This window comes from Bradyrhizobium sp. IC4060, assembly GCF_020193715.1.
In the GTDB taxonomy this organism is placed as follows: domain Bacteria; phylum Pseudomonadota; class Alphaproteobacteria; order Rhizobiales; family Xanthobacteraceae; genus Bradyrhizobium; species Bradyrhizobium yuanmingense.
This window is the reverse complement of record NZ_JADYVJ010000002.1, coordinates 620,967-678,637: the sequence shown is the minus strand read 5'-3', so window position 1 is coordinate 678,637 and position 57,671 is coordinate 620,967. Positions and strand designations below refer to the sequence as shown.

The window sequence follows — 57,671 nt, the reverse complement described above, 5'->3', positions numbered from 1 at the left end:
CAACAGATTCTGCACGGCGATGGCGAGGCCGAACACGTCACGGCCCCAGCTGAATTCGTGACTCATCGGCTGCACGAAGAAGCCGAGCGCCGAGCGCGGACCGAAACCGAGCATGCCGATGGCACAACCACAGAGGATGATGACGGCCGGGGTACGCCAGTTGGAGGAACGCGAGGCCGGAGCGAGCTCGCCGATCTGTGTCGACATGGTTGTCCTCGTCTTGTCCTTGGCGGAGCCGCAAATCAGCAGCCGCGGGACAGCCCGTTTAATGCATATGCATGAAAATCCCAAGGCAAAAACGATTGCATTCCACGAAGAGCTGACGCGGGAGCATTGCGTTTCAATCCGACCTCGCCTGACAGGTGCGCGGTGACGGGAATGTGTGCGGCAGGCCCTAGCGATACTCGCGCGTGCGTGCTATGCCTGATTTACTCATATTGAGTATATATGGCTTCTGTCCGGCCTGCTCGGCCGGTTTTCTCGGGCCCACTATATTCTCAAACTGAGCATAATGCCACGCATAATGGCCACACTTGGGAGGCTTCAATGCCGATCACTGCAATTTACGGTCCCGACGACTTTGCCAACCGGCCGCAAGGCCAACCCACCGTCTCCCCGCGCCCCGTCCCGGTGCCTCCGGGACCGACATGGCCGATGCCGTCCCTGGAATGGTCGCCGGCGGTCGAACGCGCCACCGCGCCGCTCTATGACCGCGTCAAGCACGTGATCCCGCCGATCGAATGGCCGCTGATGGCCCCGACGATTCACGCAATCAACGAGCTCAAGCGCGCGCGGGGCGCAGTCATCCTCGCCCACAACTACCAGGCTCCGGAGATCTTTCACTGCGTCGCCGATATCGGCGGCGACTCGCTCCAGCTCGCGGTCGAAGCCACCAAGGTGAAGGCCGGCATCATCGTCCAATGCGGCGTGCACTTCATGGCGGAGACCTCGAAGCTGCTCAATCCGGACAAGACCGTCTTGATCCCGGATTCGCGCGCGGGCTGCTCGCTCGCCGCCAGCATCACCGGTGCGGACGTGCGGCTGCTGCGGGAGAAGTTCCCCGGCGTGCCTGTTGTCGCCTATGTCAACACCTCGGCGGAGGTGAAGGCCGAGGTCGACATCTGCTGCACGTCCTCGAACGCGGTGCAGGTGGTCGAGAGCCTGAACGCCCCGACCGTGATCTTCCTGCCCGACCGATACCTCGCCACTTACGTGGCGTCGAAGACCGACGTGAAGATCATCGCCTGGAAAGGCGCCTGCGAGGTGCATGAGCGCTTCACGGGCGAGGAGCTGCGGAGCTTTCGCGAAGCCGATCCCTCCGTGCAGATCATCGCGCATCCGGAATGCCCGCCGGACGTGCTGGCGGAAGCCGACTTCACCGGCTCGACCGCGCACATGATCAACTGGTTACGCGCGAAGCGGCCGCGGCGGCTCGTCATGATCACGGAATGCTCGATGGCCGATAATGTCCGGGCCGAGCTGCCCGACGTGGAGATGCTCCGCCCCTGCAATCTCTGCCCACACATGAAGCGGATCACACTCGCCAACATCCTGGAGAGCCTGCTGACGCTTCGCGAGGAGGTGACGATCGATCCCGCGCTCGCGGAACGCGCGCGGCGCTCGGTCGAGCGCATGATCAATCTGAGAAATTGAGGGCAAGCAACATGCAACACGACATCTACGACCGCGCCCGCGCCGACGACGTCGTCATCGTCGGCGGCGGCCTTGCCGGACTGTTCTGCGCGCTGAAGCTCGCGCCGCGGCCGGTGACATTGATCTCGGCGGCCCCGCTCGGGCACGGTGCTTCCTCGGCATGGGCGCAAGGCGGCATCGCGGCGGCCGTCGCCGAAGGCGATACGCCGGAGGCACACGGTGCCGACACCGTCGCGGTCGGCGGCGGCCTCGTCGACGAAGCCGTTGCGCTCGGCATTGCGCGGGAGGCTGCGCCGCGCATCCACGATCTTCTCGCCTACGGCGTGCCGTTCGACCGCGATCTCGACGGCAGGCTTGCGGTCGGACGCGAAGCTGCGCATTCCGCGAGTCGCATCGTGCATGTGCGCGGCGATGGCGCCGGCGCCGCGATCATCGCGGCCTTGAGCGAGGCCGCGCGCCGCACGCCCTCGATCCGCCTGATGGAAGGCTTCGTCGCCGAAGCACTGCTGACCGAGGACGGCGCGGTCACCGGGCTTCAATTGCGCGATGCCGGCAATCCCGCGGCACGGCCGCTCGTGCTCGCCTCACGCGCGGTCGTGCTTGCGACCGGTGGGCTCGGCCATCTCTACGCCGTCACCACCAACCCGTCGGAAGCGAGCGGCTCGGGCCTTGCGATCGCCGCCCGCGCCGGCGCCGTGATTGCCGATCCTGAATTCGTGCAGTTCCACCCGACTGCCATCATGGTCGGCCGCGACCCGGCACCGCTCGCCACCGAAGCGCTGCGCGGCGAAGGGGCAACGCTGATCAATGGCAACGGCGAGCGCTTCATGAGCGCCCGCCACCCGCTCGCGGAGCTCGCGCCCCGCGATATCGTGGCCCGCGGCGTGTTCGCCGAGATCGCGGCCGGGCGCGGCGCCTTCCTCGATGCGCGACAGGCGCTGGGCGCGCGTTTCGCGACGAGTTTTCCGACCGTGCATGCGAGCTGCATCGCCGCCGACATCGATCCCGCGGCGCAGCCGATTCCGATCGCGACGGCCGCGCATTACCACATGGGCGGCATCGCGGTGGACGCGCGCGGTCGCAGCTCGATCGACGGCCTCTGGGCCGCCGGCGAAGTCTCCTCCACGGGCGCGCATGGCGCCAACCGGCTTGCCTCGAATTCGCTGCTCGAAGCCGTCGTCTATGCCGCCCGCATTGCCGATGACATCGCCGGCCGCACCGTGTCCCCGCCGGCACGCCTTCCCGACTCTTTGGTGACACCACGCGCCGGCACGCCGGATGCTGCGGAGGTGAAGCGGCTGCGCGCAATGATGAGCGCGCATGTCGGCGTGATCCGCGACGGTGATGGGCTTGCGCAAGCCGTGCGCCATTTCGCCAGACTCGAGCGCGAGGCCGGACACGGCGTCCTCGGCAACATGGCGATCTCCGCTCTGCTCGTCGCCGTTGCGGCCTGGACGCGGCACGAAAGCCGCGGTGCGCATTACCGTTCCGATCACTCGGCCGAGAACCCAGCGCTCGCGCAGAGAACGATGACCACGCTCGCCGCGGCGCGCGAGGTCGCGGAGAGCCTCGACGAGCGCCCGCGGCCACGCCTTGTGCAATCCATGATCGCTTGAAGGAGGCCCCATGATCACCCCGACCTCACTGCTCTATCCCGATGCCTTCCTTTCGCCGCTGGCCATCGAGACCGCCGTTGAGCGCGCGCTCGACGAGGATCTCGGCCGCGCCGGCGACATCACCTCGCTGGCGACGATCCCGGAGGCGACGCGCGCGCAAGCCATCCTGGTCGCGCGCCAGTCCGGCGTGATCGCCGGATTGCCGCTGGCGCTCGCGACCTTGCAGAAGCTTTCGCCCGAGATCGAGGTGCGCGCACATGTCCGCGATGCCGCGCGGGTTGCGCGCGGCCAGCACGTGCTGACGATCTCGGGCCCGGCGCGCGCCATTCTCACGGCGGAGCGCACCGCGCTGAACTTCGTCGGCCGGCTGTCGGGCATCGCCACGCTCACCGCGGACTATGTCGCCCGCACCGAAGGCACCAGGATGCGCATCTGCTGCACGCGCAAGACCACGCCGGGATTGCGGGCGCTGGAGAAATACGCGGTGCGCTGCGGCGGCGGCTTCAACCACCGCTTCGGGCTCGACGATGCGATCCTGATCAAGGACAACCACATTGCGGTGGCCGGCGGCATCCGCCCGGTGCTGGAGCGCGCCCGCGCCCATGCCGGCCATCTCGTCAAGATCGAGATCGAGGTCGACACGCTGGCGCAGCTGCGCGAGGTGCTCGAGAGCGGGATGGCCGATGCGGTGCTGCTCGATAATATGGACCTTGCGACGCTGCGCGAGGCGGTGAGGCTCAACGCGGGCCGCCTCGCGCTGGAGGCGTCCGGCGGCGTCACGCTGGACACGATCGCCGCCATCGCGGCCACCGGCGTCGACTATGCGTCGGCCGGCGCCCTGACGCATTCTGCGCCGAATTTCGATTGTGCGCTGGATATCGAGGCGTGATGTCTTCGCCTCTCCCCGCTTGCGGGGAGAGGCCGGAATGCGCGCGTAGCGCGGATTCCGGGTGAGGGAGAGTCTCCACGAGTCCAACTCTCACCGTCTTCGCGGAGAGTCCCCCTCACCCCAACCCTCTCCCCGCAAGCGGGGCGAGGGAGCGCAGTTACGCAAGCGGGGCGAGGTAAGAAAACTACCGCCGCTCGCCCAACTCCGCGGAGCTCTTGGCTTCCTGCGCGAGCGCGGCGGAGAGCGCGGCGGTTTGCGCCGGCGTGCCCCAGCTCGGCAACTCGCTGCCGTCGCCCCAATTGCGCGGCCGATAGAAGGTGTGCACGCCGGTCTTGTACAGCTTCTTCATCTCGGCGACCCAGGACGGGCGGACCCAATAGGCATGGTAATGCGTGGACTTGCCGACCTCGGGCAGCCAGATCTGTCCGTCGAGCATCGCCTTGGAGATCTTCTTGGCGCGCTCCCACATTTCGGGTTCGCGGATCACGTCGGCATTGTTGTCGCAGGCGAAGGTGAACTGGCAGGCCAGGTGACGGTGCTTGTTCTGGTAGACCGCGCCGCACACGGTGTCGGGATATTTGCCGGAGAAGACGCGGTTCATCACCACTTGCGCCACCGCAATCTGGCCGCGCACGGCTTCGCCGCGGGCCTCGAAATAGACGGCTTCGGCAAGACACTTCTCGGACTTGGCGCGCGACTTGTCGTCGAGCGCGAGTCGCTCCGCCGGCGACTTGCCGCGCTGGTTGTCGGCGTTGACCTCGCCCTTCGGCGCGACGCTCTCGCCGCTCTCGATGTCCTTGGCGATCTCCGCCGTCGGCGGGGTCAGCGAGGCCGTCACCTTCATGTCGGGGTCGGGCATCACGATCAGCGGCTCGGCGCCGGGCTGCCAGCTCTCGATGGTCTCGAGATTGCCGCCCAGCGAGGAGCTGCCGAAGAACAGGCTCGATGTCTTGACGCTGAAAGGATCGCGCGCGGGAACAGCCGGCGCCGTGGCGCGCTTCAGCGCTTCCAGCGGCTGCACCGCGAACGCGCGCGCAGCCTCGCTCGCCTGCGGCGGATTGGAATATTGCGGCAGCGGCGGCGCGCGCATCGCCTCCTGCAGCTCGGGATCGAGCGGGGCCGCGGATTCCGGCGACATCGCCGGCGGCAATGCGGCGGTCTTGGCGCCGAACACCGAGCTGTTCGAGGTCGCGGGATCTTCCTTGGCCGGTGCTGCAGCCGGCGCGGCCGTCTCAGGCGACTGAGTCGGCGGGACGATTGCGAGGCGATCGCCCTTCAGGGCGCGATCGACCTTGGGAAAGTCGGATGCGTGGTAGCGCGGCGGTGCCTGAAGCGCCGGATTGCGGCGGATCGCGCCGGTGACGTCGCCGCCGTCGAGGCTCGCGAGCCGAACCATCGCGCTCTGCGGAACCGAGGTGCCGATGGGGCGGGAAAAACTGTAGGTGGCAAGCTGGATCGAGGACGCAGCGGAGAACACCTGCTTCTGCCACCGCTCGGCGACGCCGGGTTGGCGCGCCAGCAACGAGGCAATGTCCTGATAGCCGGTCTCTCTCGGCATCAATGCGAAGATGCAGAGACCGATGCCGAAGGACGCGAACCGCGCGCCCTTCGGATGGTTACGCAACACAGACATCGATACGCTCACGCTACGCTTACGCTGGTTCGATCGAACTCAGTACATCCGTGCAATTCGATCTTTATTGTGAGTATCTAATTTAGGTTGCCGGGGCGTTAATCGGCGTTGCGCAGGCGGCACACTCAAGCGAATGCAGGTGTTTTCACGGGGCGACGTCGCGCATTGGTAAATGCGGCCTCACGTGAAGCGGTAAACATCGGGTCAACGCGAATGGTGAAGGAACTCTTGCGCCCCCGCGTACCATCACGGGAAGCTGTTGGGGGAGCGCCTGTGCGATGACGACGGTTGCGAGGGGCCAACGCGCCCCTCACTCGGCGATCAGCTTCAACCACTCGTCTTCGGTCAGCACCTTGACGCCGTGCTTGTTGGCGTCCGCGAGCTTCGAGCCGGCGCCGGGGCCCGCGACGACGAGATCGGTCTTTTTCGAAACCGAGCCCGACACCTTGGCCCCGAGCCGCTCGGCCGTCGCCTTGGCTTCATCCCGTGTCATCTTCTCCAGCGAGCCCGTGAACACCACGGTCTTGCCGGCGACGGCCGAATTGCTCTTCGGCTTCTCGGCGTCGACGATCTCGACCTCCTTGGTCAGGCGTTCGACAATGCCGCGATTGTGACTCTCGCCGAAATAATCGGCGATGCTCTTGATCACGGTGTCGCCGATCTGGTCGAGCGCGTCCATGTCCGCGATCGCCTCCTCGTCGCCCTTGGCAACCTTGAGGCAGGCATCATGGAAGGCGTCCCACGAGCCGTAGCCGCGCGCCAGCGCCAGCGCCGTGGTCTCGCCGACATGGCGCATGCCGAGCGCGAAGATGAAGCGCTCCAGCGCGATTCTGCGCCGGCTCTCGATGGCGCCGAACAGGTTGCGCACGGAGGTCGCGCCGTAGCCTTCGATCTCCTCGAGCTTGAGTTTTGCGTTGCGCTTCTCCAGCGTGAAGATGTCGGCGGGCTCCTTCACCCAGCCCTCGTCGAAGAAGTACTGGAGCTGCTTCTCGCCGAGGCCGTCGATGTCGAAGGCCCGCCGCGACACGAACAGCTTCAGATGCTCGATCTTCTGGTAGGGACAGGCGAACTCGCCGGTGCAGCGGGCGCGCGAGCCCTCCTCGCCCGTCGCCGTCTCCTCGCGCACGACGTCGGTGTGCAGCGGACACGGGCACTTCTTCGGGAAGTGGAATTCCCTGGCGCTCTTCGGCCGCTTGTCGAAGACGACGTCGACCACCTGCGGGATGACGTCGCCGGCGCGCTGAATCACCACGGTGTCACCGATCCTGATGTCGCGCCCCTCGCGCAGAACCTCGCCCTTGTTGCCGATGCCCCTGATGTAGTCCTCGTTGTGCAGCGTGACGTTCTGCACGATGACGCCGCCAACGCCGACCGGCTCGAGCTTGCCGACCGGCGTGAACGAGCCGGTGCGGCCGACCTGGATCTCGATGTCCCGCAGCACCGTCATGGCGCGCTCGGCCGGGAATTTGTGCGCGATGCCCCAGCGCGGCGTGCGCGACACGAAGCCGAGCCGCTCCTGCCAGTCGATGCGGTCGATCTTGTAGACGACGCCGTCGATGTCGTAGTCGAGCCGCGCGCGCTGCTCCTCGATCGCATGATGAAAGGCGAGCAGTTCCTCGACCGAGTGACAGAGCTTGGTGAGCGGATTGGTCTTGAAGCCGCAGCGCTCGAACCAGCCGATCATGCCGCTCTGCGTGTCTTCCGGCATCGCGCTCATCTGCCCCCAGGCATAGGCGAAGAAGCCGAGGGGACGGGAGGCGGTGATGGTCGGGTCCTTCTGGCGGAGCGAGCCCGCGGCCGAATTGCGCGGATTGGCGAAGATGGTGTCGCCTGCCGCCTTCTGCCGTTCGTTAAGCGCCAGGAACGCCTTCTTGGTCATGTAGACTTCGCCGCGCACCTCGCAGATGTCGGGGATGTTGCGGCCCTTCAGCTTCTGCGGCACGTCTTCGAGCGTACGGATGTTGGCGGTGACGTCCTCGCCAACCGCACCGTCGCCGCGCGTCGCGGCGGTGACGAGCTCGCCGCCCTCATAGCGCAGCGACATCGAGAGGCCGTCGATCTTCGGCTCGGCGGAGAAGCCGATCTTGTCGTCGTCGAGCTTCAGGAAGCGCACGATGCGGCCGACGAAGTCGCGCACGTCCTCCTCCGCAAAGGCGTTGTCGAGCGACAGCATGGGCACGGCATGCGGGACTTTCTTGAAGCGCCCTGACGGCGCGGCGCCGACCTTCTGCGAGGGCGAGTCCGCGGTGACGAACTCGGGAAAACGCGCCTCGATCGCGTTGAGGCGCTGGCGCAGCGCGTCGTATTCGGCGTCGGTGACGGTGGGCGCGTCCTCCTGATAGTAGCGATCGTTGTGCCCCTCGATCTCGAGGGCGAGCCGCTTATGCTCGACCTTGGCCTGCGCCTTGGTGAGCTCGGCGACGTCGCGTAGCGGTGTTGCTTTGGATTTTGCTGCTCTGGCCATGGCGCTTGGATACGACGGAGCGGGCGGGAGGGTAAAGGCTTGTGGAAATCTCGTGCCCCGGGCGCAGCGCAGCGCTCCTTCAGCGGTGCGCTGCAGAGCCGGGGCCCATGTCGCGGCAGGCATTCTGGGTCCCGGCTCGCGCTACGCGCGTCCGGGACACAAGCCTAAGCCGTCGCCGCCTTGAGCAGCCGTTCCGCCGCAGCCCTCGCCTCGGCCGTGATCTCGGCGCCGGCGAGCATGCGGGCGATCTCCTCGCGGCGGTGGTCGGCGGCGAGCGCATTGACGCGGGTGGCGACGCGCTTGCCCTTGTCGAGGGCGTCCTTGGAGATGAGCAGGTGCTGGTCGGCGCGGGCGGCGACCTGCGGGGCGTGGGTCACGGCCATGACCTGGACCTTGCCGGCAAGCCGCGCCAGGCGCCCGCCGATGGCGTCCGCGACCGCGCCGCCGACGCCGGTGTCGATCTCGTCGAAGACGAGCGTCGGCGCCGAGCCGCGGTCGGACAGCACGACCTTGAGCGCGAGCAGGAAGCGCGACAGCTCGCCGCCGGAAGCGACCTTCATCAAGGGCCCCGGTCTGGTGCCCGGATTGGTCTGCACCCAGAACTCGACGCGATCGAAACCTTGCGGCCCGGGCGCAGCCTCGTCGGTCTCGACCTGGGTCATGAACCTCGCGCGTTCGAGCTTGAGCGGGGCAAGCTCGGCATTGACCGCCTTGTTGAGCTTCTCGGCCGACTTCTGCCGCGCCAGCGACAGCTTCTTGGCGGCCGCCGCATAGCGGCTGTCCGCCTCGATCGCGGCCTGCTCCAGCTTCTTCAAGCGCGAGGCGCCGGCATCGATCAGGACGACGTCGGCGGCGTATTTGGCGGCCAGCGCGGCGAGGCCGTCAACCGGGGTCGAATATTTGCGAGACGCCGCACGCAAAGCAAAAAGCCGTTCCTCGATGCGCTCGAGCTCGGCCGGATCGAAATCAGTTGCGGCCAGCGCCGCCTGGAGATGCTGATCGGCCTCCTCCAGCGCGTTGATCGCCGCGTCGATTGCCTTTACCGCGGGCTCGACCAGCGCCGGCGAGTTGACGCCGCGGCGCTCCAGCCGGCGCACCGCCGCCGAGAGCGCGGCAACCGGCGAATGATTGCCGCCGACCGCCTCCTGCGCCTCGCGCAGGTCGGAGGCGATCTTCTCGCCCTGCATCATGGTGGTGCGGCGGGAAGCCAATGCGGTTTCCTCGCCGTCCTTGGGCGCGAGCTGCTTCAGCTCGTCGGAGGCGTGGCGCAGATAATCGGCCTCGCGCGCCGCGCGCTCCATGGCGGCGCGATGCTCCTCCAGCGCGGTGTTGGCGGTGCGGCGCGCATCCCAGAGCGCTTCGACGGCCGCGACGTCCTTCTCGAGGCCGGCAAAAGCGTCGAGCAGGCGGCGGTGGGTGGCGGCATCGACCAGCGCGCGCTCGTCGTGCTGGCCGTGGATCTCGACCAGGGCGGTGCCGACCGCCTTCAGCGTCTGCACGCTGATCGATTGGTCGTTGATGAAGGCGCGGGTGCGGCCGTCGGCGAGCTGCACGCGCCGGAGAATCATCTCGCCGGTGTCGTCGAGGCCATTCTCGGCCAGTATCTTCGTCGCAGGGTGATTCTTCGGGACATCGAACACGGCCGTGACCTGCCCCTGCTCCGCGCCGTGACGCACGAGGCCGGCGTCGCCGCGGCCGCCGAGCGCCAGCGCAAAGGCATCGAGCAGGATGGATTTGCCCGCACCGGTCTCGCCGGTCAAAACCGCGAGGCCGGAGGCGAATTCGATATCGAGCCGTTCGATCAGGACGATGTCACGGATCGACAGACGCGCCAGCATGGAACCAAATTTCCTAGCCGAGTCCCATCTTCTTGAAGGTCCGGCTGATCCAGGACCCCTGATTCTCGCTCGGCTCGAGACCGCCGGATTTTACAAGATTATAGGCGTCCTTGTACCAGCGGCTGTCAGGAAAATTGTGCCCAAGCACCGCCGCCGCGGTCTGCGCTTCGCCAACGATGCCGATCGCCATATAGGCCTCGGTGAGCCGGAACAGCGCCTCCTCGACATGGCGAGTGGTCTGGTACTGCGTCACGACGGTCTTGTAACGATTGATGGCGGCCGTGTAGTCGCGCTTCTGGGCGTAGTAGCGGCCGACATTCATTTCCTTGCCGGCGAGCTGGTCGCGCGCGCCCTCGATCTTGGCCTTGGCCGAGGTCGCATATTCCGAGTTCGGATATTTGCGCACCACCTCTTCCAGTGCGGCGATCGCCTTTTCGGTGCGGGTCTGGTCGCGGCTGATGTCCGGGATCTGGTCGTAATGGGAGGCGGCGATCAGGTATTGCGCATAGGCCGCATCCGGGCTGCCGGGATGCAGCGTGACGTAGCGGGTGGCGGCACCGATGCAACCGTCATAATCGCCGCCCTGATAGGACGCATAGGCCGACATCAGCAGCGACTTGCGGGCCCAGTCGGAATAAGGATGCTGGCGGTCGACCTCTTCGAACTTCTTGTTCGCCGCCTTCATGTCCTTCTTCTCGTTCATGAGGTACAGGCCCTCATTGTAGATCTTGTCGGCGGGCTCCTCGACGAAGGTGTCATCCTTGGCGGTGAACTTGTCCCAGAGCGCGCCCGTGCCGCATCCGGCGAGCGGCAGCGCAAGAACGATGAAGGTGACGGCCTGAATCAGCCCGCGGGCTCGCGACGAGACCGAAAAAAATCCGCGCGTCATACGCTGTGCCGACATGAGTTTAAGCCCTGACGCCCTGTGATGCGGTGTCCGCCAGCCCACGAACCCCTCATGGGCGCGAAATGTAACCGTGGTGCCTGCCACGCGACCACGCCGATGTATCCGAAAAACGATCGTTAACGAACCGGATAGGGAGGCATTTCGCCCGGATTAAGGCGAACCTGCCGCAATGCTAGCCGATCATGGTTACCAGGAGTTTCCCGGGGCCGCCAACCACGTTCCGAAGGCGACAGGCCGCGTCAGGACACATCCGGTCCGAAGGCCGCAGCGACCCGGCCGCCGACGATGCCACGACCGACCTCGCCCACGGCACGCGTGGTGCGGCGGGCAGCCTCGCCCTCGACCACCCGCCAGGCGGTCCGGTCGGCGAGCAGCGCCGTCAAGACGGCGTGGTTGAGCTTATGACCGCCACGCACCGAGCGGTAGGCGCCAAGCAGCGGCAGGCCGGCCAGCGAAAGGTCGCCGATCACGTCCAGCACCTTGTGACGGGCGCATTCATCGGCGTAGCGCAGGCCCTCGGTGTTGAGCAGCCGCTCGTCGTCGAACACGACCGTGTTGTCGAAGGAGGCGCCGAGGGCATAGCCGGCGCTCCAGAGCCGCGCGACGTCGCACATCAGGCCGAAGGTCCGGGCCCGGCCGACTTCACGGCGGAAACCTTCCGGATTGAGGTCGAAGGCGTAAGCCTGCTGGCCGATGACGGGATTGGTGAAATCGATCTCGACCTCGACGCGGAACCCGTTGGTGTGGGGCCTGACCTCGCCGAAGGAGTCGCCGATCTTGACCGAGATCGGCTTCAGAACCTGGATGAAACGGCGCTGCGCCGGCTGGGTGACGATGCCGGCCTGGTCGATTGCCGCGATGAAGGCGGCGGCGCTGCCGTCCATGATCGGGACTTCGGGACCGTCGATCTCGATGGTGGCGTTGTCGACACCCATTCCCCGCAGTGCAGCAAGCACATGCTCGGCAGTGGACACCAGCGGACCGTTGCGGTCGCCGAGGACCGTGGCAAAGTCAGTCGCAATCACTTGCTCGGCGGTGGCCTGAACTTCGCGGTCACTTCCCTCAAGTCCGGTCCGGACAAAAATAAAACCCGCGTCGACAGGCGCAGGCCCAAGCGTGAGAGTGACGGGAAGACCGGAATGAACGCCCACGCCTGCCACAGAGGCTTGCGCACGAAGCGTTGTTTGCCGGCTAAATTTCATCAGGAACCCGCCCCACTAAGACCCACTGCGACTTATACGAGACCTGCTTGGCCGGCCAGAGCCGACGCTACCGAATCTCCGTATCCCCAAGTCACGGCAAACCATAGTTGCAGCCTCAAACAGCGCCAACTCACGCTTTTTTACCGATTGTTACCCCAAACCTGCCGTATTCGCGCCAAGGCTTAACCAAATTGCGCCGGGTTTCGGGACCGCTATCGGCAGTTCTACTGAACCACCGAAGCCGTAATTAATCATTTAAAATCAGTTGTTTGGCTGCTCAATCCGGACATGCCCGGGACAAAAGGAAAGGTCCCGGCGAGCTCCTCGCCGGGACCTTTTTTCGTCTGCCTTATTGTAACAATCCTCAGGTCGCCTGCCGCCGCAGGAAGGCCGGGATATCAAGATGGTCGTCACCCTGTGGCGCCGGCGCAACAGGCGCGGGGCGGCCATGGACGTCCAGACCCTGCGGCGCGGGACGGCGGGCATACTCCGATACCGGCTCGTTGGACGCGATCTGCTGCGCCACGGTCTTCTGCGGCCGGCGTTCGGGCAGCGGCGGCATGGCGGGACCGGCGGTGCGGGCCGCGACCGGTGGCTCGCTTTCCTCGTCGCGACGGCCGAGGCCGACATTGGCGAGGCGCTGCAGCAGCGACAGGCGGGTCTTCTGCGGGGTCTCCTCCTCAGCCTCGCCGCGGGCCTGCCGAATCTCGGCTTGCGCCGGCATCGGCAGCTCCTCGATTCGCGGCATGCGCGGCGCGCGGGCCGGACGCTCGGCCTGCGGCGGGATGAAGGTATCAGGCGTCATCGGCTCCTGCACCGCGACCGGGGCCATGTCGGCCTCCGGGAACAGGGTCGGCTTCTGCGCGATCGGGCGCACGGTGACGTCGCCATAAGTCTGTGGCGCGGGCGGCTGCGGCACCTCGGAAACGGCAGCGGCGATCGCGGCGAGCGCAGCACGCTCGACGTTCGGACGGGGCGCGGCGGCAGCCGGAGCCGGCGCGGCGGCCGGGGTCTGGGCTTCCAGCTTCTGAGCGCGCTCGGCCAGACGCTGATTGTCGGCACGCAGCCGGGCGGTCAGGTCGGCGAGACGGCTCTCGGCGGCGGCGGCCGGGGCGGCAGCCTGCTGCATCTGCGGTGCCGGGTTGGCGACGGGCGCAGAGGTGGCCTGGCTGTTGCGGGCGATCGCGGCCTGCTCGATGCCGGTGGCGACCACCGAGACGCGGATCAGACCGTCGAGCGCTTCGTCGAAGGTGGCGCCGACGATGATGTTGGCGTCCTGGTCGACTTCCTCGCGGATGCGGGTCGCGGCTTCGTCGACCTCGAACAAAGTGAGGTCCTTGCCGCCGGTGATGGAGATGAGGAGGCCCTTGGCGCCCTTCATCGACGAGTCGTCGATCAGCGGGTTGGCGATCGCGGCTTCCGCGGCGGTCAGCGCGCGCTTGTCGCCGGAGGCTTCGCCGGTGCCCATCATCGCCTTGCCCATCTCGCGCATGACGGCGCGGACGTCGGCGAAGTCGAGGTTGATCAGGCCTTCCTTGACCATCAGGTCGGTGATGCAGGCGACGCCCGAATAGAGCACCTGGTCGGCCATCGCGAAGGCGTCGGCGAAGGTGGTCTTCTCGTTGGCGACCCGGAACAGGTTCTGGTTCGGGATGATCAGGAGAGTATCCACGACCTTGTGCAGCTCGGAGATGCCGGCTTCGGCCGTGCGCATGCGGCGCTGGCCCTCGAAGTGGAACGGCTTGGTCACCACGCCGACGGTGAGGATGCCCATGTCGCGCGCGGTCTTGGCGATGACGGGAGCTGCACCCGTGCCGGTGCCGCCGCCCATGCCGGCGGTGACGAACACCATGTTGGCGCCCGAGAGATGGTCGCGCAACTCGTCGATCACCTCTTCCGCGGCCGCGGCGCCGACGTTCGGCTGTGAGCCGGCGCCGAGGCCTTGCGTGACGGCCGTGCCCATCTGCACGATGCGCTGCGCCTTCGACATGGTCAGCGCCTGCGCATCGGTGTTGGCGACCACGAAGTCGACGCCCTGCAGGCCCGCCGTGATCATGTTGTTGACGGCGTTGCCGCCGGCGCCGCCGACGCCGAACACGGTGATCCGGGGCTTCAGTTCGTGAATATCAGGAACATTGATGCTGATGGTCATGGTTGCCTCTCGATCACGCGCGCGTGGGTTCGCCCCGGCCGGTGGCCGCGGGAGTTGGTGAAAATCGAAGATTGCGGAAAGCGGTCATCAGAAGCCCTCGCGTAGCCATCGTCCGACCTTTCCGAAATATCCGCCGGTCCCTGTCTTGATCTGCTGCCGCGTATGCCGCGGTTCGACATGTTCGAGGTGAACATATTGCGGGTAGACCAGAAGTCCGGCCGGCACCGCGAACGCGGCGTTCTTCGCCTCGTTGGGAAGCCGGCCGAAACCGAGCGGACGACCGACCCGCACGGGCCGGCCGAGAATCCGGGTGCCGAGATCGACGAGGCCGGTCAACTGCGAGGCCCCGCCCGAGAGCACGACGCGGCCGTTCGGCTCTGCGGCGAAGGGCGAATCCTTCAGCTTGTCCCGAACCATTTCGAAGACTTCCTCGGCACGGTGCTTGACGATGTTCGCGATGGTGGCGCGGGAGACGATCTGCGGCAGATCCTGCTCGTCACCGGCTGTCGGCACAGACATCAGCTCACGCGAGTCCGATCCGCCGGTGATGACGGTACCGTATAAGGTCTTGATTCGCTCGGCATCGGCAATGGTCGCCGAGAGTCCGCGCGCAAGATCCATCGTGATGTGTTGCCCGCCGACCGCAAAACCCGCCGCATGCACGAAGCGGCCGCCCGAATAAACGGCAATCGTGGTGGTGCCGGCGCCCATCTCGACGACAGCGGCGCCGAGATCGGCCTCGTCGTCGGTCAGCACCGACAGTCCGGCCACATAGGGGCTGGCTGCCATGGCTTCGACATTGATGTGGCAGCGCTCCACGGCCAGCATCAGGTTCCGCGCCACGGTGGCGTCGCAGGTGACGACGTTCATGTCGACGCCGAACTGGTGCGCGACCATGCCGCGGGGATCGCGGATTCCTTTGACACCATCGAGCGTGTAGCCGACCGGCAGGGCGTGCAGCACGGTCCGGCCTTCGCCGGTGGCGTGGCGCATGCCGGTGGAGGTGACGCGACTGACGTCGGCCGGCGTCACGGCGCCGCCACGAATGTCGGCGGCAGCCTCGACCAGCTGGCCGGCGAGCCGGCCGCCGGAGACCGACAACAGCACGGACTCGACCCGCACCTTGGCCATCTTCTCCGCGAGCCCGACGGCCTGGCGCACCGCCTGCTCGCATTCGCCGAGATCGATCACCGCGCCGGCCTTCATGCCGCGCGCCTGGATCTGGCTGTAGCCGATCAATTCCACCGCATGTGTGCGGCCGCGCAGCGCATCGCTCGGCGGCGACGGCTTCAGCCGCGCGATCATGCAGGCGATCTTGCTGGTGCCGATGTCGAGGCAGGCGACGATGCCGCCGCGCTTGTGCGGCATCGGGCGCGTCTTCGGCGTCTGGGTGCGATCGAGACCGGTCATGCGGAATCCCCGGCCTTCTTTTTCTTCTTGTCCTTGAACAGCTCCTCGCGCGCCTTGGCGGCGTCCTCGGAGAGCTGCACCACCAGCCGGTCCGGCAGGCGCATGTCGACGGCGACGATATCGCGCGAGAACAGCCTGTCCTCCTTGTCGAGCTTCGACAGCATCGCAAGCGCGTTGCCGACGTCCTGCTCGGGCAGGCGAATGTCGAGACCGTCCTTGAGCCGCAGGTTCCAGCGCCGCTCGCCGACGTAGATCGCGGCCTTGGTCACCGAATGGACCTGCGGGTAGCGCGCCAGCAGCGCCAGGAAATCGCGGGCCTGGGTCTCGGCGCCCTTGCCGACCACGAGCGGCAGCGACAGGAAGCGGCGCGAGACATAGGGCTCGAGCACGGCGCCGTCGTCGGCGATGACGGAGAGCCGGCCGGCCTCCTGCCACAGCGCGAACGCCTTGCGCTCGGTGAGCTCGATCATGAGCTGGCCCGGATAGAGCTTCAGCACGGTCGCATCCGCGATCCAGGGATTGGCCTTGAGCTTGTCGCGCACCGCCTCGGCATCGAGGAACAGCAGCGAGGAGCGACCGCTGACGCCGCCGATCGCGAGGATCTCGTCCTGGGTCAGCTGCTTGCGGCCGTTGATCACGACGGAGGTGATGCGGAAGCCGGCGGAATTGGCCAGCGCATTGCGGGCATCGCTGACCGCGGTGACGAAATCCTGGAGGTGGCCGCCCTTGACGATGCCGAAGCCGCAGCTGCCGATCAACAGCAGCACGGTCATGCTGAGGCCGACCCGGCGCGGCAGATAGCGCTCGACCAGCGCGACCAGGCGCGGCGGCGGCTCGCGCTCGACGGCGGCCTTGGCCTGGGCTTTGGCTTTGGCCTTGTCCCTGGCGGCAGCGCGCGCCGCTTCGTGCCTGTCCTGCACCCACTCGCGCAGAAGCACGACCGCTCCGATAGCGGCCGCCTTCAGGTCAGCTTGAGGCCTCAGCGATCTCAAAACCGATCGGGTGAGGCGTCCTGCACCATCCATTGCACGAGCTCGTCAACAGTTTGCCCGCGACATCGCGCGGATCCTGGCGAACATGACGTCTCGGACCTGCCGGGCCGGGTGCTGGTCTTCAGCAGAAGAAAACCTCTCCCCTTCAAAGCGTTCGCTGGAGGTGACATCACCCGCGACAGCTCACGCGCCGGCAGCCAAAGCGCCATATGCGCCGCCAGCGTTAACCTTCGGACGTCCTGGTAAACAAAAGGTAAAATTCGTTAACGACCTGCGCATTTTGCCTCGCGCTGTGAGGCATTTGCGCCGCGATGTCCGGCATTTTACCGGTTTTGGCCGCCAAACCGGCACGTTTCGCCGGTCCGGCCGTTAACCAGTCCTGACTATTTCCGCACGCGCTGGCAGGCGAGCTCGACCAGGCCGCGCAGGAAGTCGACGAACTCGATGCCTTCGGCTTTCAGCGCCTTGGGGTAGAGCGAGGACTTGGTCAGCCCGGGCAGCGTGTTGGTTTCGAGATAGACCAGGCCCCTGTCCGAGACGATGAAGTCAGAACGGGAATAGCCGGTGCAGGACATTGCGCGATGGGCCAGCATCGCCTGCGCCTGGAGCGCGGCGGTGATCTCGGGTGCGAAGCGGCCGGGGCAGATCTCCTGGGTCGACTTCAGAAGATATTTCGCCGCGTAGTCGAAATTGCCCTCGCCCGGAATGATCTCGATCGGCGGCAGCGAGATGATCGAGCCGTCGGTGCGCTCCAGCACGCCACAGGTCGCCTCCACGCCGGCGATGTAGGGCTCGATGACGTACTCTTCATGCTTCGCTGCGTTGCGGACAGCGACGAGGTCCTGCTTGGCATTGACGAAGATCAGGCCGTAGCTCGACCCGTCGCGCGCGGGCTTTGCGATCAGCCTTCCATACTCGGCGAAAGCCTCGTCGATATCATCGAGCGCAAGATTTTCCGGCGGCGTCACGCCGCCGAGCGCGGCGAAGCGCTTGGCTGCGATCTTGTCGAAGGCCAGATGCGACGACGCCGAGCCCGAGCCGGTGAAGGGCACGCCGCGCGCCTCGCACATCACCTGCAATTCGCCGTTCTCGGCACGCCCGCCGTGCAGGCCGAGCACCAGCACGCGATCCTCAGCCTTGGCCCGGTCGAGCGCCTGCGCGAGCGGGACGCCGCGCGTGCCCGGCTTGAATTCGTCCTCGAACGGGCGGGCATGCTCGAGCAGCTGCTTCGACTGCACGACGTGCACCTTGTCCTCGACGTCCCACCACCAGAGGTCAGCCTCGGGCAGCGCCTGATGCAGCGCCTGGGCTGTGGCAACCGAGACGAGACGCTCGCGGTTGGAGCCGCCGAAGAGGATGGTGATGCGCATGGTCATAGTCTCTCTCGTTCCGTCATTCCGGGGCGCGACGTAGTCGCGAACTACGGTGCGCAATTGCGCACCTGAGAATCCATTCATCCACGAACTCCGCCGCCCTATGGATTCCGGGCTCTCGCCTCGCGAGCCCCGGAATGACGGAAATCATGAAACCCCGATCCGCTTGATTTCCCAGTGTAGCTCGATTCCGGAATTCGCCTTCACGCGTGCACGTACCGTCTCGCCCAGCGTCTCGATGTCGTGCGCGGTGGCCTCGCCCGTGTTGATCAGGAAATTGCAATGCATCTCCGAGACCTGCGCGCCGCCGACGCGCAGGCCGCGGCAGCCGGCAGCGTCGATCAGCTTCCAGGCGGAATGGCCGGGCGGATTCTTGAAGGTCGAGCCGCCGGTTTTCTCGCGGATCGGCTGCGCGGTCTCGCGATGGCTCTGCACCTCCGCCATGCGCGCGCGGATCGCCTCCGCGTCCCTGATCTCGCCGCGAAAGCGCGCGGAGGTGAAGATGATGGAGGGATCGACGCCGCTGGAGCGGTAGACGAACTTCATCTCGGCGTTGGAGAAGACGTGCTTGGTGCCGTCGCGCCCGATGCCCCTCGCCTCGATCAGCACGTCCTTGGTCTCGTCGCCATTGGCGCCGGCATTCATGCGCAACGCACCACCGATCGTGCCGGGAATGCCGAAATAGAATTCGAGCCCACTGATATTGGCGGAGGCCGCAACTTCGGCCACGCGCTTGTCGAGCGCAGCCGTGCCGGCGGTGACGATGTCGCCGCTCGCAGTCGCCTCGCCGAAGGCGCGCGGCGCGAGACGAATGACGACGCCGGCAATGCCGCCGTCGCGCACGATCAGATTGGAGCCGACCCCGATGACGTAGACGGGAATGGCGGAGGCGAGATGCGCCAGGAAGTAAGCGAGATCGTCCTCGTCCGCTGGCGTGAACAGCACCTGCGCGGGACCGCCGACGCGAAACCAGGTGAGCTCGGCCAGCGACTGGTTCGCCAGCAGCCGCCCGCGAAGCTCGGGCATCGCGGCTTTGAGTGAAGGGGTGATGTCGGGAAATCCCACCGCGCTACCCCAGCGCCTTCAACTGGTCCGGCAGCGCATACGCCCATTGCGTGATGTTGCCGGCGCCGAGACACACAACGAGATCGCCGCTCTTGGCGATGCCATGAACGATTTTGGCTAGTTCGCCGGCATTGGGCAGCGGGATCACCTCGCGATGGCCGTGGGCGCGCAGGCCGGCGACGAAATGGTCGCGGTCGATGCCTTCGATCGGCGCCTCGCCGGCAGCATAGACGTCGGCGACGACGACCGCATCGGCATCGTTGAAGCAGGTGCAGAACTCCTCGAACAGCGATTGCAGGCGGGTGTAGCGATGCGGCTGCACCACCGCGATCACCTTGCCGGTGTAAGAATCGCGCGCGGCCTTCAGCACGGCTGCGATCTCCACGGGGTGATGGCCGTAATCATCGATCACGGTGACGCCGTTCCACTCGCCGGTCTTGGTGAAGCGGCGCTTGACGCCGCCGAAGCCGGCCAGCGCCTTGCGGATCGCCTCGTCCGACACGCCGAACTCGTGCGCGACCGCGATCGACGCCGTCGCATTCGAGGCATTGTGCCGGCCCGGCATCGGCAGCGCGAGATCGGCGATCTCGTGCGTGGTGCCGTTCTTGCGGTCGCGGATCACGACCTTGAACTTCGAGCCGCCGCCGCCGGCGGTGAGATCGACCAGCCGCGCATCGGCCTGCGGATTCTCGCCATAAGTGATGATGCGGCGGTCCTCGATCTTGCCGACGAGGCTCTGCACGACGGGATGATCGATGCACATCACGGCAAAGCCGTAGAACGGCAGGTTCTCGACGAAGTGACGAAACGCGTCCTGCACCGCCTCGAAGGTCTTGAAGTGATCGAGATGCTCGGGGTCGACATTGGTGACGATCGCGACATCGGTCGGCAGCTTCAGGAACGTGCCGTCGCTCTCGTCGGCCTCGACCACCATCCAGTCGCCGGCGCCAAGCCGCGCGTTGGAGCCGTAGGCGTTGATGATGCCGCCGTTGATCACGGTCGGATCGAGCCCGCCGGCGTCGAGCAGCGTGGCGACCATCGTCGTCGTGGTGGTCTTGCCGTGGGTGCCGGCGATGGCGACGCAGCTCTTCAACCGCATCAGCTCGGCCAGCATCTCGGCGCGGCGCACCACGGGAATGCGCCTCTCGCGCGCCGCCATCAGTTCCGGATTGTCGCGCTTGATCGCGGAAGACACGACCACGACCTCGGCGCCGTCGATATTCTCGGCCTTGTGGCCGACCGAGACTTTCGCGCCCTTCTTGCGCAGACGGTCGAGATTGTAATTGTCGGCGGCGTCCGAGCCCTGCACGGCATAGCCGAGATTGGCCAGCACCTCGGCGATGCCGCTCATGCCGATCCCGCCGATCCCGACGAAGTGGATGGGTCCGATCTCGCGCGGCAGTCTCATGTGGTTTCCTTGGGGTCATCGTCCGCGAAGGCGGACGATCCAGTACTCCGCGACGCCAGAGATTCAAATCAACTGCGTCGGATACTGGATGCCCCGCTTTCGCGGGGCATGACAAGTGGCTTTTTTGGCCATTCGGGCCGGAACAGGCGTCAGATTCCCGCGGTCTTCACCACGAGATCCGCCAGCCGCTCGGCCGCATCGAGCCGCCCCGCCCCCTTCGCCGCCGCCGCCATGGCGGCAAGCCGTGCCGGCTCGGCGGCGAAGCCAGAAATTTCGGATGCCAGCCGGTCGGAGCTGAACTCGGTCTGCGGGATGCGGATCGCGCCGTCGACCTTGGCCAGCACGCCGGCATTGGCGAACTGGTCCTGGTCGATCGAGCCCGGCAACGGCACCAGGATGGAGGGGCGACCGATCGCGGCGAGCTCGGCCACGGTCCCCGCACCGGAGCGCGATACCACGAGATGATTGGAGGCAAGCCGCGCCGGCAGATCCGTGAAGAACGGCGCGAGCTCGGCCTTGATCTTGAGCTTGTCGTAGACGGCGCGCACGCGGCTCATGTCCTCTTCGCGCACCTGCTGGGTGAGGACGAGACGGCTCCACAGCGCAGGCTCGAGCCGCTCGATCGCGCTAGGCACGATGTCGGCCATGATGCGCGCGCCCTGGCTGCCGCCGACGACGAGCAGACGCAGCGGACCGTTCGGCTCGGGCGCGGCATACTTCACCGCGGCGGCCGCGAGGATCGCCGGACGCATCGGCGTGCCGACGGTCGTCGTCTTGCCTGCCAGCGCCGGATCGCGATCGAGCACACCGGGCAAGGACGTCGCGATGGCGCGCACGCGGCTCGACAGGAACCGGTTGGCGCGGCCGAGCACGGCGTTGGCGTCGTGGATGATGCCGGGCACGCCGGCGAATTTCGCCGCGACCAGCGGCGGCAGCGTCGGATAGCCCCCGAAGCCGACGACGGCGACGGGCTTCAGCCGCTTGATCAGCGCGTAGGCGGACAGCGTGCCGGCGGCAAGCGTGAGGCCGGCATAGGCCAGCTGAAGCGGATTGCGGCCGCGCGCGGTCTCGCTTCTGACGACGTCGATCATGTCCTTGCTGAATAGCCCGCTATAGCGCAGCGCGCGCTCGTCGGTGACGAGGCGGACGCGATAGCCGCGCCGGATCAATTCGACGCCGAGCGCCTCGGCCGGGAACAGATGGCCGCCGGTGCCGCCCGCGGCGAGAAGAATCAGGGGGGACGTGTCCATAATGAGGGCGTTTTACAGGGTCTTTCTCGTCATTGCGAGCGAAGCGAAGTAATCCAGACCACCTCCGCGGAGACAGCCTGGATTGCTTCGTCGCTTCGCTCCTCGCAAATGACGGCTCACGCGTAACTGCGCATCGCCTCGGCGTGGCCGCTCGCCTCGACCTCGGTGCGCGGGCGCAGCCGCGTCAGCGCCAGCATCATGCCTATGCCATAGGCGAGCGAGACCATCGAGGAGCCGCCATAGGAGATGAAGGGCAGCGTCATGCCCTTGGCGGGGATGAGCTGCAGGTTCACCGACATGTTGATCGCCGCCTGCACGCCGAACAGGATCGCGAGCCCGGAGGCCGCAAAGCGCGAGAACATGTCCTCGTTGGCATAGGCGCGCGACAGCGTGCGCATGACGACGAAGGCGAACAGCGCCAGCATCGCAAGGCACAGGATGATGCCGAACTCTTCGCCCGCGACCGCGAAGACGAAGTCGGTGTGGCTGTCCGGCAGGCTGCGCTTGGCGATGCCCTCGCCCGGTCCGAGCCCGAACCAGCCGCCGTTGTAGAAAGCCTCCATGGCGGTATCGACCTGGAAGGTGTCGCCGGAGGCCGGGTTCATGAAGCGCTTGATGCGCCCCGCGACGTGCGGAACGAACAGATAGGCGCTGAACAGGCCGGCCGCGCCGAGACCTGCGAGGCCGAACACCCAGATCATCCGCATGCCCGCGATGAAGAACAGCGAGCCCCACACCATCAGGACCAGCATGGTCTGGCCGAAATCCGGCTCCATCACCAATAGCGCGACCAGCATCAGCAGCAGCATCACCGCCATCGAGGTCGCCGGCATCTCCGGGCGCCTCGTCGATTCCGCGAACAGCCAGGCCGCGATCACGACGAAGGACGGCTTTGCGATCTCGGAGGCCTGGATGTTGACGCCGAGCAGCGTGATCCAGCGGCGCGAGCCCTTCACCTCCGGGCCGAAGGCGAGCGTGAGCACGATCAGGACGATGCTCGCCGCGAAGATGATCAGCGCCGAGCGGCGGATCGCGCGCGGCGACAGGAAGGACACCCCGAGCAGCACGATGCAGGACGGCACCAGGAACAGCACGTGGCGGCTGAAGAAATGGAAGGCATCGAGCCCGATGCGGGTCGCAACCGGCGGGCTCGCCGCCAGCGACAGGATCACCCCGGTCAGCATCAGCCCCAGGATGGCGCCCATCAGCGGCTTGTCGACGGTCCACCACCACTCGGAAAAGGGGGTGCGTTCTTCACGGGAGAGCATGGGCGGCCGCTTTCGGACAGAGGTCCGTTCATTGGTCGCCGAGGTTGGTTACCGCAGGGTTAAGGAAGTGCGGATGTTTGGAATTGTAGAATGGATAGAGCAAAGCGAAACCGGTCAATAGACCGCGAGAACGATGGGTTTCGCTTCGTTCTACCCAAGCTCACACCACCGGCTGCACACCCGGCAGCGCTTGCACCAGCTCGCGGAACTTGGTGCCGCGGATCTCGAAGTTGCGGTACTGGTCGAAGGAGGCGCAGGCGGGCGACAGCAGCACGACGGCATCGGTGAGGCCAGAGGCTTCCGCATCGCGGGCCGCGTGTTCGACCGCAACGTCCAGGGTCTGGCTGATCTCGTGCCCGACCTGTGTGCCCAGCGTGCCCGAAAACTCCTGCGCGGCTTCGCCGATCAGATAGGCTTTGCGGATGCGCGGGAAGAACCCGGTCAGGCTCGTAATGCCGCCGGCCTTCGGCTTGCCGCCGGCAATCCAGAAGATGTCGGCGAAGGACGACAGCGCATGCGCGGTGGCGTCCGCGTTGGTGCCCTTGGAATCGTTGACGAACAGCACGTTGCCGCGGCGCCCGACCTGCTCCATGCGATGCGCCAGGCCCGGAAAGCTGCGCAGGCCGTTCTGCAGCACGTCCTGGCTGATGCCCATCGCGAGCGCGGCAGCAGCCGCGCAGGCCGCGTTTTGCGCGTTGTGCTGGCCGCGCAGCGAGCCGATGCCACCGAGCGCGGCGACCTCGCTGCGGGCGCCGCCCGCGGCGCGCACGATGGTGCCGTGCTCGACGTAAATGCCCGACGCGAGCGGATTCTTGACCGAGATGCGCACGACGTTCTTGCCGGCGCGGTCGAGCCGGTCGGCAATATCGCGGCAATAGCCGTCATCGACGCCGACGATCGAGGTGCCGCCGCCTTGCACGCCGGCCACGAGGCGCTCCTTCACCACGGCGTAATGCTCGATCGTGCCGTGGCGATCGATATGGTCCTCACTGACGTTGAGCAGGATGCCGACGGAGGGATCGAGCGAGGGCGTGAGGTCGATCTGGTAGGACGACATCTCGATAACGTGGACGCGGCCCGTGCGCGGCGGCTCCAGCGACAGGATCGCGGTGCCGATATTGCCGCCCATCTGGGTGTCGTAGCCGGCGACCTTGGTCAGATGCGCAATCAGCGCCGTCGTGGTCGACTTGCCGTTGGTGCCGGTGATGGCGACGAACGGCGCGTCCGGCGCATGGCGGCGCCGCTCACGGCAGAACAGCTCGATGTCGCCGATCACCTCGACGCTTGCCTCGCGCGCCTTCAACACGCTCCAATGCGGCACCGGATGGGTCAGCGGCACGCCGGGCGCGAGCACCAACGCGGCGAACTGCGCCCAGGAGACGTTGCGCAAGTCCGCGGTGATGAAGCCGGCCTGCGCGGCCTTGGCGACGTTCTCGGCATTGTCGTCGGCGGCTATCACGTCGGCGCCGCCGGCCTTCAACGCATGGCAGGAGGCGAGCCCCGAGCCGCCGAGGCCGAACACCGCGACCGTCTTGCCGGCGAAGGACGTGACGGGGATCATCGATCGGTCACCGCAGCTTCAGCGTCGAGAGGCCGGCGAGCGCCAGCATCACCGAGATGATCCAGAATCGGATCACGATCTGCGGCTCGGTCCAGCCCTTCTGCTCGAAGTGATGGTGGATCGGCGCCATCGCGAACACGCGCTTGCCCGTGAGCTTGAAGGACACGACCTGCACGATGACCGAAACCGCCTCGAGCACGAACAATCCGCCGATCACCGCGAGCACGATCTCGTGCTTCACCGCGACCGCGATCGCGCCGAGCATGCCGCCGAGCGCGAGCGAGCCGGTGTCGCCCATGAAGATCGAGGCCGGCGGCGCGTTGAACCAGAGGAAGCCGAGGCCGGCGCCGAGCAACGCGCCGCAGAGCACCGCGAGCTCGCCGGTGCCGGCGACATATTTGATCTGGAGGTAATCGGCGAACACCAAGTTGCCGGTGAGATAGGCGATCATCGCGAAGCTCGCGGTGGCGATCATCACCGGCACGATGGCGAGGCCGTCGAGGCCGTCGGTGAGGTTCACCGCATTGCCAGCGCCGACGATGACGAAGGCGCCGAAGACGACGAAGAACCAGCCGAAATGCAGCACGGTATCCTTCAGGAAGGGAATCGTCAGCGCAGTCGAGGCGGGATCGCGGTTCAGCCGCACCAGCGCATAGCAGGCGACCAGCGCGATCACGGCTTCGATCAAGAGGCGCAGCTTGCCGCCGAACCCGGTCGTGGTCTGCTTGGTCACCTTGAGGTAATCATCATAGAAGCCGACGAAGCCGAAGCCGAGCGTTACCGCCAGCACGATCCAGACATAGGGATTGAGCGGATTGGCCCACAGCACGGTGCCGACCGTGAGCCCGGACAGGATCATCAGCCCGCCCATGGTGGGCGTGCCTTTCTTCGAGAGATGCGATTGCGGACCGTCGGTGCGGATCGGCTGGCCCTTGCCCTGGCGGATGCGCAAATGATCGATGATCCAGGGGCCGAACAGGAACACGAACAGCGCGCCGGTCACGATGGCGCCACCGGTGCGGAAGGTGATGTAGCGGAAGACGTTCAGGAAGGTGCGAAAGGCACCGAAGCCCGGAAATGTGTTGGAAAGCTCGATCAGCCAGTAAAACATTCAGACGGTCCTATGGCGCCTTTGCACGTCCAGGTGCTTCACGCGCATTCGCTGGTCTTCGTCATGGGCCGCGCGTTTCGGGAAACGGACGGCTTCCGCCGCAAAGGGTGGGATTCGGGAACGGCGTCTTCCAAGCAGTTTACGCCTTTGCCTGCAAGGCGGCCACCAGCCCCGGCACAAACTTGTTGACCCAGAACATCTTCTTGCTGCCCTTGACAACCACGACGTCGCCTGCCTTCAGCAGCTTTGCGACCTCGGCCGGCTCCAGCGTGGCGGGATCGTCGTGCCAGCCAAGACCCTTGCCCGAGGGCAATGCGTCGAACAGGTGGCGCATCAGCGGCCCGACGCAATAGACGCCGTCGATGCCGTCGAGGTGGCTGGCAAGGCCGGTGTGATAGCTCGTTGCGTCCTCGCCGAGCTCGAGCATGTCGCCGAGAATCGCGATGCGGCGGCCGCCGCTCATGTTGCGCGCCTGCAGACTTTGCAGCGCCGCGGCCACGCTGGCCGGATTGCCGTTGAAGCTGTCGTCGATCACGGTGACGTCGCCGACCGCCTGCTCGACGCCGCGGCCGGTCATGATGCCGACGCGGTCGAGCTTGACCGCGAGCGTCGCGACGTCGAGATGCGCGGCATGAACCGAGGCGAGCGCGGCCAGCGCATTGTGCACCCGGTGCGGCGCGCCAGGGGTGAGGCTGAAGGCGATCTCCTTCCTGCCGATCGCGGCCACGACCTGCCAGCTCTCGCCGTGCGGCGCGTGCGCGACCTCGTGCACCTCGGCATGCTCGCCGCCGAAGCGCACGACCTTGCCCTTCCACTCGGAAGCCTTGATTCCGGCGGGCAGCACCAGCACGCCGTTCTCGGGCAGTCCGAGCGCGATCGATACCTTCTCGCGCCGGATGGCTTCGAGCGAACCGAGCTTTTCCAGATGCACCGGCTGGACGTTGACGACGAGCGCGACGGTTGGCTGCGTGAGCTCGCTGAGACGGGCGATCTCACCCTTCTGGTTCATGCCCATCTCGACGACCCAGAGGCTGGCGTCCCGCCTCGCGTTGCACAGCGTCAGCGGCACGCCCCAGAAATTGTTGAAGCTCGAGGGGCTGGCATAGGCGTTCGGATAGGCGGCGATGAATTCCTTGGTGCTGGTCTTGCCGGCGCTGCCGGTGAGCCCGATCACCGGGCCGTTGAAGCGCGCGCGTGCGGCGCGCGCGAGGCCCCAGAGGCCGTCGATCAGCGTGTCCTTGACCACGATCTGGGGGATGCGGATGCCCGCGATCTCGTGCGGCACGATCATCGCCACTGCGCCTGCGGCTTCCGCCTTGTCGGCGAACTCCCAGCCGTCGCGCGCGCTGGCGAAAGCCGAGATGAAGCCGCCGCTCGGCGTGCCGCTCAGCGCAACGAACAGGCTGCCCGGCTTCACCAGCCGGCTGTCCTGGGTGACGAAATCGATTGCCGTCTCCGGGAACGATCCGGCCACGCCCAGCGCGCGCGCGACCTCGGCAACCGTCCATATTGACCCGCTCATGCAACCCTCGACGCTAGTGCGGCGGCGACCGCCTCGTGATCACTGAAAGGCAGCACCTCGCCGCCGACGATCTGCCCGGTCTCGTGGCCCTTGCCGGCGATGAGCAGCGCATCGCCCTGCTGCAAGTCCTCGATCGCGGCGCGGATCGCCTCGGCGCGATCGCCGATCTCGCGGGCGCCCTTGGCGGCGGCGAGGATCGCGGCGCGGATCGCTTCCGGCTTCTCGCTGCGCGGATTGTCGTCGGTGACGATGACGGCGTCGGCGTTCGCCGCCGCGATCTCGCCCATGATCGGACGCTTGCCGGCATCGCGGTCGCCGCCGGCGCCGAATACGACGACCAGCTTGCGCTTCGCATAAGGCCGCAGCGCCTGCAGCGCCTTCGCGAGCGCATCGGGCTTGTGCGCGTAATCGACGAAGATCGGCGCCCCGTTGCGTTCGCCGACGCGCTCGAGCCGGCCCTTGGCGCCTTCGAGATGTTCGAGGCTCGCAAACACGTTTTCAGCATCGCTGCCCGTGCCGATGGCCAGGCCGGCCGACACCAGCGCATTCTCGATCTGGAATTCGCCGACCAGCGGCAGCCGGATCGCGTAAGCCCTGCCGCGATGTTCGACCGTGAGCTTTTGCGAGAAGCCTTCGACCACGGCCTCCGTGACGCGAATGCCCTCGCCGGCGCCATCGCCGTTGCGGCCCACCGCCATGACGCGCAGGCCGCGCGATGTCGCCGCATCGATCGCCTCCGCCGAGCAATCATGATCGGCCGAGATCACCGCCGCGCCATCAGGCGGCACCAGCTCGCGGAACAGGCGGAGCTTAGCCGCGAGGTAATGCGCAACGGTCGGATGGTAATCCATGTGGTCGCGCGAGAGATTGGTGAAGCCGCCGGCCGAGACGCGCACGCCGTCGAGGCGATATTGGTCGAGCCCGTGCGAGGACGCCTCGAAGGCGAGATGCGTGACGCCCTCGCGCGCGATCTCGTCGAGCTGCCGGTGCAGCGCGATCGGATCCGGCGTGGTCAGCGAGCCATAGACCGTGCGCTTTTGCGATACGAGACCGATGGTGCCGATGCTGGCGGAGGCGTGCCCAAGCCGCTCCCAGATCTGGCGCGTGAACGCGGCGACCGAGGTCTTGCCGCTGGTTCCGGTCACCGCGGCAATCGTCGCGGGCTGTGCCGGGAAAAATCTGGCCGCGGCAAGTGCCAACGCGCGGCGTGGATTGGCGACAGCGATGAACGGCACCTTGCAGGCGGCCGGTGCGTGGTCGCCGACGACGGCCACCGCGCCCGCCGCAATCGCGGCATCGACGAAGCGGGCGCCGTCGGTCTTGCTGCCTGCGAGCGCGAAGAAGAGATTGCCCGGCTTGACCACGCGGCTGTCGAGCGCAAGGCCGCTCACCTCGAGCGCCGCAGCGGCGGGCTCGATCGCGGCATCATTGCCCTTGACATCCTGACCCAAGAGGTCGCGCAGCTTCATGGTGTTCCAGTCGACATGCCGTGCCGGAAAGCCGAATCCTCCGGGGAAAATCCCGACTCAGCAGCGGCGATGGCCCACCCGGTTGATTACTGGGTTGTCCTGGATGCTGCAAGAATAAGGCGCTCCGCAGGCGGCAGCTCGAACCGCGGCTCGACCCCCAGAAGCGGCGCGATCCGCTCGATCACCTTGCCGCCGGTCGGCACCGCGTTCCAGCCCGAGGTGATGAAACCATGCGTTTCGGGCAGTGCCTGCGGCTCGTCCAGCATGATCAGGACGTGATATTTGGGATCATCGCAGGGCAGGATGGCGGTGAAGGAATTGAGCACGCGCTTCTTGGCGTAGCGGCCGTTGACGACCTTCTCGGACGTGCCGGTCTTGCCGCCGACGTAATAGCCCTTGACGTCCGCCTTTCTCGCCGAACCGACTTCGGCATTGAGCCGCATCAGGAACCGCATCTTGTCGCTGGTCTCCGGCTTGATGACGCGCTTGGCCATCGCCTGGGCTTCGGATTCGCTGCGCTTCAGGAACGTCGGCGGAATCAGATAGCCGCCGTTCACCAGCGCGTTGATGCCCATCACTGCCTGCAGCGGTGCCACCGACAGGCCCTGGCCGAACGCGGCGGTGACCGTGTTCAGCTCGCTCCAGCGCCGCGGCAGCAGCGGCGCCGCACTCTCCGGCAATTCGGTGCGCAGCCGCGTCATCTGGCCCAGCTTGGCGAGGAACGCCTTGTGCGCCTCGACACCCTGGTTGAGCGCAATCCGTGCCGCCCCGATGTTGGAGGAATAGGTGAACACTTCCTTGGTGTTGATGAAGCGCCCGACCGGATGGCTGTCGTGGATGGTGAACTTGCCGTAGTGCAGGTTGCCGCGTGCGTCCCACATCGAGTTCAGATTGATCTTGCCGGAATCGAGCCCCATCGCCAGCGTGAACGCCTTGAAGGTCGAGCCCATCTCGTAGACGCCGGTGGTGAGGCGGTTGATGCGGTCGGGGTCGTGCGCTTCCTTCGGATTGTTGGGATCGAAGTCCGGCAGCGAGACCATCGCCACGATCTCGCCGGTCTTGACGTTGGAGACGATGCCTGAGGCGGCCTTGGCGCGGAACTTGTCCTTGGCCTTCAACAGCTCGTCGCGCAGCGCATGCTCGACCCGCAGATCGACCGCGAGCTCGATCGGCTTCTGCAACCGGTCGGTGGCAAAGCCGGCGCGGTGGAGGTCGGCGAGCCCTTGATTGTCGAGCCACTTCTCGAGTCCGGCGATGCCCTGGTTGTCGATATTGACGAGACCGATGAGGTGAGCGACCTCGTTGCCGGTCGGATAGACGCGCTTGTTCTCGCGCAGGAATCCGATACCGGGAATGCCGAGCTTGTGGACGGCCTGCTGCTGCGCCGGCGTGACCTCGCGCTTGAGCCAGACGAAGCCCTTGCGTGTCCTTAGGCGCTCGCGCACCTCGGCCTCGTCGAGGTCGGGAATGGTCGCGGTGAGGAGCTCGATCGCCTCGTCCTTGTCGATGATGCGGCGCGGCTCGCCGAACAGGCTCGCCGCCTTGACGTCGGTCGCAAGGATGGCGCCGTTGCGATCGACGATGTCGGGCCGCGCGGTCGCAACCACCTCTTGCGCTGCGGCGCGGCGCGCGCTGTGGGCGTCGGCGCCGATCGCGAACATCACGAGCCGCCCGCCGATCAGGGCATAGACCGAAGCGAAGGCGAGCATGGCGAGGCCGACACGCGCGCGCGCCTTCGCGGCGCGATCGACGTTGCGCCCGTAGAGCAGGCTTCGGATCAGCCGCCGCCGCCAAGGTTCACCTGACCGCTCGGTCGACTTTTCGGTAAGTTTTGCAGGCGTTGCGGGGCTCATTGCTTGTCCTCGCGCTGAGGCACGGAGCCCGTCACCGTATCAGGGTCGCTCGCGGCTTCGATGGTCTTGAGCATGGCCCCGATCGGATCGGGCTCGCCCGGCCTGAACATCCGCGGCGGACGCTCCGGCAGGTTCTTCAGCGAATCATATTGCGTGCCATTGACCGGCTTGAGGTGCAGATGCCGGTCGGACAGGCCTTGCAGCCGGTGCGGCGCATCGAGCTTGGCCCACTCGGCCCGCAGCCCCGCGATCGCATCGCGCTGCTCGCGGATCTCCGCACGCAGCCGCAGCACCTTCTCGGTGCGCGCCGTGGAGTCCATCTTGATCCGGTAGACATGGGCGGCTGCGAAGATCAGCGCACCGATGACGAGGAGGTGGATGATGCGCATGCGCTAGCCGCCCCTCATCACGTCGGCGAGCTTCGGCCAGGACGATGCCTCATCGGTCTCATGCGCCGGCGCCGCGGTGCGCTCGGCGGCGCGCAGCTTTGCCGAGCGGGCGCGCGGATTGTGCGCAACTTCGTCCTCGCCGGCGACGACCGGCCGCCGCGTCAGCAGCTGGAAGCTCGGCGCAATTTGCGCGACTTCCGGCAGATGCCGCGAGCCGCCGCCCGTCTTGGAGCGCTCGGAGAAGAAATTCTTGACGATGCGGTCTTCCAGCGAATGGAACGAGACGACGACAAGGCGGCCGCCGGGCTTGAGCACACGCTCGGCCGCAGCGAGCGCGGTCTGGAGCTCCTCGAGCTCCTCGTTGACGAAGATGCGCAGCGCCTGGAACGTCCGTGTCGCCGGGTGAATGTCCCCCGGTTTCGATCGCACCACCCTGCCGACGAGATCGGCGAGCGCGCGCGTGGTCGTGAACGGGGTTTCCTGCCGGTCCGCCACGATGGCGCGGGCGATGCGGCGCGAATGCCGCTCCTCGCCGAAGAGATAGATAATGTCGGCGAGATCGCCTTCCGAGGCGCGCGCGACCACATCCGCCGCGGTCGGACCTGCCTGCCCCATCCGCATGTCGAGCGGACCGTCGAGGCGGAAGGAGAAGCCGCGGCCGGCCTGGTCGAGCTGCATCGAGGACACGCCGACGTCCATCACGACACCGTCGACGCCATCGACGCCCTGCGCCGCGCAGACCTCGGCGAGATTGGAGAAGCGGTCCTCGACCAGCGTCAGCCGGCCCGCGGCGCGTTCGACCAGTTCGGCACCGCCGGCAATCGCGGTGCGGTCGCGATCGATGGCAATCACTCGGGTTCCCGGCACGTCCAGGATCGCGCGGCTATAGCCGCCGGCGCCAAACGTGGCATCGACATAGACGCCGCCCTCGCGCGGGGCGAGATGCGCGATGGCCTCACGGCCAAGAACGGGGATGTGCGGAACCGAACTCATGCGCGACGCCTGCCGACCGCCGGCCGAAATACCCGAGTGGAATCGAGGCCGAACAAGCCCATAACGCCTCGAATCATTGCGCGTCGCGGCGGTTCCACGACAAAGCCCCCGTCCAGCATGGTTACCAAGCCCGATCGTCCCGGGCCACAAACCCAGTGTTCCCAGCGGAATTTGTCGGGCAGCCATGGGATTTCGAGCCAAAATACGCTTTGGCCGCCTCCGGACGCGGGTCGGCTCTTCATCCCTCAGTAACGGCCCTTAGCGTTAAGAAAGCGTTGCTCGGTTCGAGACAAGTGGAAAAGGTGATGAGGGGAGTGATGCGTCATCCACACACATCGCCAAAATGAATCCGTTAACCGCGTCGCGCGATTGCGCGCGATGGAGGGTAAAGGAATAGTAAAGAGAAGGGCTTGCCCCACTCTCCGTCCGTTTGAGCTGCTCATGCCCTCGGGTTCGTCCACGGCTGGATCTGATTCGAAGCGTCAACGCGTTCTCCCGGTTCCCAAGACCGTGGCGGGCCTGCGCACCTTCGAGCCCGATTCCTCGATCGTCTCCGACATCATCCCCTCCCCGAACCATGGCGAGCGCAACAAGGGACGGCAGCCGGACATGATCGTGCTGCACTACACCGGCATGCCCGACGTCGAGGGCGCGCTGGCGCGCCTGTGCACCGCCGGCACCGAAGTGTCGGCGCATTATGTCGTGCTGGAGGACGGCCGCATCGTGCAATGCGTGCCTGAGGCCAAGCGTGCCTGGCACGCCGGCGTCTCCTCTTGGGCCGGCGAGGACGACGTCAACTCCTGCTCGATCGGAATCGAGATCATCAATCGCGGCCATGACTGGGGCTATCCGGAGTATCCGCTGCGCCAGATTGCCGCCGTGATCGCGCTGTGCCGCGGCATCATGCTCCGCCGCAAGGTGCCGGCGCACCGGGTGCTCGGCCATTCCGACGTCGCGCCCGCCCGCAAGAAGGATCCCGGCGAGAAATTTCCGTGGCATTCGCTGGCCAATTCCGGCGTCGGCCACTGGGTGACGCCCGCGCCGATCGTCCGCGGCGAGACTCTCATGCTCGGCACCATCAGCGACGCGGTGCTGAGCATGCAGCAGGCGCTGGCAAGATACGGCTATGGCGTGCCCCTGAACGGCAAGTACGACGCTGCGACGATGGAAGTCGTCACCGCCTTCCAGCGCCATTTCCGCCCGGCGCGGCTGGACGGCGTCGCCGATCACTCGACGCTGTCGACCTTACAGGCGCTGCTGGCGAGCCTGCCGGCGGAAGGAACGCCGGTGGCGTCGACATAGCAAACGTCTTCCGAGAATGTGACCTCTTGCTCCGTCATGCCCGGACTTGTCCCGGGCATCCACGTCTTGCCTCCGCGCATGACGAACGTGGATGGCCGGGACAAGCCCGGCCATGACGGAAACTCAATCCATCTCCCTCATCCTTCGCGCATAGAGCCTTCGCAACGGCTCGAGCTGCGTCGCCACCGTCGCCGCACGATAGGCCTCGCGCGCCTCCTCCGTCCTGCCGAGCCGCCACAACAGATCCGCGCGCACGGCGGGCAACAGCTCATAGCCGCGAAGCCCGCCGCGCGCGGCGATCGCATCGACGAGATCGAGCGCTCGTGCCGGCCCATCGACCATCGACAGCGCCGCGGCGTGATTGAGCTCGATCACCGGCGACGGATTGATGCGCAGCAGCACCTCGTACAGCCCCGCAATCTGCGGCCAATCGGTCGCCTCGAAGCTCGGCGCACGCGCATGCAGCGCCGCGATCGCGGCCTGCACCGCATAGGGTTGTGGCCGGCCCGGCACGCGCAGCGCGTGCTCCACCAGCCGCAGCCCCTCGTCGATCTGCGCGCGGTGCCACAGCGAGCGGTCCTGCTCTTCGAGCAGGACGATGTCGCCGGCCGGCGTCTGTCGCCCGGCGCGGCGCGCGTCGTGCAGCAGCATCAGGGCCAGCAGGCCCTTGATGCCGGCGCGGTCGGGCATCAGCCGGTTCAGCAGGCGGCCAAGCCGGATGGCTTCGCTCGCCAGATCAGGCCGCATCAAGTCCGCGCCCTCGGTTGCGACATAGCCTTCGGTGAAGACGAGATAGATCACGGCGAGCACGCCATCGAGCCGCGGCGCCAGCATCTCGCGTTCCGGCACCTCATAGGGGATTCCGGCAAGCCTGATCTTCTGCTTGGCGCGGACGAGCCGTTGCGCCATCGCCTCCTCGCCGACGAGGAAGGCGCGTGCCACCTGCGCCGTCGACAGTCCGCACACGGTGCGCAGCGTCAGCGCGACCTGCACCTCGGGCGCGAACGCGGGATGGCAGCAGGTGAAGATCAGCCGCAGCATGTCGTCGTCGAGCGTTGCTGTCGGCTCGTCCGGGCCCAGCGCGTTGAGCTCGAGCTCGTGCACCAGCGCCTGCTGCTTGCCGCGGAACACAGCCTGACGGCGGATGCGATCGATCGCCTTGTGCTTGGCGACGTTGACGAGCCAGGCGCGCGGATTGTCGGGGACCTCACACGCCCAGCGTTCCAGCGCGACCGCGAACGCATCCTGCAGCGCGTCCTCGGCGAGATCGAAATCGCCGACGAGACGGATCAGCGTGGCTAGCGCCCGCCCCGCCTCGTCGCGGAAGATTTTGTCGATCTCGCCAGGGGTCATGTCACGCGATCACCCCCTCTCGTCATTCCGGGGCGCGGCAAAGCCGCGAGCCCGGAATCCATAACCACGATTCGGGGATATGGATTCCGGGCCTGCGCCTTGCGGCGCATCCCGGAATGACGAAGGTGAGAGAGCCGTCACTTCTCATAGACCCAGATCGGCCGCACCTCGATCGAGCCGATGCGTGCGCTCGGAATCCGCGCCGCGATCTCGATGGCGGCGTTGAGATCCTTGGCTTCGATCAGGTAATAGCCGCCGAGCTGCTCGCGCGTTTCCGCGAACGGACCATCGGTCGTCAGCGTCTTTCCGTCGCGCACGCGCACCGTTGTCGCGGTCGTGGTCGGCTGCAAGCGGTCGCCGGCCTTGAAATTGCCGTTCTGGATGATGTCTTGCGTGAAGGTCTGGTACTCGGCCAGGATCTTCTGGCTGGTCGCCGCGTCGTTCTTCGCGTACTCGACCTCGTTCTGGTAGATCATCAGCAGATATTGCATTGCTTCACTCCTGTGTTCGACTGGATCGCCGACAACCAGTCGAACGGGCGGCGCGCCAAACGACATCTTCAGGATAAAACATTTCGGGCGGGCCGTGCGCGGCGATATCGGCTTGACGAAACCGTCACAAATGCCCATGCCTTATCAGTCAGTCGGCCGGACGGCCGCTCCGGCAGGTGCCGAAAGGCCGCCGGGGAGGAAAGTCCGGGCTCCCTTGACATGCGGTGCCGGATAGCGTCCGGCGGGGGTGACCCCAGGGAAAGTGCCACAGAGAACGAACCGCCCGCCTTCGCCCTTCGGGGCTTCGGCGCGGTAAGGGTGAAAAGGTGCGGTAAGAGCGCACCGCGGCGCCGGCAACGGAGCCGGCATGGCAAACCCCACCGGGAGCAAAACCGAATAGGGACGGCATAGCGGGCCGTTCGCGAAAGCGATAACGCCGCGGGGCGATGTCAGGCCCGCCGTCCGGGTAGGTTGCTCGAGGCCGTGTGCAAACATGGTCCCAGAGGAATGGCCGTCACGTATCGTTCGCGCAAGCGGACGGTGCCCTACAGAACCCGGCTTACAGGCCGGCTGATGTGCGACGAGGGGTTCGGTGCCACCGCATCGGACCCCTCACCATTTTGGCCGATCACCTCGCCAGCCAACCGCCGTCATTCCGGGGCTCGCGAAGCGAGAGCCCGGAATCCATCAGGCGGCAGAGACTGCAGAGAAATGGATTCTCAGATGCGCAATTGCGCATCGTAGCTCGTGCTGCGCACGCCCCGGAATGACGGCGAGAGTTACGCCACGATCTCGCTCAACGCTTTCATCAACGCCTCCGGCGCCGTTACATTCGGCGCGTGGCTAGCGTCGAGCTCGACATAGCGCCAGCCCTCCTCGCTCTTCGTGCGCTGGGCAAACTGCCCAAACACATCGCCGGGCGGAAGGCGCGTGCAGTAGATGTAGCTGCGCGGCATCGCCGGCTCGCCATGTTCGAGCCTCAGGCGCGTCTCGAAGCACTTGATCGGCATCGGAACGCGGCGCGCATTGAGCCAGTCGAGATCGGCCGGCGAGGTGTCCGGCGGCGGCGGGTTCGGCGGGATGCGATAGCCGTCGCCCGAGCTGACTGCCTTGCGCATCGGCTCGCGCCCGCCCTCGTTGAGGTCGAACAGCGACTGGCCGTCACGCGGCACGAAGGCGTCGAGATAGATCAGTTCCGTTACGCGCTCGCGCGCGCGGTCGGCGACGCCGGTCGCAACCATGCCGCCATAGCTGTGCCCGAGCAAGACGATGTCGCTGAGGTCCTCGAAAGCGATGACGTTGAGGATGTCCTGGATATGGGTGCCGAGATCGACCGACGGATTGGCCAGATGCGCGCGCTCGCCGAGCCCGGTGTAGGTCGGCGCCACCAGGCGGTGGCCGGCCTGCACCATCAGCGGGTGCATCTTCTTCCAGGCCCATCCGCCGGACCATGCGCCGTGACAGAGCAGGAAGGTCTTCGCACGCGGGGCCATCGGCGTTTCCATCGTTCTTGCTTGATACGATGGAGTGTAGCGGCATGCCGCGCGATGTAAACGCCGCCTCAGGCGGCGCGCGTGTCCTTCACCAGCACCGGCGCAAGCTCGCCGGCCTCGCGCCGAAGCTTGCCCGCCTCGAAACCATGCATGCCGAGCTGCCATTGCAGGCCGACGATGGCGCCCTTGGTCGGTTGCAGCAGCGCGAGGGAGGCGAACAGCGTCACCGGCAGCCACACCGCGAGCTGCAGCCACTCCGGCGGCGCGTAGGCGGTCTCGACCGCGAGGATTGCCGGCACCACGAGATGGCCGACCACCACCATCACGAGATAGGCGGGAAAATCGTCGGCGCGCTGGTGGAACAGCTCCTCGCCGCAATGGTCGCAAGCCTGCGTCACTTTCAGGAAGCGGCCGAACATGTGCCCTTCCCCGCAATTCGGACATCTGCCGCCGAAGCCGCGCCACATCGCCTTGGCCAGAGAGACCGTCGCCAGAGAGACAGACATGACCACACCTCTTCCTTTTCGATGATCCATGCAATAATATCTTGCATCCATACATTCAAAGGTTATGGGCCTAAATTGCATGGAATGGATCCCTACAATCTCGGAGCTTTCGGGCCCGCGCTACCAGCGCATCGTCGACGCCATGGAGGCCGACATTGCCGCCGGCAGGCTGGTGCGTGGTCAGCAGCTGCCGACGCAGCGCGCCCTGGCAAAGGCCCTCGGCATCGACCTCACCACGGTGACGCGCGCCTACACCGAGGCGCGGCGCCGCGGCATCATGGAAGCCAGGGTCGGACAGGGCTCGTTCGTCTCGGAGACCAGCGCGCGGCGCGCGGTTGACCTGCCGCACCCGGTCGCGATCGACCTGTCGATGAACGTGCCGCCGCACCCGCTGGAGGCGCAGCTCGAGGAGCGCATCATCGCCGGGCTCGAAGCCCTCCGCGCGCAATCGGGCCTGACGGCGTATCTCAACTACCAGCCGCCCGGCGGCAGCGCGCATGAGCGCGAGGTCGCGACGCGCTGGATGCGCGCCCGCGTTCCGCATGCACAGGCCGACCGGCTGGTGATCTTTCCCGGCGCTCAGACGATCCTCTTCAACCTGCTCGCCCATCTTGCGCGACCCGGCGACACCGTACTGACCGAAGCGCTCACCTTCCCCGGCATCAAGGCCGCCGCGGCACTGTTCGGTGTCAAGCTCGTCGGTGTCCCCATGGATGAGGACGGCATCCTGCCGGATGCGCTGGCAAAGGCGTGCCGCGTGCATACGCCGAAAGCCGTCTATCTCATTCCGACGCTGCACAATCCGACCACGGCGACGCTTTCCGCCGAGCGGCGCGGCACTATTGCGAAGATCATCCGCGATGCCGGCACCATCCTGATCGAGGACGACGCCTACGGGCTGCTCGACCGCTCGGCCTCGCCCATCGCGAACCTCATTCCGGAGCGGACTTATCTTGCAACCACGCTGTCAAAATGCATCGCGCCGGCGCTGCGCGTTGCCTATCTGGTGACGCCCGACAGCGGCGCGCAGCGGGACATGCGCACCTCCTTGCAGGCGACCGTGCAAATGCCGGCGCCCTTGATGGTCGCGCTGGTGACGCATTGGATCGAAAACGGCATCGCCGATCGCATCATCAGCGCCATCCGCAACGAAGCGGTCGGGCGCCAGCAGCTCGCGCAACGCGCGCTGAAAGGCTTTCAGTTCCTCGCCAGGCCCGCGGCGCATCATCTCTGGCTGCGGCTGCCGGAGGAGCGGCCCGATCTTGCCGCACATCTGCTGCGGAACGGGCTTGCCGTCGTCGCCGGCGATGCCTTCACCGTCGACGGGGCACCGCCGCATGCGGCACGCGTCTCGCTCGGCGCGGCCCGAAACAGATCGGAATTGACGGAAGCGCTGCGTATCCTGGTCGGCGCGCTGCACAAGCCTGCCGATACGAGGCAGATCGTCTAAAGCATGATCCGGAAAAGTGCGAAGCGGCTTTCCGGAAAGATCATGCGCAAACAATAACCTAAAGCGCGATGACGATTCATCCAAATTTCATCGCGCTCTAGTCTTTGACGATGGCGGCGCTGGAACGCCGCAGATCACGCTTGCATGCGGCATGGATTGACCTCGATGGCGGCAAGCATGTTTATGCGAGCCGTGCGATCAACCGTTCGGGGTCGCCGCGTGCGACAAGGACAATCCGTTGGAAACGCTCACCTACGTCCTGCTGCTGCTCGGCGCGCTCGCCGGCGGCTTCGTCTCGGGACTGGCCGGCTTCGGCACGGCGCTGATGGCACTCGGCATCTGGCTCTACGTGCTGCCGCCCTCGCTCGCGGTGCCCCTGGTGCTGATCTGCTCGGTCATCGCGCAGACCTCGACGCTGCCCTCGATGTGGAAGAATTTCGATCTCTCGCTGGTCTGGCCGTTCCTGATCGGTGGACTGATTGGCGTGCCGCTCGGGACCATGATGGTCGCCTCCGCGGACCCGGAGGTGTTCAGGCTGAGCGTCGGCGTGCTGATCCTGATCTTTTCGAGCGCGCTGTATCTGAACAAGAGGCCGCTCGCGATCAAGATCGGCGGCCGGATCGCAGACGGTGCGATCGGCTTTGCCGGCGGCATTCTGGGCGGACTTGCCGGATTGTCCGGCCCGCTGCCGATCCTGTGGGCCAACATCCGCGGCTGGAACAAGCACGAGCGGCGCGGCATCTTCCAACTCTTTAACTTCACAGTGCTCGCCACCGCGCTGGGGTTGCAGACGGCATCAGGTCTCGTCGCCCTCAAGGTGGTCTGGCTCGCGGCCGTCGCGTTTCCGGGCACGCTGATCGGCGCATGGGCGGGCGCGCGCGTCTACCATGCGCTGAACGACAAGCATTTCGGCGATGTCGTGCTCGGCCTCTTGTTTCTGTCGGGCCTCACGCTCGTCTGGAACAGCCTTGGCGCGCATTAAAGCGCCGCGAACTCGCGGGAGGTCACTTTCGCTACGCGGGAGCGGAAGGCGCGACCGGCTTGGCTTCCACCGTCTCCGCGGCCTGGTCCCGCGGCGCGAAGCGCTTGCCGAACTCGCGGCGCAGCAGCCAAAGGCTCAAGCCGGCCTGCAGCGTCGTCGCCGCGATCGAAAGATGCCAGACGTGCTCGATGCGGAATCCGGGTCGCGTCGACAGCCAGAGCACCGGCAGCGAATAGGTGAGCACGCGCGTCATCGAGCTCAGCAGCACAGGCTTGGTGTTGCCGAGGCCCTGGAACATGCTGGAGCAGGTGAAGATGAGGCCCTGCGCCACCATGTTGAGCGAGATGATCCGCAGGAACAGGTAGGCGATCTCCACCGTCTCCCGGTCGTTGGAGAATCCGGCCAGCAGCAGCTCCGGCTTCAGCTGCGCGAGGATCATGAAGCCGACCGCCACGATGGAGGTGATCAGCACCGATTTGACGAAAGTCTCTCGCACCCGCGCGGCGTCGCCAGCGCCGAAATTCTGGCCGGCGATCGGCCCGGCCGCCAGTGCAACCGCGAGCGCCGGCATCTGGATGAGGGCGAGGACGCGCTGACCGATACCGAAGCCTGCCTGTGCCGCCGCGCCGAAGTCGCGCAGCACGTAGTAGACTACCGCCATGAAGATAAACATCATTGCGAACTCGCCGCCGGCCGGCAGACCGACATTGAGGATGCGCTTGAAGTGGCGTGGTTGCGGACGCCACTGCACCGGATTGAATGCAACGTAGCGCTCGACCTTGCGAAAATACGCCAGCAGCATCAGGACGCCGGCGCCCACCGCGATCGTGCTCGCCAGTCCGGCGCCGGCGACACCGAGCGGATAACCGGTGCCCCAGCCGGAGATCAGGACCGGCGCCAGTGCAATGTTGATGATGACGGCAAGGACCCGCACCAACATGGCGGGGCGCACGATGCCGGTCGCGCTGAGCGCGGAGGCAATGACTTGCATGACGAATTCCAGCGCGAGCGCCGGCATGAACCACAACAGATAAGTGGTCCCCGCCTCGATCGTGGCCTGGTCAGCGGCAATCGAACGCATGTAAGGACGCGACAGCACCGCTCCCATGACCAGGATCAGCAGGCCGAACAGCACCGAGAGCGCGACCGCCTGATTGAAGATCAGATTGGCGTCCCGCCGGTCCTTGCGTCCCACCGCATGCGCAATCAGCGCCACTGTCCCGACGCCGAGCACCTGTATCAGGCCGTTGACGAGAAAGCCGGCATTTCCCGCGGCGGCCACGCCTGCCACTGCTGCATCACCCAGCCCCGACACGAAGTAGAGATCGACCAGCTGGCAGATCATGATCGAGATCATGCCGGCCATGATCGGCGGCGCCATGCTCAGGATGTGGCTAGCGATGGAGCCGCGCGTCAGGTCTTTCATCTCATTCCATCCCTCGACGCCGTGACGGCGGGACTTCGCCCCGCCGCCGCGCGCCTCACTCCGCTGCTGCGATCTGTCCGAGCTCCACCACCTGACGCTCGAACAGGCCGCGATAGATGCCCCCTTGCTTGGCTGCGAGCACCGTATGCGTGCCCTGCTCGACGATCTCGCCGCGGTCGAACACCAGGATGCGATCGAGGCTCCTCACCGTCGACAGCCGGTGCGCGATCACGATCGAGGTGCGCCCCTTCATCAGTCGCTCCATCGCCTCCTGGATCAGCGCCTCCGATTCCGAATCGAGGCTCGAGGTCGCCTCGTCCAGGATCAGCACCGGCGCATCCGCCAGGAAGGCGCGCGCCAGCGCGACGCGCTGCCGCTCGCCGCCCGACAGCTTGACGCCGCGCTCGCCGACCAGCGTGCCGTAGCCCTTCGGCAGGCGCAGGATGAAGTCATGCGCGTTGGCGAGGCGGGCCGCCTGCTCGATCGCGTCAAGGCTGGCACCGGGCCGGCCATAGGCGATGTTCTCGGCGAGCGTGCGGTGAAACAGGATCGGCTCCTGCTGCACGATCGCGATCTGGCTGCGCAGCGATTGCTGCGTGGCGAGCGCGATATCCTGCCCGTCGATCAGCACGCGGCCGCCGGTGACGTCGTAGAGCCGCTGCACCAGCTTGACGAAGGTGGTCTTGCCGGAGCCGGAGCGGCCGACCAGGCCGACCCGCTCGCCGGCGCGGATCCTGACCGACAAGCCGTCGTACAGCGGCACGCGATGGCCGCCATAGTGGAACGTGACGTCGTCGAACACGATCTCGCCGCCCTCGATCGCGATCGGCCGCGCGTCGGCCGCATCGGCAATGCCGATCGGCTCGTCATGGATCGCCACCAGCTCGTCCATGTCGTTGACCGAGCGCTGGAGGTTGTTGATGTGCATGCCGACGTCGCGCAAATAGGCGTGGATGATGTAGTAGCTGGTCAGCACATAAGTGACGTCGCCCGGCGAGGCGTGACCTGACATCCACAGCAGCACCGATCCGCCGATCACGGACGCGCGCAGGCACAGCAGCAGCGAGAGCTGCGACATCGCCGTGTAATTATAGCGGTACCAGGTCCGCCGCACGCGCACGCGCCAGCGGTTGATGACACCGGCGAGCCGCGTGTCCTCGCGCGACTCCGCGCCGAAGGATTTCACCACGGCATTGCAGGTCAGCGCATCCGCCAACGTGCCGCCGACCTTGGTGTCCCAGGCATTGGAGACGCGGGCCGCCGGCGCGATGTAGCGGGTCGAGAGCACCACCGTGATCGTGACGTAGAAGATCGCCCCGATCGCGATCACCACGCCGAGCGAGGCCCAGTGCATCCCGATCAGGATCATCGAGCCCACCAGCACCAGCAGCGAGGGCGCCAGCGCCATCAGGATGGTGTCGTTGAGCAGGTCGAGCGCCCACATGCCGCGAGTGATCTTCCGCACCGTGGAGCCGGCAAAGGAGTTCGCATGCCAGTCGGTCGAGAAGCGCTGCACGCGGGTGAATGCCTCTTGTGCGACGTCCGACATGGTTTTGAGCGTGAACGGCACGATCGCCTGCAACCCTGCGAGCCGCAGCACCACCGAGGCCGCGCCCAGCGCCACGATGGCGCCGAACGCGACCAGCGCGGCATGGCGCGCATCGGGATCGGACGGTCCGCGGGTCAACGCATCGACCAGATGTCCGGAGAAGACCGGCATGAACAGGTCGGCGACGGTTGCGCCCAACAGGCCGCCGGCCACGACGAGGCCGCGCACCGGCTGCTTCAGCCAGTGCCGGAAGACGAAGGGCAGCACCACGCGAATGGCGGCGGGCTTCTTTGACAGAGCGGTCATGGCATCATCCGGCCGCTTCGCGCGGGCCGGCTCCATCGATGGACGCGAGTCGGCCCGAAGGCCGCGACGGCGTCACGTAAGACTGACTTTGACTTGGGAAACGAAGCGATCGGGACGCTTGGCCAAAACCTTGGCCCAATCGAAGCTGGCGGAAGAGGCCTCTAACAGGCCGCGTACATACCGAGCCAGAACGTGATCGAGGTCATCATCGAGCGCGGGCGTACGATCTGCGATTGCGACGACATCATGCAAATCTCTCCCCGGTTCGAATGAATGAGGTGCGCTTTATAGATGTGTCGCCAGCCGATTGCAACGGGGCTCGCGCGAGATCACGCACGAGTGTTGCAAATTAGTGCGCGTCGCCGGCCGCGCCGAACGGGGAAGCCGGCTTGTTCAGCAGCGCGACCAGCAGGCTGAGACCGAGATAGAACAGCGCCAGCATGAGGAAGACATCGCCGAAGCTCATCACCACGGCCTGACGATGCACGATCTGGCTGAGCTGCTTCATCGCCATCAGCGCGGAATCGCCGAGCCCCTGGAACTTCTGCATCAACATGGTCAGGGTTTCAGTCGCGGTCGCGTTGCCCCAGGTCACCCGCTCCTGCAGGCGGACGATGTGCAGGTCGGTGCGTTCGTTGAGCACGGTGTTGATGACGGCGAGGCCGACCGCGCCGCCGAGATTGCGCATCAGGTTGAACAGGCCGCTCGCGTTCTTCACCTTCTCGGGCGCGAGCGTGCCGAGCGCGATGTTGTTGGTCGGCACCATCGCGAACATCATGCCGATGCCGCGCAGGATCTGCGGTACCAGCAGCTCGTAGAAATCGTATTCGCGCGTGATAAAGGTCATCTGGTAGGAGCCGATCGCGAACACGATGAGGCCGAATGCGATCATGTAGCGCATGTCGACCTTCGCCATGAGCCGGCCGACCAGCGGCGCGACCAGGAACATGGTGATGCCGGAGACGAACATGGTCTCGCCGATCATCAGCGCGCTGTAGCCGCGCACTTCGGCAAGATAGCGCGGGTAGATGTAGGTCAGGCCGTAGAGGCCGATGCCGATGCAGAATTGCAGCGTGCATCCGACGGCGAAATTGCGGTCGGAGAAGGTGCGCAGATTGACGATCGGCTCGGCCGCCGTGAACACGCGCCAGAAGAAGGCGATGGCCGAGAGACCGCTGATCCAGGCGCAGATCGCGACCGACGTGTCCTGCATCCATTGATGTTGCGATCCTTCCTCCAGCACGTATTCCAGCGTGCCGAGGAAGCTCGCCATGAACAGCAGGCCCCACCAGTCGAAGCGGTCGAGCAATTCGAAATGCGGCTCGTCGAAATCGACCAGCGCCAGCACACCTAATGTAATGCCGATGCCGGGCACGACGTTGATGAAGAACAGCCAGTTCCACGACATCAGATCGGTGATGTAGCCGCCGACCGTCGGCCCGATGGTCGGGGCCAGCGTCGCGACGAGGCCGATGATGGGTCCGACGATGTGGAATTTAGTGCGCGGGAAAACCGTGTAGGCCGAGGCGAACACGGTCGGGATCATGCCGGCGCCGAGAAAGCCCTGCAGCGCACGCCAGAGGATCATCTCCTCGATCGTCGTGGCGAAGCCGCAAAGCAGGCTTGCGGCTGTGAAGCCCGCCGCCGAGATCGCGAACAGCAGCCGCGTGCCGAAGGCGCGCGACAGGAAGCCCGACAGCGGGATCGCGATCACCTCGGCGATCAGATAGGCGGTCTGAACCCAGGACACCTCGCTCGAGCTCGCCGACAGTCCGGCCTGGATCTCGCTGAGAGACGCCGAGACGATCTGGATGTCCAGGATCGACATGAACATCCCGAACACCATGATGATGAACGCGAACAGCCGCTTCGGCGCAATGCGCTCCGAAGCGGGATCCGCCATCATGGCAGGTGAAGCGGTGGTGGCGGTGGCCATGTGTCAGCTCGGACTCATCTCACCTCTCCCGCAAGCGGGAGAGGGAGCGCACCTGCATTCGGGGCAGCAGCGCGGCTCATGTCATCGTCCCTACTGCGGATGGACCGCGGTGGGATGGTCGAGGTCGACCTCGCTGTCGGCGTCGGCGGCGCCCTTGTTGGTGTCGACGGTGGCGTAGACCGACATGCCGGCGCGGAGCAGGTTCTGCTTCGCCACCGATTTGGGCACGCGAATGCGGACCGGCACGCGCTGCACGATCTTGGTGAAATTGCCGGTGGCGTTGTCAGGCGGCAGCAGCGTGAATACCGAACCCGCGCCGGCCGCGATGCTGTCGACCACGCCGGAAAACTTGCGCATGCCATAGGCATCGACCTTGATCGTCACCGGCTGTCCCGGGCGGATGCGCTTGAGCTGCGTCTCCTTGAAATTCGCGTCGATATAGACCTCGTCCAGCGGCACGATGTTGCCGAGGCGCTGGCCGACCGCGACGAAGTCGCCGGTGTTGACCAGGCGGTTCGAGAACGTGCCGTTGACCGGCGCGCGCACCGCGGTGAAGCCGAGGTCGCGCTCGGCCTTGGCCAGCGTGGTCTTGAGCTCGGCAAGCTGGGCCTGCGCTTCGGCCTGCTGCGCCCTGGCGACGTCGACATTGCTGACGGCAACCTCAAAGGCGGCCTTTGCAGCCTTGACCGCGGCGGCGCCCTGGTCGCGTCCGGCCTCCGAGCTTTCGAAGGTGGCGCGCGAGGCAAAGCCCTTGCTGCTCAGCGCCTGCTGGCGCTCGTAATCGAGGTCGGCGCGCTTGAGGCCCGCTTCCGCGGAGACGAGCTGCGCCTTGGCCTGGGCGACCTGGCTGTCGAGTGCGGCGACCTGGCGGCCGATGCGATCGATGGTGGTCTGCTGGGTCGCGATCTTGGTCGCGGCGGCTTGGACCGCGATCCTGTAATCGCCGTCGTCGATGCGGAAGATGATGTCGCCGGCCTGGACGGGCGTGTTGTCGCCGGCGAGGATCGCGGAGATATGGCCGGCAACGCGCGCGCCGAGCATGGTGTTGTTGGCGCGGACATAGGCATCGTCGGTCGAGATGTAGAAGCGGCCGACCAGCGTGTAATAGCCGGCATAGCCCGCAACGGCGAACGCGAGCGCGAGGCCGAGGCCGGTCAGGACGAATTTGCGCTTGCCGGATTTGGGCGCAGCGGCGGCGGGCGCTTCCGCCCCGGGTGCCGGCGGCTTGTCGGTCACCGGACTCTCCGGCGCCTCGCGGGTCGGACGCTTCGCCTCCTCGGCGACATGAGGGCGCAGTTGCTCGGCAGGGAGTGCGGATGCCTCGGAGCCAGGATCGCCGCCCGCCTGGCCCTCCACCGCTTCCTGGCGAAGGACGCGAGCCGTCTGGTCTCTCGATGCGGCCATCCAGGCCTCCCCACAAACGCAACCGAGGGCGCCCGCTGTTGCGGGCGGTCTCCTCGCTACATCTCAAATACCATTGACCGAACGGTTCGGTCAATATAGAGATTATGTCCTGCAGACCTTAATGCCGCGAATCCTTCGTTGGCGTTTCATGGCCCTGATCCGAACCAAAAAGCTTCCGAGACCCTAAACCAATGGTTGTAGCTGCCGGCGAACAATTGCACATCGTCCCGGACGAGGACAATTCCAAGCGCCGCCAGATTCTGGACGGCGCCCGCAAGGTGTTCATGGATCTTGGCTTCGACGGCGCCAGCATGGGCGAGATCGCCCGCGCCGCGCAGGTCTCCAAGGGCACGCTCTACGTCTATTTCGCCGACAAATTCGCGCTGTTCGAAGCCATCGTCGAACAGGAGGCGCTCCAGCATGGCCAGGTCGTGTTCAGTTTCGATCCCGAGCGCGAGGCCGAGACCACGCTGAAGGAGTTCGGCCTCGCCTATCTTCACCTGGTCTGCCGCCCCGGTGGCGGATCGGCGATCCGCACCGTGATGGCGATCGCCGAGCGCATGCCGGATGTCGGCCGCCGTTACTATGCGCGCGTGCTGGACAAGAGCATCAACCGCCTCTCCGACTATCTCAAGGCCCGCGTCGCCTCGGGCGATCTCGCGATCGACGATTGCGATCTCGCCGCCTCGCAGTTCATGGAACTCAGCAAGGCCTCGCTGTTCCTGCCCTTCGTGTTCCAGGCGGCGCCCGCGCCGTCGGAACAGCGCATGAGTGCGGTGGTCGAGAGCGCAACGCGGATGTTCCTGGCGGCGTATAAGGCGAAGTAGCCGCGCGTTGCGCCTGTGGGCCGGGCGGCTATATTGCGGCCATGTCTCGTGATCTTCGCCCGCCGGTCGACATCCTCCACTACGAGATCGTCCAGGAACAGGCTTCCGCGCTTGGACGGATGGGCCGCGCCCTCGAACAGAGCCTGTCGCGCTTGCGCGAGTTCGACGCCGCCCACGCAGCGACCGATGTGCCGGAAGCGATGCAACCGGTCAGGCGCAAGCTGGTGCTGGAAGCTGGCCAGGCGCTTTGGATGTTCGTGGTGCAACGCGAGGCGTCCGGCTTACGCGACAGCCGCCACATCATGCGCACCTACAACGTCCCGGGTGAGGTGCAGCGCTGCATGGGATTGGCACCGGCGCCGCGGAAGCCGGCTGCGGGGTGAACTCCGGCTCCGCTGAGCTCAAGTCCCGACTTCTTCCATTGCGCGCCACCCGTGCAGGACGCGCCGCCCCTCCCGCGCGAACGCAAAGCAGTTGCCGCCGCCGGCGGGCTGATCGTGGATGCGGGCGATGGGATGGCCCGCAATGTGGCAGAACAGCAGCGTGCCGACTGCGCCGTGGCCGACGAACAGGACGTCGCCGGGACGATGTCGCGCCAGCACCGCCTCAGCCTCGCGCACGATCCGCGCCTGTGCATCCGCGGCACGCTCCCAGCCGCGCACGCTGAGATGAGGCGCGGCGAAGAACTGGTCGGCGACGGCTTCGAACTCGGCCGGCTTCAGGAAGCCGGTCGCCGAACGGTCGTTCTCGTGCATGGCCTCGCGGATCTCGATCATCAGTCCGAGACGAGCGGCAATGATCTCGGCGGTCTCGATCGCCTTCCGCTCGCCGCTGGCGACGATCTGCGTCGTGCTTGCAAGCCAGCCTGCATTCGCCAAGGCTTCGGTGCGCGCGCGACCCACCGGGCTCAGGCCCCATTGCGGCACCGGCACATCGGGATCGATTTGCACCTGCGGGTGGGTGAGATAGCGGACGATAGACATTGCCTTTGACGCGATCGTAGCCCGCATGGAGCGAAGCGGAATGCGGGGACAGTTTTTCCCGGATTGCGCTTCGCTCCATCCGGGCTACTGGCAAATCGGGCTATTCGTCGATGTACTCGTCGTCTTCCCGCTTGTGCATCGTGCTCTTGCGAGCACCGAGCGAACCGGTCACCGACGGCTCGCGCCCGCTCGCATAGGGTCTGCGCGATTGCGCGCGCGAGGCGACCTCTTCGCCCGACACCGCGGCCGGCTGGCAGATCAGGCGGCGGCTGGCGCGGCGCATGAGATCGACATGGATGTGATCGTAGTGAAAGACGTTGGAGCCCGGCGCCAGCACGGTCGTGAAGTGCGCGCAGGCCCCAGCCTGCACGTCGCGCAGGAAGCCCTGCTCTTCCGGCATGCCGCGCCAGCCGTCCTTGATGGTGATGCGGCGGCCGTCGGCGAGCACGAAGGCGGAAATGTCGAGGGCGTTGCCGAAGGCGTGCTCCGAAATATGGGCCCGCGAATTGCCGTTCATCCCGCGGCAGGAATAGGCGGAGATCTGCTTGATCTCGGCGACGCGCACGCCGAACCAGCGCATCGCCGACGGCTGCACCGTGTCGGCGAGCCAGCGGTCGAGCTCGGACACGATCGGACAGGCGAGCGTCGCGGTCGGCTTGATCGCGACGGGACCGACGCTCGTGACGGGATTACCCTGCGCAGGACCAAGACGCGGCAGCGGCTGCTGCGCCGGCGCCTGCGAGTAAGGCGCCGGACGAGCCGGATAGCTCGGTGTGTTCATGTAGCGCGCCGCCCCCGCGGCATCGGTGCCCTCCGGCGGCAGATCGATCTCGTCCTCCTGCGCGGCCACGCCGGGTGCGTTGAGCGACATCGGCCCGGACGACGTGCCGTAGCCGGCGGGCTGGCGCACCGCGCTCTCGGGATAGTTCGAGCGCTGCGGATAGGACGATGCCGGATAGGACGATGTTGGATAGCCTTGGCTCTGCGGATAATTCGACTGTGGCTGCACCGGCCAACGCGGCTGGTTGCCGATGCTGCCGGGCGGGCGCAGCGCCTCGTCGGCAAAGCCATAGGTGCCGGAGGCTTCGCCGATGGCGGCGACCTTGAGCGGAAACTCGGCGCCGCAGCTGCCAGGCCCGGAGATCGGGTCGATGCGGACGATGTCCGCACTTTCCTTGACTGCGCCCGATTTCAGGCATGCGGCTTCTGCCTCGGCCCGCCAGGGTTCGCGTTCGGCCTGGAAGAAGCCGCGACCGCAACCCGCTAGCGAAACAAGGACGATGGAGCCGACGAGATACAAACGAACTCCGCGCGTCATGCACGCACGTTCGATGAATTTACTTAAAGACTCTTCAACGTGTTGATTTCAGCCTTCCTTAACCATGACGGCGGCACTCGCGCGGAGGCCACCGCAGATGAGCGACAGCAAGACTGACTTTTTCGGTGAGAGACTCTCTGTTAACCATGACGGCCGCGGCAATGCGCGCGACCAGCGGAGCGACCTCATGACGTTCGCCGGCAGACTGAGCGTTATCACCGCCTACCTCGCCATGGCCTTCGTCGGCGCCATCGTGCTCGGGATGATTTAGACTCAAAGCACACAGTGACTCTCTTCCTTTCTCCCCTTGTGGGAGAAGGTGGCGCGCGAAAGCGCGACGGATGAGGGGTTCTATCCTCGCGGCACAGTGCTTGGAGACAACCCCTCACCCAAGTGAATTCGTGTCGACCAGCGGAGCTGCCCTCTCCCACAAGGGGCGAGGGCACAACAATGCGCATCGCCGCGAGCTACGACCGCGCGCTCCATTGAGGTGACGTCGTGATCAGCTCCTCCCGTGGCGCATCGACTCGCGTCCAGTCGTTGCCGGAGCACCAGCGGCCGAGCGCGCAGGCTTCGACGTGCAGCTTGCCGGAGACCTTCAGCTTCATCCTCGCGTAGTAGGTGTTGCCGCTGGAGCGGCTGTAAATGCTGCCGGCCCAGACATCACGCTTCCTCGGCTTCATGTTGACGAGCACGCTCTCGCCGCGGCTCGACGCTTCACTGAGCGCGTAACCGCACAACGCAGCTCCACAGCGCTCGATGCGGACCGTGCCCTTGGCACCTAGGCTCTCCCATTCGCCGAGCAGTGCGTGGCCCGGGTCAGTGCTGATCTGCGCCACCGCTGCGGTCTGATTAATCTCGGTGCTCGGAACGATGACCGGCGGCTCGATGCGCGGCGGTTCGAGCGCGGCGGTCTTCGGCTGATCGGTGCGCTCCAGATCAACCCGCGGCGGACCGGGCCTCAACGTCTCCAGTCTCGAAATCTCCAAGCTTGGCGCCGGCGGCGGTGCAACGGGCTGCGACGTCGCCGCGGCAAGCACGGGAGGCGCCGGTGCCGGCACCACCACAGCCGCTTGGGGCGGCTTGACCGCTGCCGTCGGACAAGCCGGCTGCGGCGCCTGGACCATCAGCGTGGGCGCCGGCTGCGGCTCGTGCCATGCCGACATCGTCCGTCGACCTGAGGCTGCGCCTGGAAGCCACCGTGATACAGGACGCAGATCGGCAATTGCGCGGCGCCTCGACATGGAACCGGTTGCCGCCGATCGAGAACGTGTAGGCGCCGGCCTGCGCCGTCGGCGCGATCGCCAGCAACGCGATCGATGTGGCAAGACAGGTGGCAAGCCAGGTTGCAAGCCGCTGCATCTGCGTTTCCCTCGGTGTCGCGACGACGTTACGCAGCGCAGGCGAGGCTGAATGTGCGCTGCATCACCCAGGCGTTGTTCGCTCGTTGTGACGCCCATCACAGAACGCCCGACCGCCGCGGCTTAGGGTCGAACCACGCTTCATTCACCAGCGACACCAGTCCATATCGGGACCGCGCTATTTTCGGAGGTTGTCATGAACAAGCTCTCCATCGCCGCCACCGCCCTCTTCCTGGCTTCGACCGCCGCCGCGCATGCCGGCAATTCGATCTCGTTCCAGATCGAGGGCCAGCACATCCGCATCGAGACGCCGCGCAACTGCGCTTCGCTCAATTGCGTGACCATCGTCGCGCCGGGCCTGTCGGACAAGCCGATCAAGCTGAACAACATCAACCTCAAGGGTCTTGGCGGCTCCAAGGACGATGACGACGACACCACGCCGGCTCCGGCGCCCACGACGGCGCAACCCACGCCGGCTCCCGTGCAGCAGCAGCCCGTGCCGCAAGCGACTGCGCCGGCAGCGCCAGCCGCGCCCGCTGCCCCAGCCGCGACCGCTGCCGCCGCTCCTTCTGTCGGCTTCGACAGCTCGCAGCCTGCTCCTGTTGCTGCGCCTGCCCCTGTTGCCGCCCCCGCTCCCGTCGCCGCGGCTCCCGCGCCGGCTCCGGTGGCTGCCGCGCCCGTGGCCGCAGCGAACTCGCCGATCGGCATCTGGGCGACCGAAGAGAACAAGGGCAATGTCCGCGTCGAGCAGTGTGGCGCCAATCTCTGCGGCTATGCCGAGAAGACCAATGAGCGCATCCTGATCAACATGAAGCCCGAAGGATCGAAGTGGAGCGGCCGCATTCGCGATCCCAACTCCGGCCGCAACTACGACTCCACGATCTCGATGAAAGGTCCGAATACGATGCGCGTGCAAGGCTGCGCCTTCGGCGGCATGTTCTGCGGCGGCCAGACCTGGAAGCGCGTGAGCTGACCCGCGGAGCGCATCGCGAAAAGTAGACAACTCTTCGTCATGCCCGGGCTTGTCCCGGGCATCCACGTTCTTCGTACCGCAATCAAGACGTGGATGGCCGTGCCTTCGCCGCGCCGTAGCGGCTTCGTCCGTGCAGGCGGGACAAGCCCGGCCATGACGGAAGGATAGCTAGCCCCTGCCCCGACGACAGACGTTCATCCACCATTCAGCCACACCCCGTTGAAATCGCCCGATCTCGCCTCACGCTCTCACCGGGACTCCTTCGTGACATCAATGCTGGCTTGGCGCCGCCTCGTATTCGCGCTCGCCCTGCTGGCCTTGCCGCTGGCAGGCGCTGGTGTAGCGTGCGCATCCGAGACGATCGAGTTCGCACAGGCGCAACCGCAAGCCCAGCCAACGCCCGCGCCTTCGCCGACGCCGACGGCGACGCCGGCACCGTCTGCAGACGCACAGCCCCCCGCCGTCGAGCCGATCGGCAACGTCGCGACCGTGACGGGGATCGCGACCGTGATCCGCGACAAGAATTCCTATCCGCTGCGCGTGCGCGACGATATCTATCTCAACGACATCGTGCAGACCTCGTCGAACTCCGCGCTCGGCATCACCTTCAACGACGCCACCACGTTCAACCTCTCGGCCAGCGCGAAGATCACCATCGACAATTACGTCTATGACGACGGCGGCAAGCAGAATTCGGCGATCTTCGACGTCGGCAAGGGCACGGTTGCCTTCGTGGCGGCCGCGGTGGCGAAGACGGGCGACATGAAGATCACGACGCCGACGGCAACGCTCGGCATCCGCGGCACCACCGGGGTCGTCGACGTGCCCGAAGGGGCGGCGGCGAACCGGGCGCGCAACGTCAACATCAAGCTCTATCCCGACGCCGACGGCCGGGTCGGCCACATCGATGTCGAGGAACGCGCGAGCGGCGCGCGGCTCGGCGCGCTGACGCAAGCCGCGAGCGGCTTTGCGATCCGAGCGGGCGCAGCCACGGCTGGCGGCATGCGCTTTGCTGCCGTGCCGATCATAATTCCCGCGCAGCAGATCGCGCGCGACCGCGGCTTCGTCGGCCAGGTGCATCTGGCGCAGACTGCGGGCCGGCAGATCGTCATCGAGCAGCGCGACTTCCGTCGCGCCAATCCGGCTGCGCTCAGCCGCATTCCGCGGCCGGCACAACCGCCGCAGCAGCAACAATTGCGGCCGACGACAACCCCAGGCCGGCAGCCGCAACGACCGAACGTCCAGCCGCGACAGGACAATCGTCCGGGTCAGCAGCAGCCGGGCACGCCGAGCCGGCAGGGACTACAGCAAGGCATGCAGCCGCAAGGTGCCGGCCGTCCACGCGTACCGCAGACCCTGCCGCAGCGTGGTGGACAGATTCAGCCCGGAGGAATCGTGCCGCCGCAACCGGGCGGGACACAGCAAACAGGTCCGCAGCAGCCATTGCCGCGCACAGGATTGCAACCGGGCCAGCCTCCGGCTCAACAACCAGGTATGCAGCGCCCCGGCGGCTTGCAGCCACGCCTCCCCGCCGCGCAACGTCCCGCAGCGCCGCACAGACCCGCGCCCGCTCCGAAGGAGAAGGAGCGGCGGTAGTCTTCCTTCTCCCCTTGCGGGAGAAGGTGGCGCGAAGCGCCGGATGAGGGGTTCTCTCGACTCGCAAGACCGTTCGTGAGGATAGAGACCCCTCACCCGTCTCGCCGCTATTGCGGCGAGCCACCCTCTCCCACAAGGGGAGAGGGTGCACCTTCAATGCCGCACTGAAATTGCGCGTAAGTAACTCACGCTTCGCCGCGCAGCCAAGCCTTCACCTTCCGCAACAGGCCGTGCCGCAATTCATCGACGGAAGCTGCTTCCGCTTGTGTCAGCGTCTGCAAAGATGCATGGATGTCGTCTTTCGCCAACGGCGACACCGGCTCGGAAACCTGCTCCGGGGCGAACAGAGGCGCCAGCCCTGCCGCCGCGAGCGCGATCGGTCCGATCTGAGTCAGGAAGACGCGTTCGTATTCGCGCGACAGACGGGCGATCGCGTCGTCCAGCGTCAGCCAGTCGACCGCCTTGATGTCGTTCATCAGCTTGCGGACCGGCCCGCCGTCGGCCTCCATCCGCCAGTAATGCACGACCTTGGAGCGCCCGCCGGACTGATAGACCAGCGTGCCCAGAAATTCGTGCACGGCCACGTCGTGGCCGGTCTCCTCCAACACCTCGCGGTGCGCGGCTTCCCTCGGCGTCTCGCCGTCGTCGAGCTTGCCCTTGGGCAGGACCCATTCGTTGCGCTTGCGCTGACGCACGACTGCAACCAGCGGCACCGGCGCGCGCCGCAACACAATACCACCCGCCGCCATGACCGGCGCCCGCGCCATCGTCACATCCGTATCGATCGAATCGTCCCCGCCCGACGATATAGGCGGCGGGGGCGGCGGATTGAAGGCTACTTTCTCCTGAGCAGCGCTTGACCGGCGCGAATGCGCGTGCCCTCGGCAATGCCGTCGCAGAACGAGAAATCGCCGGGCGCGAGGATGATGATGGTCGAGCCGTGCTCGAACCAGCCGAGCTCCTCGCCTTTGCTCACGTTGACGTCGCAGGGAAAATTGACCGGGCCGCGCGTCTGCGCGTTCAGCACCATGTCGAGGAAGTGCAGGCGGATGCTCGCGACCAGAATCGCCGCCACCGGCACCAGCGTCACGGCTTCGCCGGTCGACAAATGCGTGCGGATCACCGCGCGCTCGTTCTTGCAGAACAGACGCTCGACGCGCTTGAGCGCGATCGGGTTGACGTTCCAGACGTCACCGTGGATCAGCGTGACCCGCTCGATGTGCGCGTCATAAGGCGCATGGAAGCGGTGATACATGCTCGACGTCAGCCGCAGCGTAACGAAAGAGCCGTTGCGGTGCTGCTCGACCAGCGCGGAATCGCCGACGAGATCGAGCAGCGAATAGGGCGCGCCCTTGACTTGGAACAGTTCGGTGTCCGCGATTTTCCCGTGAGCGCCGACGATGCCGTCCGAAGGGCTCGCCACCACCGCAGGATCGGGATCGAACGGCCGCAGGCCCGGCTTCAGCTCCCGGGTGAAGCAGTCGTGCAGGCTGCTGAACTGCGTCTTGCGCGCCTCCGACAGATCGAGGTCGGAGAACAGCTTCCACAGCGCGATCGAGAAATCCCGCACCAGGGGATTCTCGATCTTGGAGAACCAGCCCATGAAGCGGGTCAGGGCCGCGCGCGGGATGCGGTTGGTCAACAGGAAGTTGAGGTCTTCCTGCTGGGTGAAAGAGGCGATGAGGGCTTTGACTGTCATGAATCTGTCAGCTCGCAGGTTTAGCGCTTGTTGTCATGGAAACGACACTCCCGATTCTCTCGATGTCCGTGGCCGCCGCAGCATCTGCTGCTGCCGTCCTCCCGAAGATCAAGGCACGGGTCGAGCTCTCCCGCGCCAAGCACCGCTCGCTCGCAGGGCACTCCAAGATGTCGCGCCGGGTGGCGCGGCTGCTGCCGTTCTACGAGTTCGAAGGTGATCAATACTTCGCCTGCGACGGCGCGCCGGCGAACATCGCCGCGCAGCGCAAGGACGCCTTCTTCCGTCTCGCCAGGCTTTACGCCGAGCGCTACCCCAAGGGTCGCGCGATGACGAAGGAGGCCGCGGAGACGATCTCCGATCTCAACTTCACCGAAAGCTACCGCGTGCCGTTCCAGTTCTCGCGTCTCGTCCGCGAGCATCTGGGCACGTCGACCTTCATGGAATCCTCGCGCGGCGTCACCGTCACCGACGTTGACGGCAACACTGCTTACGACCTCACAGGATCCTACGGCGTCAACATCTTCGGCAACGACTTCTACAAGGAGTGCATCGAGGGCGCCGAGAAGCGCGCGCATGCGCTCGGCCCCGTGCTCGGCCCCTACCATCCCGTCATCCTCGAGAATGTGCAGCGGCTTTGCCAGATCTCTGGCCTCGACGAGGTCTCGTTCCACATGTCCGGCACCGAGGCCGTGATGCAGGCGGTGCGGCTGGCGCGCTACCACACCAAGCGCACGCACCTGGTTCGTTTCGCCGGCGCCTATCACGGCTGGTGGGGCGACGTGCAGCCCGGCGTCGGCAATCCCATTCCTGCGCATGAGACCTACACCCTCGCCGAAATGTCGGAGAAGACGCTGCATGTCCTGCGCACGCGCAAGGACATCGCCTGCGTGCTGGTCAACCCGCTGCAGGGGCTGCATCCCAACGCCAACGCGCCCGGCGATTCCTCGCTGGTCGATTCCTCGCGCGGAGGCCATTTCGATCGCGCGGCTTACACCGAATGGCTGAAGAAGTTGCGCGAGGTCTGCGACCAGCGCGGCATCGTCCTGATCTTCGACGAGGTCTTCGTCGGCTTCCGCCTCGCTGCCGGCGGTGCCCAGGAGTATTTCGGCGTGCGCGCCGACATGGTGACCTACGGCAAGAGCCTCGCCGGCGGCCTGCCGGTCGGCGTGGTCTGCGGCAAGCGCGAATTGATGCGGCGCTTCCGCGACGACCGCCCCGCCGACATCTGCTTCGCCCGCGGCACCTTCAACTCGCACCCCTACGTCATGACGGCGATGGACGAGTTCTTGAGCCGCCTCGCCAGCCCGAACTTCCGCGGCGTTTATGATGGGCTGGAGGAGACCTGGAACGGGCGCGTGAAGAAGCTCAACCAGATGATGCAGGATGCCGACCTGCCGGTGCGCTTCGCCAACTTCTCCTCGATCTGGACGGTGAAATACACCACGCCGTCCCGCTACAATTGGATGCTGCAATATTACCTGCGCGCCGAGGGCCTGGCGTTGAGCTGGGTCGGCACCGGCCGGCTGATCTTCAGCCTGAACTACACCGACGCCGATTTCACCGAAGTCGCCGACCGCTTCGTCCGCGCCACGCAGAAGATGAAGGCCGACGGCTTCTGGTGGCACGACGGCTCGCTCACCAACAAGCAGATCAAGCGGCAGATCCTGAAGGAGATGCTGGCCAAGCGCTTCGGCCGCTGAGGCTTTCTGACACTTGGCCCCGATCACCGCTCGCCCTTCTCCCTCGCCCCGCTTGCGGGGAGAGGGTCGGGGTGAGGGGGACTCTCCGCGCGTGCGGTGAGCGTTGACGCACGACAATCTGGCAGCACCCCCGCGGATAGCCCCCCTCACCCGAATTTGCGCTCCGCGCAAATTCGACCTCTCCCCGCACGCGGGGAGAGGTGAAGGAAGCACCGCGTTCGCAGCCCCGAACACGTGGATGCCCGGCACAAGGCCGGGCATGACGTAGCCATCAGACATCGGAGCGTGTCGCGTGCGCCGCGCGCTTCAAGCGTGCTGCTCTTCGAGCACGGGCTCGTCGATGAAGCCCAGCGTGTGCTCGGGATTGAGGTGCAGGCCGGGATCCATCAGCTCGCCGCGCATCAGGGCGAGCGGAGCACCGCGATAGAGCATCAAATCGTGGAACGGATCGGTCAGGATCTTGGTCATCCAGACGAGGCCGGTCTCGACGTCGCGGATGAAGAACAGATGCACGGTGCGGAACAGCAGGCCGCCGCCGCCGACCACGAGCCAGATCTTCGCCACCTGCCGCATGAAGTCGGTCGCGCTCTGCCAGGGCGTGAAGATGCCGAACAGGGTGGGGTCGACGACCAGCACCAGCGGCGACAGCGCCCAGATCGCCATCAGCACCACCTTGCGCTGCAAATTGTAGCCGACCTTGATCTCTTCCTTGTACTCGTGCGTCGCCTGGTTGATGTGGTCGTAGGTGTGCGGCTCGAAGAAGAAGTGACCAGCCTGGCGCGAGGTCATCGACACCAGCCAGCCGACCAGCGCCGAGACGACGGGATCGATGAACAGCCAGACATAGGCAAAGAGGAAGCTCAGCGCGCTGACGAAGTGCAGGCTCTGATTGATGCGGCTGTGGTGATAGTAGCGATGGTCGTCCCAGCGCTGGATCCGCAGCTGCTCGAGATAGTTCTTGATCATGCTCATCCCCAAAATGCTTTCGGGTTCAGGAT

At 66.2% G+C, this 57,671-nt stretch carries 48 protein-coding genes and 1 other RNA gene (1 of these 49 only partly in view); 13 read left to right on the top strand and 36 right to left on the bottom strand.

What is annotated here, in order from left to right; translation table 11 throughout:
* Positions 1–207, bottom strand: partial view of an MFS transporter gene (locus I6F16_RS10010; protein ID WP_057026913.1) — the 5' portion only. Its footprint begins 1,047 nt before the window's first position; the window shows 207 of its 1,254 coding nt (coding positions 1–207); it begins with the start codon at positions 205–207; its stop codon lies off the left edge, out of view.
* A 339-nt stretch (positions 208–546) separates the two neighbouring features.
* Here I6F16_RS10010 and nadA point away from each other — a divergent pair, with 339 nt between their 5' ends.
* From nadA to nadC, 3 genes are read left to right on the top strand one after another with little or no spacing between them, the layout of a single operon-like run.
* Entirely contained in the window at positions 547–1,653 is a 1,107-nt protein-coding gene (gene nadA, locus I6F16_RS10005; RefSeq protein WP_225112589.1) for a quinolinate synthase NadA, read from the top strand.
* An 11-nt stretch (positions 1,654–1,664) separates the two neighbouring features.
* On the top strand, positions 1,665–3,269 hold the full coding sequence (locus I6F16_RS10000) for an L-aspartate oxidase (RefSeq protein ID WP_225112588.1): 1,605 nt from the start codon (positions 1,665–1,667) through the stop codon (positions 3,267–3,269).
* A 10-nt stretch (positions 3,270–3,279) separates the two neighbouring features.
* A complete protein-coding gene (gene nadC, locus I6F16_RS09995) occupies positions 3,280–4,158 on the top strand; it encodes a carboxylating nicotinate-nucleotide diphosphorylase (protein ID WP_225112587.1) in 879 nt (292 codons plus the stop codon).
* A 184-nt stretch (positions 4,159–4,342) separates the two neighbouring features.
* On the opposite strand, the gene I6F16_RS09990 is transcribed toward nadC, so the two are convergent.
* The 20 genes from I6F16_RS09990 to rsmH form a co-directional block, all read right to left on the bottom strand.
* Positions 4,343–5,791 carry a cell wall hydrolase gene (locus I6F16_RS09990; protein WP_036028330.1) on the bottom strand — a complete coding sequence of 483 codons (1,449 nt, stop codon included), beginning with the start codon at positions 5,789–5,791 and terminating at the stop codon, positions 4,343–4,345.
* A gap of 310 nt (positions 5,792–6,101) precedes the next feature.
* On the bottom strand, positions 6,102–8,255 hold the full coding sequence (gene ligA, locus I6F16_RS09985; RefSeq protein ID WP_109144666.1) for an NAD-dependent DNA ligase LigA: 2,154 nt from the start codon (positions 8,253–8,255) through the stop codon (positions 6,102–6,104).
* 164 nt (positions 8,256–8,419) lie between these two features.
* Positions 8,420–10,093: a DNA repair protein RecN gene (recN, locus tag I6F16_RS09980; RefSeq protein WP_036003579.1), complete on the bottom strand. Its 1,674-nt coding sequence runs from the start codon at positions 10,091–10,093 to the stop codon at positions 8,420–8,422.
* A 13-nt stretch (positions 10,094–10,106) separates the two neighbouring features.
* A complete protein-coding gene (locus tag I6F16_RS09975; RefSeq protein WP_036003576.1) occupies positions 10,107–10,997 on the bottom strand; it encodes an outer membrane protein assembly factor BamD in 891 nt (296 codons plus the stop codon).
* Between the two features lie 242 nt (positions 10,998–11,239).
* Positions 11,240–12,202, bottom strand: a complete 963-nt coding sequence (lpxC, locus tag I6F16_RS09970; RefSeq protein WP_109144668.1) for a UDP-3-O-acyl-N-acetylglucosamine deacetylase — start codon at positions 12,200–12,202, stop codon at positions 11,240–11,242.
* Between the two features lie 364 nt (positions 12,203–12,566).
* Positions 12,567–14,354, bottom strand: coding sequence for a cell division protein FtsZ (gene ftsZ / locus I6F16_RS09965; RefSeq protein WP_074447532.1), 1,788 nt, complete (start codon positions 14,352–14,354; stop codon positions 12,567–12,569).
* 87 nt (positions 14,355–14,441) lie between these two features.
* Entirely contained in the window at positions 14,442–15,764 is a 1,323-nt protein-coding gene (gene ftsA, locus I6F16_RS09960; RefSeq protein WP_036003557.1) for a cell division protein FtsA, read from the bottom strand.
* Positions 15,761–16,789 carry a cell division protein FtsQ/DivIB gene (locus I6F16_RS09955; RefSeq protein ID WP_057026921.1) on the bottom strand — a complete coding sequence of 343 codons (1,029 nt, stop codon included), beginning with the start codon at positions 16,787–16,789 and terminating at the stop codon, positions 15,761–15,763. Before I6F16_RS09955 ends, ftsA begins: the two co-directional genes overlap by 4 nt.
* A 350-nt stretch (positions 16,790–17,139) precedes the next feature.
* Positions 17,140–18,126, bottom strand: a complete 987-nt coding sequence (locus I6F16_RS09950; protein ID WP_225112646.1) for a D-alanine--D-alanine ligase — start codon at positions 18,124–18,126, stop codon at positions 17,140–17,142.
* A gap of 150 nt (positions 18,127–18,276) precedes the next feature.
* Complete coding sequence (gene murB, locus I6F16_RS09945) at positions 18,277–19,194, bottom strand: UDP-N-acetylmuramate dehydrogenase (RefSeq protein ID WP_225112586.1); 918 nt, start codon at positions 19,192–19,194, stop codon at positions 18,277–18,279.
* Between the two features lie 4 nt (positions 19,195–19,198).
* Positions 19,199–20,602, bottom strand: a complete 1,404-nt coding sequence (murC, locus tag I6F16_RS09940; protein ID WP_225112585.1) for a UDP-N-acetylmuramate--L-alanine ligase — start codon at positions 20,600–20,602, stop codon at positions 19,199–19,201.
* A gap of 149 nt (positions 20,603–20,751) precedes the next feature.
* Entirely contained in the window at positions 20,752–21,855 is a 1,104-nt protein-coding gene (murG, locus tag I6F16_RS09935) for an undecaprenyldiphospho-muramoylpentapeptide beta-N-acetylglucosaminyltransferase (RefSeq protein ID WP_199751031.1), read from the bottom strand.
* Between the two features lie 113 nt (positions 21,856–21,968).
* Positions 21,969–23,120, bottom strand: coding sequence for a putative lipid II flippase FtsW (gene ftsW / locus I6F16_RS09930; RefSeq protein WP_225112584.1), 1,152 nt, complete (start codon positions 23,118–23,120; stop codon positions 21,969–21,971).
* Positions 23,121–23,280: 160 nt separating this feature from the next.
* Positions 23,281–24,681, bottom strand: a complete 1,401-nt coding sequence (gene murD, locus I6F16_RS09925; protein WP_225112583.1) for a UDP-N-acetylmuramoyl-L-alanine--D-glutamate ligase — start codon at positions 24,679–24,681, stop codon at positions 23,281–23,283.
* Positions 24,682–24,688: 7 nt separating this feature from the next.
* Complete coding sequence (gene mraY, locus I6F16_RS09920) at positions 24,689–25,792, bottom strand: phospho-N-acetylmuramoyl-pentapeptide-transferase (protein ID WP_036003524.1); 1,104 nt, start codon at positions 25,790–25,792, stop codon at positions 24,689–24,691.
* A 139-nt stretch (positions 25,793–25,931) separates the two neighbouring features.
* Positions 25,932–27,314 carry a UDP-N-acetylmuramoyl-tripeptide--D-alanyl-D-alanine ligase gene (murF, locus tag I6F16_RS09915; protein WP_225112582.1) on the bottom strand — a complete coding sequence of 461 codons (1,383 nt, stop codon included), beginning with the start codon at positions 27,312–27,314 and terminating at the stop codon, positions 25,932–25,934.
* Positions 27,311–28,783 carry a UDP-N-acetylmuramoyl-L-alanyl-D-glutamate--2,6-diaminopimelate ligase gene (locus I6F16_RS09910; RefSeq protein WP_225112581.1) on the bottom strand — a complete coding sequence of 491 codons (1,473 nt, stop codon included), beginning with the start codon at positions 28,781–28,783 and terminating at the stop codon, positions 27,311–27,313. The genes murF and I6F16_RS09910 overlap by 4 nt, the downstream gene beginning before the upstream one ends.
* Positions 28,784–28,869: 86 nt before the next feature.
* Positions 28,870–30,636, bottom strand: coding sequence for a penicillin-binding protein 2 (locus I6F16_RS09905; RefSeq protein WP_225112580.1), 1,767 nt, complete (start codon positions 30,634–30,636; stop codon positions 28,870–28,872).
* A complete protein-coding gene (locus I6F16_RS09900) occupies positions 30,633–31,025 on the bottom strand; it encodes a hypothetical protein (protein ID WP_212254604.1) in 393 nt (130 codons plus the stop codon). Before I6F16_RS09900 ends, I6F16_RS09905 begins: the two co-directional genes overlap by 4 nt.
* Positions 31,026–31,028: 3 nt before the next feature.
* Positions 31,029–32,018, bottom strand: a complete 990-nt coding sequence (gene rsmH / locus I6F16_RS09895) for a 16S rRNA (cytosine(1402)-N(4))-methyltransferase RsmH (RefSeq protein ID WP_225112579.1) — start codon at positions 32,016–32,018, stop codon at positions 31,029–31,031.
* 441 nt (positions 32,019–32,459) lie between these two features.
* On the opposite strand from rsmH, the gene I6F16_RS09890 reads away from it, so the two are divergent.
* Positions 32,460–33,320 carry an N-acetylmuramoyl-L-alanine amidase gene (locus I6F16_RS09890; protein ID WP_225112578.1) on the top strand — a complete coding sequence of 287 codons (861 nt, stop codon included), beginning with the start codon at positions 32,460–32,462 and terminating at the stop codon, positions 33,318–33,320.
* Positions 33,321–33,443: 123 nt separating this feature from the next.
* Here I6F16_RS09890 and I6F16_RS09885 read toward each other — a convergent pair whose 3' ends face one another.
* Both I6F16_RS09885 and I6F16_RS09880 read right to left on the bottom strand, forming a co-directional pair.
* A complete protein-coding gene (locus tag I6F16_RS09885; RefSeq protein WP_225112577.1) occupies positions 33,444–34,673 on the bottom strand; it encodes an RNA polymerase sigma factor in 1,230 nt (409 codons plus the stop codon).
* 137 nt (positions 34,674–34,810) lie between these two features.
* On the bottom strand, positions 34,811–35,164 hold the full coding sequence (locus tag I6F16_RS09880) for a YciI family protein (RefSeq protein WP_225112576.1): 354 nt from the start codon (positions 35,162–35,164) through the stop codon (positions 34,811–34,813).
* A gap of 148 nt (positions 35,165–35,312) precedes the next feature.
* On the opposite strand from I6F16_RS09880, the gene rnpB reads away from it, so the two are divergent.
* Positions 35,313–35,742: RNase P RNA component class A (rnpB, locus tag I6F16_RS09875), an RNA gene on the top strand.
* A gap of 201 nt (positions 35,743–35,943) precedes the next feature.
* Here the strand turns inward: rnpB and I6F16_RS09870 are convergent.
* Positions 35,944–36,657, bottom strand: a complete 714-nt coding sequence (locus I6F16_RS09870) for an alpha/beta hydrolase (protein WP_225173652.1) — start codon at positions 36,655–36,657, stop codon at positions 35,944–35,946.
* A gap of 68 nt (positions 36,658–36,725) precedes the next feature.
* Positions 36,726–37,193: a DUF983 domain-containing protein gene (locus I6F16_RS09865; RefSeq protein WP_225112574.1), complete on the bottom strand. Its 468-nt coding sequence runs from the start codon at positions 37,191–37,193 to the stop codon at positions 36,726–36,728.
* Between the two features lie 49 nt (positions 37,194–37,242).
* Here I6F16_RS09865 and I6F16_RS09860 point away from each other — a divergent pair, with 49 nt between their 5' ends.
* Both I6F16_RS09860 and I6F16_RS09855 read left to right on the top strand, forming a co-directional pair.
* Complete coding sequence (locus I6F16_RS09860) at positions 37,243–38,613, top strand: PLP-dependent aminotransferase family protein (RefSeq protein WP_225112573.1); 1,371 nt, start codon at positions 37,243–37,245, stop codon at positions 38,611–38,613.
* Between the two features lie 238 nt (positions 38,614–38,851).
* Positions 38,852–39,595, top strand: coding sequence for a sulfite exporter TauE/SafE family protein (locus I6F16_RS09855; RefSeq protein WP_225112572.1), 744 nt, complete (start codon positions 38,852–38,854; stop codon positions 39,593–39,595).
* A gap of 31 nt (positions 39,596–39,626) precedes the next feature.
* Here I6F16_RS09855 and I6F16_RS09850 read toward each other — a convergent pair whose 3' ends face one another.
* The 4 genes from I6F16_RS09850 to I6F16_RS09835 all read right to left on the bottom strand — a co-directional run bounded on the left by I6F16_RS09850 (position 39,627) and on the right by I6F16_RS09835 (position 46,216).
* Positions 39,627–41,021, bottom strand: a complete 1,395-nt coding sequence (locus I6F16_RS09850) for an MATE family efflux transporter (RefSeq protein ID WP_225112571.1) — start codon at positions 41,019–41,021, stop codon at positions 39,627–39,629.
* Between the two features lie 55 nt (positions 41,022–41,076).
* Entirely contained in the window at positions 41,077–42,876 is a 1,800-nt protein-coding gene (locus tag I6F16_RS09845; protein ID WP_225112570.1) for an ABC transporter ATP-binding protein, read from the bottom strand.
* Positions 42,877–43,225: 349 nt separating this feature from the next.
* Complete coding sequence (locus I6F16_RS09840; protein ID WP_057026936.1) at positions 43,226–44,812, bottom strand: DHA2 family efflux MFS transporter permease subunit; 1,587 nt, start codon at positions 44,810–44,812, stop codon at positions 43,226–43,228.
* Positions 44,813–44,902: 90 nt separating this feature from the next.
* A complete protein-coding gene (locus I6F16_RS09835; RefSeq protein WP_225155361.1) occupies positions 44,903–46,216 on the bottom strand; it encodes an HlyD family secretion protein in 1,314 nt (437 codons plus the stop codon).
* Between the two features lie 191 nt (positions 46,217–46,407).
* On the opposite strand from I6F16_RS09835, the gene I6F16_RS09830 reads away from it, so the two are divergent.
* Together I6F16_RS09830 and I6F16_RS09825 are read left to right on the top strand one after the other, a co-directional pair.
* Positions 46,408–47,043, top strand: coding sequence for a TetR/AcrR family transcriptional regulator (locus tag I6F16_RS09830; RefSeq protein ID WP_036003459.1), 636 nt, complete (start codon positions 46,408–46,410; stop codon positions 47,041–47,043).
* A 41-nt stretch (positions 47,044–47,084) separates the two neighbouring features.
* Entirely contained in the window at positions 47,085–47,426 is a 342-nt protein-coding gene (locus I6F16_RS09825; protein ID WP_225173651.1) for a DUF6665 family protein, read from the top strand.
* Between the two features lie 18 nt (positions 47,427–47,444).
* Here I6F16_RS09825 and I6F16_RS09820 read toward each other — a convergent pair whose 3' ends face one another.
* Positions 47,445–48,026 (bottom strand): histidine phosphatase family protein, encoded by a 582-nt coding sequence (locus I6F16_RS09820; protein ID WP_225173650.1) that lies wholly within the window; start codon positions 48,024–48,026, stop codon positions 47,445–47,447.
* Positions 48,027–48,126: 100 nt separating this feature from the next.
* Positions 48,127–49,344 carry an extensin family protein gene (locus I6F16_RS09815; protein ID WP_225128352.1) on the bottom strand — a complete coding sequence of 406 codons (1,218 nt, stop codon included), beginning with the start codon at positions 49,342–49,344 and terminating at the stop codon, positions 48,127–48,129.
* A gap of 97 nt (positions 49,345–49,441) precedes the next feature.
* Between I6F16_RS09815 and I6F16_RS09810 the strand changes: the two genes are divergently transcribed.
* Positions 49,442–49,615: a hypothetical protein gene (locus I6F16_RS09810; RefSeq protein WP_225173649.1), complete on the top strand. Its 174-nt coding sequence runs from the start codon at positions 49,442–49,444 to the stop codon at positions 49,613–49,615.
* A 196-nt stretch (positions 49,616–49,811) separates the two neighbouring features.
* Here the strand turns inward: I6F16_RS09810 and I6F16_RS09805 are convergent, their stop codons facing one another.
* Both I6F16_RS09805 and I6F16_RS09800 read right to left on the bottom strand, forming a co-directional pair.
* Entirely contained in the window at positions 49,812–50,333 is a 522-nt protein-coding gene (locus tag I6F16_RS09805; protein ID WP_225173648.1) for a DUF2147 domain-containing protein, read from the bottom strand.
* A complete protein-coding gene (locus tag I6F16_RS09800) occupies positions 50,284–50,706 on the bottom strand; it encodes a hypothetical protein (protein WP_225173647.1) in 423 nt (140 codons plus the stop codon). Before I6F16_RS09800 ends, I6F16_RS09805 begins: the two co-directional genes overlap by 50 nt.
* Before the next feature lie 195 nt (positions 50,707–50,901).
* Between I6F16_RS09800 and I6F16_RS09795 the strand changes: the two genes are divergently transcribed.
* Positions 50,902–51,678 (top strand): DUF2147 domain-containing protein, encoded by a 777-nt coding sequence (locus I6F16_RS09795; protein ID WP_225173646.1) that lies wholly within the window; start codon positions 50,902–50,904, stop codon positions 51,676–51,678.
* Between the two features lie 273 nt (positions 51,679–51,951).
* The gene (locus I6F16_RS09790; protein ID WP_225173724.1) at positions 51,952–53,274 is read left to right on the top strand and encodes a FecR domain-containing protein; all 1,323 of its coding nucleotides are present in this window, start codon (positions 51,952–51,954) and stop codon (positions 53,272–53,274) included.
* 185 nt (positions 53,275–53,459) lie between these two features.
* Here the strand turns inward: I6F16_RS09790 and I6F16_RS09785 are convergent, their stop codons facing one another.
* Complete coding sequence (locus I6F16_RS09785) at positions 53,460–54,041, bottom strand: NUDIX hydrolase (protein ID WP_036028428.1); 582 nt, start codon at positions 54,039–54,041, stop codon at positions 53,460–53,462.
* A gap of 68 nt (positions 54,042–54,109) precedes the next feature.
* Positions 54,110–54,973: an archaetidylserine decarboxylase gene (gene asd, locus I6F16_RS09780; protein ID WP_036003438.1), complete on the bottom strand. Its 864-nt coding sequence runs from the start codon at positions 54,971–54,973 to the stop codon at positions 54,110–54,112.
* Positions 54,974–55,008: 35 nt separating this feature from the next.
* Between asd and I6F16_RS09775 the strand changes: the two genes are divergently transcribed.
* Positions 55,009–56,673: an aminotransferase class III-fold pyridoxal phosphate-dependent enzyme gene (locus I6F16_RS09775; protein ID WP_225173645.1), complete on the top strand. Its 1,665-nt coding sequence runs from the start codon at positions 55,009–55,011 to the stop codon at positions 56,671–56,673.
* Between the two features lie 306 nt (positions 56,674–56,979).
* Here the strand turns inward: I6F16_RS09775 and I6F16_RS09770 are convergent, their stop codons facing one another.
* Positions 56,980–57,639 (bottom strand): membrane protein, encoded by a 660-nt coding sequence (locus I6F16_RS09770; RefSeq protein ID WP_025034507.1) that lies wholly within the window; start codon positions 57,637–57,639, stop codon positions 56,980–56,982.
* Positions 57,640–57,671: the final 32 nt, after the last annotated feature.

Excerpts from the sequence above, each read along its gene's own strand:
- I6F16_RS09825 (WP_225173651.1), top strand. The coding sequence starts at position 47,085 with ATGTCTCGTGATCTTCGCCCGCCGGTCGACATCCTCCACTACGAGATC.
- murF (WP_225112582.1), bottom strand. The coding sequence starts at position 27,314 with ATGAGCGGGTCAATATGGACGGTTGCCGAGGTCGCGCGCGCGCTGGGC.
- ftsA (WP_036003557.1), bottom strand. The coding sequence starts at position 15,764 with ATGACCGGTCTCGATCGCACCCAGACGCCGAAGACGCGCCCGATGCCG.
- I6F16_RS09990 (WP_036028330.1), bottom strand. The coding sequence starts at position 5,791 with ATGTCTGTGTTGCGTAACCATCCGAAGGGCGCGCGGTTCGCGTCCTTC.
- I6F16_RS09775 (WP_225173645.1), top strand. The coding sequence starts at position 55,009 with ATGGAAACGACACTCCCGATTCTCTCGATGTCCGTGGCCGCCGCAGCA.
- I6F16_RS09950 (WP_225112646.1), bottom strand. The coding sequence starts at position 18,126 with ATGCGCATCACCATCCTCTTCGGCGGCTCCAACCGCGAGCGTCTCGTC.
- asd (WP_036003438.1), bottom strand. The coding sequence starts at position 54,973 with ATGACAGTCAAAGCCCTCATCGCCTCTTTCACCCAGCAGGAAGACCTC.
- I6F16_RS09815 (WP_225128352.1), bottom strand. The coding sequence starts at position 49,344 with ATGACGCGCGGAGTTCGTTTGTATCTCGTCGGCTCCATCGTCCTTGTT.
- I6F16_RS09865 (WP_225112574.1), bottom strand. The coding sequence starts at position 37,193 with ATGGATCATCGAAAAGGAAGAGGTGTGGTCATGTCTGTCTCTCTGGCG.
- nadA (WP_225112589.1), top strand. The coding sequence starts at position 547 with ATGCCGATCACTGCAATTTACGGTCCCGACGACTTTGCCAACCGGCCG.
- lpxC (WP_109144668.1), bottom strand. The coding sequence starts at position 12,202 with ATGAAATTTAGCCGGCAAACAACGCTTCGTGCGCAAGCCTCTGTGGCA.
- I6F16_RS09835 (WP_225155361.1), bottom strand. The coding sequence starts at position 46,216 with ATGGCCGCATCGAGAGACCAGACGGCTCGCGTCCTTCGCCAGGAAGCG.
- I6F16_RS09850 (WP_225112571.1), bottom strand. The coding sequence starts at position 41,021 with ATGAAAGACCTGACGCGCGGCTCCATCGCTAGCCACATCCTGAGCATG.
- mraY (WP_036003524.1), bottom strand. The coding sequence starts at position 25,792 with ATGTTTTACTGGCTGATCGAGCTTTCCAACACATTTCCGGGCTTCGGT.
- I6F16_RS09900 (WP_212254604.1), bottom strand. The coding sequence starts at position 31,025 with ATGCGCATCATCCACCTCCTCGTCATCGGTGCGCTGATCTTCGCAGCC.
- I6F16_RS09885 (WP_225112577.1), bottom strand. The coding sequence starts at position 34,673 with ATGACCCCTGGCGAGATCGACAAAATCTTCCGCGACGAGGCGGGGCGG.
- I6F16_RS09820 (WP_225173650.1), bottom strand. The coding sequence starts at position 48,026 with ATGTCTATCGTCCGCTATCTCACCCACCCGCAGGTGCAAATCGATCCC.
- ligA (WP_109144666.1), bottom strand. The coding sequence starts at position 8,255 with ATGGCCAGAGCAGCAAAATCCAAAGCAACACCGCTACGCGACGTCGCC.
- murC (WP_225112585.1), bottom strand. The coding sequence starts at position 20,602 with ATGAGACTGCCGCGCGAGATCGGACCCATCCACTTCGTCGGGATCGGC.
- murD (WP_225112583.1), bottom strand. The coding sequence starts at position 24,681 with ATGATCCCCGTCACGTCCTTCGCCGGCAAGACGGTCGCGGTGTTCGGC.
- rsmH (WP_225112579.1), bottom strand. The coding sequence starts at position 32,018 with ATGAGTTCGGTTCCGCACATCCCCGTTCTTGGCCGTGAGGCCATCGCG.
- recN (WP_036003579.1), bottom strand. The coding sequence starts at position 10,093 with ATGCTGGCGCGTCTGTCGATCCGTGACATCGTCCTGATCGAACGGCTC.
- I6F16_RS09790 (WP_225173724.1), top strand. The coding sequence starts at position 51,952 with ATGCTGGCTTGGCGCCGCCTCGTATTCGCGCTCGCCCTGCTGGCCTTG.
- I6F16_RS09870 (WP_225173652.1), bottom strand. The coding sequence starts at position 36,657 with ATGGCCCCGCGTGCGAAGACCTTCCTGCTCTGTCACGGCGCATGGTCC.
- I6F16_RS09795 (WP_225173646.1), top strand. The coding sequence starts at position 50,902 with ATGAACAAGCTCTCCATCGCCGCCACCGCCCTCTTCCTGGCTTCGACC.
- I6F16_RS09905 (WP_225112580.1), bottom strand. The coding sequence starts at position 30,636 with ATGAGCCCCGCAACGCCTGCAAAACTTACCGAAAAGTCGACCGAGCGG.
- I6F16_RS09770 (WP_025034507.1), bottom strand. The coding sequence starts at position 57,639 with ATGATCAAGAACTATCTCGAGCAGCTGCGGATCCAGCGCTGGGACGAC.
- I6F16_RS09860 (WP_225112573.1), top strand. The coding sequence starts at position 37,243 with ATGGAATGGATCCCTACAATCTCGGAGCTTTCGGGCCCGCGCTACCAG.
- ftsZ (WP_074447532.1), bottom strand. The coding sequence starts at position 14,354 with ATGACCATCAGCATCAATGTTCCTGATATTCACGAACTGAAGCCCCGG.
- I6F16_RS09880 (WP_225112576.1), bottom strand. The coding sequence starts at position 35,164 with ATGCAATATCTGCTGATGATCTACCAGAACGAGGTCGAGTACGCGAAG.
- I6F16_RS09810 (WP_225173649.1), top strand. The coding sequence starts at position 49,442 with ATGAGCGACAGCAAGACTGACTTTTTCGGTGAGAGACTCTCTGTTAAC.
- I6F16_RS09890 (WP_225112578.1), top strand. The coding sequence starts at position 32,460 with ATGCCCTCGGGTTCGTCCACGGCTGGATCTGATTCGAAGCGTCAACGC.
- I6F16_RS09910 (WP_225112581.1), bottom strand. The coding sequence starts at position 28,783 with ATGAAGCTGCGCGACCTCTTGGGTCAGGATGTCAAGGGCAATGATGCC.
- I6F16_RS09800 (WP_225173647.1), bottom strand. The coding sequence starts at position 50,706 with ATGCAGCGGCTTGCAACCTGGCTTGCCACCTGTCTTGCCACATCGATC.
- ftsW (WP_225112584.1), bottom strand. The coding sequence starts at position 23,120 with ATGCTCTCCCGTGAAGAACGCACCCCCTTTTCCGAGTGGTGGTGGACC.
- I6F16_RS09785 (WP_036028428.1), bottom strand. The coding sequence starts at position 54,041 with ATGGCGCGGGCGCCGGTCATGGCGGCGGGTGGTATTGTGTTGCGGCGC.
- nadC (WP_225112587.1), top strand. The coding sequence starts at position 3,280 with ATGATCACCCCGACCTCACTGCTCTATCCCGATGCCTTCCTTTCGCCG.
- I6F16_RS09840 (WP_057026936.1), bottom strand. The coding sequence starts at position 44,812 with ATGGCCACCGCCACCACCGCTTCACCTGCCATGATGGCGGATCCCGCT.
- I6F16_RS09955 (WP_057026921.1), bottom strand. The coding sequence starts at position 16,789 with ATGGATGGTGCAGGACGCCTCACCCGATCGGTTTTGAGATCGCTGAGG.
- I6F16_RS09830 (WP_036003459.1), top strand. The coding sequence starts at position 46,408 with ATGGTTGTAGCTGCCGGCGAACAATTGCACATCGTCCCGGACGAGGAC.
- I6F16_RS09845 (WP_225112570.1), bottom strand. The coding sequence starts at position 42,876 with ATGACCGCTCTGTCAAAGAAGCCCGCCGCCATTCGCGTGGTGCTGCCC.
- I6F16_RS09975 (WP_036003576.1), bottom strand. The coding sequence starts at position 10,997 with ATGTCGGCACAGCGTATGACGCGCGGATTTTTTTCGGTCTCGTCGCGA.
- I6F16_RS10000 (WP_225112588.1), top strand. The coding sequence starts at position 1,665 with ATGCAACACGACATCTACGACCGCGCCCGCGCCGACGACGTCGTCATC.